General features: G+C 70.0%; 50 protein-coding genes and 2 rRNA genes (2 of these 52 only partly in view). 43 read left to right on the forward strand and 9 right to left on the reverse strand.

Annotation, left to right across the window (positions count from 1 at the left end; all coding sequences use genetic code 11):
• Window positions 1-670, forward strand: the final stretch of a protein-coding gene (locus EAH86_RS04190; RefSeq protein WP_140737308.1) for a hypothetical protein. It extends 902 nt beyond the left edge of the window; only the last 670 of its 1,572 coding nucleotides appear in the window; the start codon falls outside the window, past its left edge; the stop codon is at window positions 668-670.
• A gap of 28 nt (window positions 671-698) precedes the next feature.
• On the opposite strand, the gene ppgK is transcribed toward EAH86_RS04190, so the two are convergent.
• Together ppgK and map are read right to left on the reverse strand one after the other, a co-directional pair.
• Window positions 699-1,472: a polyphosphate--glucose phosphotransferase gene (gene ppgK, locus EAH86_RS04195; RefSeq protein ID WP_140737309.1), complete on the reverse strand. Its 774-nt coding sequence runs from the start codon at window positions 1,470-1,472 to the stop codon at window positions 699-701.
• Between the two features lie 43 nt (window positions 1,473-1,515).
• Window positions 1,516-2,379, reverse strand: a complete 864-nt coding sequence (map, locus tag EAH86_RS04200; protein ID WP_140737310.1) for a type I methionyl aminopeptidase — start codon at window positions 2,377-2,379, stop codon at window positions 1,516-1,518.
• A 51-nt stretch (window positions 2,380-2,430) separates the two neighbouring features.
• On the opposite strand from map, the gene EAH86_RS04205 reads away from it, so the two are divergent.
• Window positions 2,431-2,619 carry a methionine aminopeptidase gene (locus EAH86_RS04205; protein ID WP_140737311.1) on the forward strand — a complete coding sequence of 63 codons (189 nt, stop codon included), beginning with the start codon at window positions 2,431-2,433 and terminating at the stop codon, window positions 2,617-2,619.
• A gap of 55 nt (window positions 2,620-2,674) precedes the next feature.
• Here EAH86_RS04205 and EAH86_RS04210 read toward each other — a convergent pair whose 3' ends face one another.
• Both EAH86_RS04210 and fgd read right to left on the reverse strand, forming a co-directional pair.
• Window positions 2,675-3,301 carry a class I SAM-dependent methyltransferase gene (locus EAH86_RS04210; protein WP_140737312.1) on the reverse strand — a complete coding sequence of 209 codons (627 nt, stop codon included), beginning with the start codon at window positions 3,299-3,301 and terminating at the stop codon, window positions 2,675-2,677.
• Window positions 3,302-3,410: 109 nt separating this feature from the next.
• Entirely contained in the window at window positions 3,411-4,418 is a 1,008-nt protein-coding gene (gene fgd, locus EAH86_RS04215; protein ID WP_140737313.1) for a glucose-6-phosphate dehydrogenase (coenzyme-F420), read from the reverse strand.
• 34 nt (window positions 4,419-4,452) lie between these two features.
• Here fgd and EAH86_RS04220 point away from each other — a divergent pair, with 34 nt between their 5' ends.
• Window positions 4,453-5,793, forward strand: a complete 1,341-nt coding sequence (locus EAH86_RS04220; protein WP_206665712.1) for an ArgE/DapE family deacylase — start codon at window positions 4,453-4,455, stop codon at window positions 5,791-5,793.
• Here the strand turns inward: EAH86_RS04220 and EAH86_RS04225 are convergent.
• Together EAH86_RS04225 and panB are read right to left on the reverse strand one after the other, a co-directional pair.
• A complete protein-coding gene (locus EAH86_RS04225; protein ID WP_140737314.1) occupies window positions 5,790-6,854 on the reverse strand; it encodes a M36 family metallopeptidase in 1,065 nt (354 codons plus the stop codon). The two genes, EAH86_RS04220 and EAH86_RS04225, sit on opposite strands and share 4 nt — an antisense overlap.
• Window positions 6,855-7,005: 151 nt before the next feature.
• Window positions 7,006-7,881, reverse strand: coding sequence for a 3-methyl-2-oxobutanoate hydroxymethyltransferase (gene panB / locus EAH86_RS04230; RefSeq protein ID WP_140737315.1), 876 nt, complete (start codon window positions 7,879-7,881; stop codon window positions 7,006-7,008).
• Window positions 7,882-8,113: 232 nt separating this feature from the next.
• Between panB and EAH86_RS04235 the strand changes: the two genes are divergently transcribed.
• On the forward strand, window positions 8,114-10,432 hold the full coding sequence (locus EAH86_RS04235) for an immune inhibitor A domain-containing protein (protein WP_241668172.1): 2,319 nt from the start codon (window positions 8,114-8,116) through the stop codon (window positions 10,430-10,432).
• Between the two features lie 210 nt (window positions 10,433-10,642).
• Window positions 10,643-11,002, forward strand: coding sequence for a hypothetical protein (locus tag EAH86_RS04240; RefSeq protein ID WP_140737316.1), 360 nt, complete (start codon window positions 10,643-10,645; stop codon window positions 11,000-11,002).
• Between the two features lie 81 nt (window positions 11,003-11,083).
• On the opposite strand, the gene EAH86_RS04245 is transcribed toward EAH86_RS04240, so the two are convergent.
• A complete protein-coding gene (locus tag EAH86_RS04245; protein ID WP_140737317.1) occupies window positions 11,084-13,489 on the reverse strand; it encodes an immune inhibitor A domain-containing protein in 2,406 nt (801 codons plus the stop codon).
• Between the two features lie 273 nt (window positions 13,490-13,762).
• Between EAH86_RS04245 and EAH86_RS04250 the strand changes: the two genes are divergently transcribed.
• The 12 genes from EAH86_RS04250 to EAH86_RS04305 all read left to right on the forward strand — a co-directional run bounded on the left by EAH86_RS04250 (window position 13,763) and on the right by EAH86_RS04305 (window position 27,702).
• Window positions 13,763-15,313 carry a phytoene desaturase family protein gene (locus tag EAH86_RS04250; protein WP_140737318.1) on the forward strand — a complete coding sequence of 517 codons (1,551 nt, stop codon included), beginning with the start codon at window positions 13,763-13,765 and terminating at the stop codon, window positions 15,311-15,313.
• A gap of 107 nt (window positions 15,314-15,420) precedes the next feature.
• On the forward strand, window positions 15,421-16,758 hold the full coding sequence (locus tag EAH86_RS04255; protein WP_140737319.1) for a glutamine synthetase family protein: 1,338 nt from the start codon (window positions 15,421-15,423) through the stop codon (window positions 16,756-16,758).
• 80 nt (window positions 16,759-16,838) lie between these two features.
• A complete protein-coding gene (locus tag EAH86_RS04260; protein WP_140737320.1) occupies window positions 16,839-19,868 on the forward strand; it encodes a bifunctional [glutamine synthetase] adenylyltransferase/[glutamine synthetase]-adenylyl-L-tyrosine phosphorylase in 3,030 nt (1,009 codons plus the stop codon).
• A gap of 17 nt (window positions 19,869-19,885) precedes the next feature.
• Window positions 19,886-21,313 (forward strand): MFS transporter, encoded by a 1,428-nt coding sequence (locus EAH86_RS04265; protein ID WP_140737321.1) that lies wholly within the window; start codon window positions 19,886-19,888, stop codon window positions 21,311-21,313.
• A 43-nt stretch (window positions 21,314-21,356) separates the two neighbouring features.
• The gene (gene hisD / locus EAH86_RS04270; protein ID WP_140737322.1) at window positions 21,357-22,706 is read left to right on the forward strand and encodes a histidinol dehydrogenase; all 1,350 of its coding nucleotides are present in this window, start codon (window positions 21,357-21,359) and stop codon (window positions 22,704-22,706) included.
• A 7-nt stretch (window positions 22,707-22,713) separates the two neighbouring features.
• A complete protein-coding gene (locus EAH86_RS04275; protein ID WP_140737323.1) occupies window positions 22,714-23,847 on the forward strand; it encodes a histidinol-phosphate transaminase in 1,134 nt (377 codons plus the stop codon).
• Entirely contained in the window at window positions 23,844-24,500 is a 657-nt protein-coding gene (gene hisB / locus EAH86_RS04280) for an imidazoleglycerol-phosphate dehydratase HisB (RefSeq protein ID WP_241668173.1), read from the forward strand. The genes EAH86_RS04275 and hisB overlap by 4 nt, the downstream gene beginning before the upstream one ends.
• Complete coding sequence (locus EAH86_RS04285) at window positions 24,497-25,123, forward strand: hypothetical protein (protein ID WP_140737324.1); 627 nt, start codon at window positions 24,497-24,499, stop codon at window positions 25,121-25,123. The genes hisB and EAH86_RS04285 overlap by 4 nt, the downstream gene beginning before the upstream one ends.
• The gene (gene hisH / locus EAH86_RS04290; RefSeq protein WP_140737325.1) at window positions 25,120-25,758 is read left to right on the forward strand and encodes an imidazole glycerol phosphate synthase subunit HisH; all 639 of its coding nucleotides are present in this window, start codon (window positions 25,120-25,122) and stop codon (window positions 25,756-25,758) included. The genes EAH86_RS04285 and hisH overlap by 4 nt, the downstream gene beginning before the upstream one ends.
• On the forward strand, window positions 25,755-26,252 hold the full coding sequence (locus tag EAH86_RS04295; RefSeq protein WP_140737326.1) for a hypothetical protein: 498 nt from the start codon (window positions 25,755-25,757) through the stop codon (window positions 26,250-26,252). Before hisH ends, EAH86_RS04295 begins: the two co-directional genes overlap by 4 nt.
• On the forward strand, window positions 26,249-26,986 hold the full coding sequence (gene priA, locus EAH86_RS04300; protein ID WP_140737327.1) for a bifunctional 1-(5-phosphoribosyl)-5-((5-phosphoribosylamino)methylideneamino)imidazole-4-carboxamide isomerase/phosphoribosylanthranilate isomerase PriA: 738 nt from the start codon (window positions 26,249-26,251) through the stop codon (window positions 26,984-26,986). Before EAH86_RS04295 ends, priA begins: the two co-directional genes overlap by 4 nt.
• Window positions 26,983-27,702 carry an SseB family protein gene (locus tag EAH86_RS04305; protein ID WP_140737328.1) on the forward strand — a complete coding sequence of 240 codons (720 nt, stop codon included), beginning with the start codon at window positions 26,983-26,985 and terminating at the stop codon, window positions 27,700-27,702. The genes priA and EAH86_RS04305 overlap by 4 nt, the downstream gene beginning before the upstream one ends.
• A 12-nt stretch (window positions 27,703-27,714) precedes the next feature.
• Here EAH86_RS04305 and EAH86_RS04310 read toward each other — a convergent pair whose 3' ends face one another.
• On the reverse strand, window positions 27,715-28,044 hold the full coding sequence (locus EAH86_RS04310) for a DUF952 domain-containing protein (protein WP_140737329.1): 330 nt from the start codon (window positions 28,042-28,044) through the stop codon (window positions 27,715-27,717).
• A 119-nt stretch (window positions 28,045-28,163) separates the two neighbouring features.
• Here EAH86_RS04310 and EAH86_RS04315 point away from each other — a divergent pair, with 119 nt between their 5' ends.
• Window positions 28,164-29,429 (forward strand): MFS transporter, encoded by a 1,266-nt coding sequence (locus tag EAH86_RS04315; RefSeq protein ID WP_140737330.1) that lies wholly within the window; start codon window positions 28,164-28,166, stop codon window positions 29,427-29,429.
• A 230-nt stretch (window positions 29,430-29,659) separates the two neighbouring features.
• A complete protein-coding gene (locus EAH86_RS04320) occupies window positions 29,660-32,296 on the forward strand; it encodes an Ig-like domain-containing protein (protein WP_161988560.1) in 2,637 nt (878 codons plus the stop codon).
• Here the strand turns inward: EAH86_RS04320 and EAH86_RS04325 are convergent.
• Window positions 32,277-32,675, reverse strand: coding sequence for a DUF1844 domain-containing protein (locus EAH86_RS04325; RefSeq protein WP_170212763.1), 399 nt, complete (start codon window positions 32,673-32,675; stop codon window positions 32,277-32,279). The genes EAH86_RS04320 and EAH86_RS04325 overlap by 20 nt on opposite strands.
• 355 nt (window positions 32,676-33,030) lie before the next feature.
• On the opposite strand from EAH86_RS04325, the gene infC reads away from it, so the two are divergent.
• From infC to EAH86_RS04445, 24 genes are all read left to right on the forward strand, one after another.
• The gene (gene infC / locus EAH86_RS04330; RefSeq protein ID WP_241668174.1) at window positions 33,031-33,969 is read left to right on the forward strand and encodes a translation initiation factor IF-3; all 939 of its coding nucleotides are present in this window, start codon (window positions 33,031-33,033) and stop codon (window positions 33,967-33,969) included.
• A gap of 66 nt (window positions 33,970-34,035) precedes the next feature.
• Window positions 34,036-34,230 (forward strand): 50S ribosomal protein L35, encoded by a 195-nt coding sequence (rpmI, locus tag EAH86_RS04335; protein ID WP_140737332.1) that lies wholly within the window; start codon window positions 34,036-34,038, stop codon window positions 34,228-34,230.
• Between the two features lie 78 nt (window positions 34,231-34,308).
• Window positions 34,309-34,695 carry a 50S ribosomal protein L20 gene (gene rplT, locus EAH86_RS04340; protein WP_140737333.1) on the forward strand — a complete coding sequence of 129 codons (387 nt, stop codon included), beginning with the start codon at window positions 34,309-34,311 and terminating at the stop codon, window positions 34,693-34,695.
• 62 nt (window positions 34,696-34,757) lie between these two features.
• A complete protein-coding gene (locus tag EAH86_RS04345; protein ID WP_425325204.1) occupies window positions 34,758-35,546 on the forward strand; it encodes a TrmH family RNA methyltransferase in 789 nt (262 codons plus the stop codon).
• Window positions 35,547-35,556: 10 nt separating this feature from the next.
• On the forward strand, window positions 35,557-36,675 hold the full coding sequence (locus EAH86_RS04350; RefSeq protein ID WP_241668175.1) for an ATP-binding protein: 1,119 nt from the start codon (window positions 35,557-35,559) through the stop codon (window positions 36,673-36,675).
• A 326-nt stretch (window positions 36,676-37,001) separates the two neighbouring features.
• Window positions 37,002-38,108 (forward strand): phenylalanine--tRNA ligase subunit alpha, encoded by a 1,107-nt coding sequence (gene pheS, locus EAH86_RS04355; protein ID WP_140737335.1) that lies wholly within the window; start codon window positions 37,002-37,004, stop codon window positions 38,106-38,108.
• Window positions 38,108-40,660, forward strand: coding sequence for a phenylalanine--tRNA ligase subunit beta (gene pheT / locus EAH86_RS04360; protein ID WP_140737336.1), 2,553 nt, complete (start codon window positions 38,108-38,110; stop codon window positions 40,658-40,660). The genes pheS and pheT overlap by 1 nt, the downstream gene beginning before the upstream one ends.
• On the forward strand, window positions 40,657-41,394 hold the full coding sequence (locus EAH86_RS04365) for an SDR family NAD(P)-dependent oxidoreductase (RefSeq protein WP_170212764.1): 738 nt from the start codon (window positions 40,657-40,659) through the stop codon (window positions 41,392-41,394). Before pheT ends, EAH86_RS04365 begins: the two co-directional genes overlap by 4 nt.
• Window positions 41,395-41,438: 44 nt before the next feature.
• Window positions 41,439-42,497 carry an N-acetyl-gamma-glutamyl-phosphate reductase gene (gene argC, locus EAH86_RS04370; RefSeq protein WP_425325212.1) on the forward strand — a complete coding sequence of 353 codons (1,059 nt, stop codon included), beginning with the start codon at window positions 41,439-41,441 and terminating at the stop codon, window positions 42,495-42,497.
• Window positions 42,494-42,904 (forward strand): ACT domain-containing protein, encoded by a 411-nt coding sequence (locus EAH86_RS04375; protein ID WP_206665713.1) that lies wholly within the window; start codon window positions 42,494-42,496, stop codon window positions 42,902-42,904. Before argC ends, EAH86_RS04375 begins: the two co-directional genes overlap by 4 nt.
• On the forward strand, window positions 42,901-44,052 hold the full coding sequence (argJ, locus tag EAH86_RS04380; protein WP_140737338.1) for a bifunctional glutamate N-acetyltransferase/amino-acid acetyltransferase ArgJ: 1,152 nt from the start codon (window positions 42,901-42,903) through the stop codon (window positions 44,050-44,052). The genes EAH86_RS04375 and argJ overlap by 4 nt, the downstream gene beginning before the upstream one ends.
• A complete protein-coding gene (argB, locus tag EAH86_RS04385; protein ID WP_140737339.1) occupies window positions 44,049-44,993 on the forward strand; it encodes an acetylglutamate kinase in 945 nt (314 codons plus the stop codon). Before argJ ends, argB begins: the two co-directional genes overlap by 4 nt.
• On the forward strand, window positions 44,993-46,198 hold the full coding sequence (locus tag EAH86_RS04390; RefSeq protein ID WP_140737340.1) for an acetylornithine transaminase: 1,206 nt from the start codon (window positions 44,993-44,995) through the stop codon (window positions 46,196-46,198). Before argB ends, EAH86_RS04390 begins: the two co-directional genes overlap by 1 nt.
• On the forward strand, window positions 46,195-47,139 hold the full coding sequence (gene argF, locus EAH86_RS04395; protein ID WP_140737341.1) for an ornithine carbamoyltransferase: 945 nt from the start codon (window positions 46,195-46,197) through the stop codon (window positions 47,137-47,139). The genes EAH86_RS04390 and argF overlap by 4 nt, the downstream gene beginning before the upstream one ends.
• A 3-nt stretch (window positions 47,140-47,142) precedes the next feature.
• Window positions 47,143-47,658 carry an arginine repressor gene (locus EAH86_RS04400; protein ID WP_140737342.1) on the forward strand — a complete coding sequence of 172 codons (516 nt, stop codon included), beginning with the start codon at window positions 47,143-47,145 and terminating at the stop codon, window positions 47,656-47,658.
• Entirely contained in the window at window positions 47,655-49,082 is a 1,428-nt protein-coding gene (gene argH / locus EAH86_RS04405; protein WP_140737343.1) for an argininosuccinate lyase, read from the forward strand. Before EAH86_RS04400 ends, argH begins: the two co-directional genes overlap by 4 nt.
• A 104-nt stretch (window positions 49,083-49,186) precedes the next feature.
• Entirely contained in the window at window positions 49,187-49,477 is a 291-nt protein-coding gene (locus tag EAH86_RS04410; RefSeq protein ID WP_140737344.1) for a hypothetical protein, read from the forward strand.
• A gap of 1 nt (window position 49,478) precedes the next feature.
• Window positions 49,479-50,294: a hypothetical protein gene (locus tag EAH86_RS04415; protein ID WP_140737345.1), complete on the forward strand. Its 816-nt coding sequence runs from the start codon at window positions 49,479-49,481 to the stop codon at window positions 50,292-50,294.
• Window positions 50,295-50,302: 8 nt separating this feature from the next.
• On the forward strand, window positions 50,303-52,225 hold the full coding sequence (locus EAH86_RS04420) for a fumarate reductase/succinate dehydrogenase flavoprotein subunit (protein WP_140737346.1): 1,923 nt from the start codon (window positions 50,303-50,305) through the stop codon (window positions 52,223-52,225).
• Window positions 52,222-52,974, forward strand: a complete 753-nt coding sequence (locus EAH86_RS04425) for a succinate dehydrogenase/fumarate reductase iron-sulfur subunit (RefSeq protein ID WP_140737347.1) — start codon at window positions 52,222-52,224, stop codon at window positions 52,972-52,974. The genes EAH86_RS04420 and EAH86_RS04425 overlap by 4 nt, the downstream gene beginning before the upstream one ends.
• Window positions 52,938-53,585: a DNA-3-methyladenine glycosylase gene (locus EAH86_RS04430; RefSeq protein WP_140737348.1), complete on the forward strand. Its 648-nt coding sequence runs from the start codon at window positions 52,938-52,940 to the stop codon at window positions 53,583-53,585. Before EAH86_RS04425 ends, EAH86_RS04430 begins: the two co-directional genes overlap by 37 nt.
• A gap of 60 nt (window positions 53,586-53,645) precedes the next feature.
• Window positions 53,646-54,911, forward strand: a complete 1,266-nt coding sequence (gene tyrS, locus EAH86_RS04435) for a tyrosine--tRNA ligase (protein ID WP_140737349.1) — start codon at window positions 53,646-53,648, stop codon at window positions 54,909-54,911.
• Between the two features lie 695 nt (window positions 54,912-55,606).
• Window positions 55,607-57,133: ribosomal RNA gene (locus tag EAH86_RS04440) — 16S ribosomal RNA — on the forward strand.
• A 352-nt stretch (window positions 57,134-57,485) separates the two neighbouring features.
• Window positions 57,486-57,671 (forward strand): 23S ribosomal RNA (locus EAH86_RS04445); it runs 2,927 nt beyond the window's last position.
• Together the 16S and 23S rRNA genes form the textbook arrangement of a ribosomal RNA operon.

Raw genomic sequence — 57,671 nt, forward strand, 5'->3', positions numbered from 1 at the left:
GCGCTTCAACGTCCCGGCCGTCATGACCATCCTGCTGCCGGCGGGCCTGCTCATCCCCGGCGTCGGGTCAGACTCCGAGCTGGCCCTGCTGGCCATGCCGCTCGCCTCGGCCTACCTGATCGGCTGGGGCCAGCACAACGACGTCGGCTACGACTCCACCGCCTTCTGGATGCACGTAGCATCCGGGGTCGACGGGGTCAGCGACCGCCTCGGTCGGCTCTTCCCCTCGGGCCTGATGGCCCTCGTGTGCGTTCCCCTGTATGCCGTCCTGGGACCTGTGTTCGGCGCTCCCTGGCGTCTGCTCCCAGCCACCTTCGGTGTCGGATGTGCTTTGGCGCTCAACGGTTTTGCGGTCGCCTGCGTGACCAGCGCCGTCAAGCAGTACGCGGTGCCGGCACCAGGGGAGAACCCGTTCACGAGCCGTCCGGGGTCGGCCGGGGTCACCCTCGGCGTCCAGGCCGTCTGCGGTGCTGCCGTGTTCACCCTGTCCATCCCGGCGCTGGTGCTGGGCGTGCTCGCGTACCTCGGCTGGGAGTGGGCGGCCTGGACCGCCCTGGTGGTCGGACCCGCCCTCGGCGTGGTGGCGCTCGTCATCGGGACCCGGATGGGCGCGGACCTGTTCCGGCGCCGTCAGGCGATCCTGCTGCAGGACCTCGTGTCGATGCGCTGAAACCCGGGAGCGCTACCCGGCTCCGCTGCTACTTGTGGGCGGCCAGGTGGGCGGCGCCGATGATGCCCGCCTTGTTCTCGAGCTTCGCGGCGACGATCGGGGTCTTGAGCTTGAGTAGGGGCAGGAACTGCTCCGCGTCCTTGGACACCCCGCCGCCGACGACGATGAGGTCCGGCCACAGCAATGCCTCGAGGTGGCTGTAGTACCGCTGCAGCCGCGTGGCCCACTCGGGGTAGCTGAGGTCTTCCTTGTCCTTGATCGACGAGGCGGCGCGGGTCTCGGCATCGAACCCGTCGATCTCGAGGTGCCCCAGCTCGGAGTTCGGGATCAGGACGCCGTCATAGATCAGGGCCGAGCCGATGCCGGTGCCGAGGGTGGTCATCACGACCAAGCCCTTCTGGCCCTTGGCGGCTCCGTAGTGGAGCTCAGCCACGCCGGCGGCATCCGCGTCGTTGACGAGCACGATGTCGTGGCCGAGCACCTTCTCGAGCATCGGCTCGGCGTCGAAGTCGAGCCAGGACTTGTCGATGTTGGCGGCGGAGCGGACCACGCCGTGGGTCACCACACCGGGGATCGTGACGCCGATGGGGGAGTCGCCGCGGACGTCGTCGAAGTGGTCGACGATCTGGTCGATGATCTGGGCCACCGCCTCGGGGGTCGAGGTCGCGGGGGTGTCGATGCGCATCCGCTTGGCCGCGAACGAACCCTTGGCCAGGTCGACGGGCGCACCCTTGATGCCGCTGCCGCCCACGTCGATCCCCAACGGGAGTCCGTGCTTGGCCTGCTTGGCTTCCTTCGCCATCGGTCCGCCTCCTTGCGGTTGCCCTGCCATGGGTTGCCCACCATCAGGCCAGCGTGAGGATCTCGTTGCCGGTCTCGGTGATGAGGATGGTGTGCTCGAACTGCGCGGACCGTCGACGGTCCGCAGTGACGACGGTCCACTTGTCGTCCCACATCTCCCACTCGGGAGTGCCCAGGTTGAGCATCGGCTCGATCGTGAACGTCATGCCCGGCTCGATCAGGGTGCTGTAGGACGGCGCCGCGTCGTAGTGCGGGATGACCAGCCCACTGTGGAACGTGCGCCCGATGCCGTGACCGGTGAAGTCGCGGACGACGCCGTAGCCGAACCGTCGGGCGTAGCTCTGGATCACCCGACCGATGACGTTGATCTCGCGACCCGGGATGGCCGCCTTGATGCCCCGCATCATGGCCTCGTGGGTGCGTTCGACGAGCAGGCGTGACTCCTCGTCGACGTCCCCGCACAGGTAGGTCGCGTCGGTGTCGCCGTGCACACCGCCGATGTAGGCGGTGATGTCGATGTTGACGATGTCGCCGTCCTCGAGGGGGCGGTCGTCGGGGATCCCGTGGCAGACCACCTCGTTGACCGAAGTGCACAGCGACTTGGGAAATCCCTTGTACCCCAACGTCGAAGGATAGGCGCCGTGGTCCATCAGGAACTCGTGCCCGACGCGGTCCACCTCGTCCGTGGTGACGCCGGGAGCGATGACGGCGGCGGCTGCGGCCATCGCCTGGGCGGCGATCCGCCCGGCGACGCGCATCCGCTCGACGGTCTCGGCGTCCTTGACCTCCGACCCGCTGTCGCGTGCCGGCGCGGGGCGGTCGACGTACTCGGGCCGCACGATCGAGGCGGGCACCGGTCGGCGTGGAGAGACCACGCCCGGCGCCACGCTTGCGTAGGTCAACGGCATACGGTGGAGTCTAGGGACGTACGCAGATCCGTCGAGTTGGAGGGCACCCACATGGCTTACTGGTACAACGTCAGCAGCGGTCAGGTCGAGAGCGATGACAACAAGAGCCAGTCGGACGACCTGATGGGGCCGTACGACTCGCAGGAGGAGGCGTCCAACGCGCTGCAGACCGCTCGTGAGCGCACCGAGAAGTGGGACGCCGACGACAAGGCGTGGGATGAAGGCAAGTCCGAGGACTGAGCGACCTCGAGCTGGGCCTGTGCCCAGGCGGCCGGGCTGTCCAGGGGTGTCCCGCTCAGCTGGTCAGAAGGTGGACCGAGACGGCGTAGCCGGACTCGGGACGCCACGTCTCGCGGCCCCACGTGCCGAAGCGATGCGCCGGGGTCAGGCCCGCCACCGTGCACGCCCGGTCATAGTCCTGCAGCGGCGTCACGGGGCAGCCCTGCGGGAGGTGCGACGCATCCAGCCCGAAGCCCGCGACGAGCAGTCCGCCGGGCTGCAGGTGGGCGGCCAGCCGCTGGACAGCGGCGAGCAGGGTGCCAGGCGCCAGGAGCGGGATGACGTTGCCCGCGAGCACGGCCAGCTCGAACGCCTGCGACCGCAGCTGCAGTCGGCTCAGGTCCTGGCGCACCCAGGTCGTGGCCGGGTCGCGCTGCTCGGCGACCTCGATCATCGCGGCGTCCGCGTCGACGCCCACGCAGTGGTAGCCCAGCGCGGTGAGCTGGGTCGCGACCCGGCCGGTGCCGCAGCCCGCATCCAGGACGCGGGCGGGAGGAGCCAGCAGCGAAGCCACGAAGGCAGCCTCACCGTGGATGTCCATCCCCTTCGCTGCGAGGTCGTCGAAACGCTGCTGGTATGCCGTCGCGGCGCCGGGGCCGCCCGAGACCTCCGACCAGCGCGTGCGGGGCTCCATCTCGGTCATCTTCACTCACCCTCGTCCGTGGTCGTGCGGTGCTGCACCCCAGCCTAGATTCGGTGGGGGTGCAGCGGAATGGGCAGCGCCGCCGACCGGGTCAGGCCGCTGACGAGGCTCAGCCGAGGGAGCGCAGCCCGGGCAGGACCCGGTCGGCGAAGGTGCTCAGGAACCGCGCCTGGTTCTGGCCGGGACCGTGGAAGACGAGGTGGTTGAAGCCCCAGTCGACGTAGGGCTGCACAGCTGCGACGACCTCCTCCGGGTCGTCGGTGACGATCCAGCGCGAGGCGACCTGCTCGTCGGGGAGGGCGTCGCCGAGTCGCTCCATCTCCAGCGGGTCGCTCGTCCCGTGCTTCTGCTCAGCTGTCAGGGACAGGGGCGCCCAGAACCGGCAGTTGGTCACCGCCTGCGCGCGGTCGGGATCCCACGACAGCTTGATCTCGATCATCCGGTCGATGTCCGCGCGGGTGCGCCCGGACTTGTCCAGGCCCTCGTCGACGGCAGGCAGCAGCTTGTCGCGGTAGAGCTCCTCGCCCTTCCCGGAGGTGCAGATGAAGCCGTCACCCGACCGACCGGCATACCGCGCCACGAGGGGCCCACCGGCGGCGACGTAGACCGGGATGGGCTGTTCGGGCTTGTCGTAGACGGTCGCGTCGACGGCGCGGTAGTAGTCGCCCTCGAAGCTGACCCGCTCCTCGCTCCACAGCTTGCGCATCAACGTGACGGCCTCCCGCAGCCGGGCGAAGCGCTCCTTGAACTCCGGCCAATCCTGCACCGATCCGACGACGACCTCGTTGAGCGCCTCGCCGGTCCCGATCCCGAGCATGACCCGCCCGGGATACAGCGACCCGAGCGTGCCGAACGCCTGCGCCACCACGGCCGGGTTGTAGCGGAAGGTGGGCGTCATGACGGACGTGCCGATCTGCACACGTTCGGTCCGCTCGCCCAGGGCCGCCAGCCAGGCGAGCGAGAACGGCGCGTGGCCACCGTGGTGGCGCCACGGCTGGAAGTGGTCGGAGATCAGGACGCTGTCCAGCCCGACCTGTTCGGCCAGCACCCCGAAGTCCAGCAGCTCCCGAGGCGCGAACTGTTCGGCGGAGGCCTTGTACCCGATGCGCAGCGTCATGGCCCCACCGTATGCCGCGTGGCAGGCTCGGTGCGTGGCCACCTCGCTCCCAGGACGCACCGACCTCCAGCTCGCCGACCTCCAGCTCACCGATGACGAGCGGCGGCTCGTCGGGTCGGTCGACGTCGACGCCCTCGTCGCAGACCTCGCCGACCTCGTCGCGTTCGCACCGGTGGGCGGCAGTGCTGGCGAGGTGGGCGTCCAGCGCTGGTGCGCAGACCGCCTGCGCGGCCTGGGCCTCGACGTGGCGGAGTGGGACATCGACCTGTCCGACGAGGCGGCGCAACCGGACTTCCCGGGCATGGAGGTCGAGCGGAATGCCCTCGTGGGGGTGGTGGCCACCTGGGACGCTGACGGCGGCGAAATCCTCGATGCGACACCGGCGCTCGTCCTCTGCGGGCACACTGATGTGGTGCCCGTCGAGGACCCCGCCCGATGGCGAACCGACCCGTTCCAGCTGGCCGTGACTGATGGCCTCCTCAGTGGTCGAGGCGTCTGCGACATGCTCGGGGGTGTGGTCGCGGTGCTGGCGGCGGTGCGTGCCCTGAAGGCGTCGGGCACGGGGTTGGTGCGTCCCTTGGCGGTCCACCTCGTCAGCGGTGAGGAGGACGGTGGCGTCGGCGCCTTCGCGACCCTTCGTGCCGGGCACCTCGGTGCGGCCTGTGTCATCGCCGAGCCGACCGGAGGCGCGGTCATCCCCGCGAACGCCGGGTCGCTCACCTTCCGGCTCGAGGTCGACGGGCGGGCGGCGCACGGGTCGACCCGCACCAAGGGGGTGAGCGCCATCGACCACCTGGCCGCCCTGCAGTCCGTCCTGCGCGAGCTCGAGGCGGGGCGCAACGCGGCGCCCCCAGAAGCGTTCGCCCACCTCGACCTCGCGGCGCCGATCTCGATCGGGATCATCCGCTCCGGCACGTGGGCGAGCACCGTCCCCGACCTGCTGGTGGCCGAGGGCAGGTACGGCGTGCTGCCGGGTGAGCCGCTCGACGCCGCCAGGTCGGTGTTCGAGGATGCAGTGTCGGGCCTGGGGGAGCGCGACCCGTGGCTGCGCGACCACCCGGTCCGCGTCCGCTGGCCGGGCGGTGCCTTCGCCTCCGGCGCGCTGCCCGACGGACACCCGCTGCTCGCCGAAACCCTCGCCGCAGGGACTGCGGTGGGGCCCACCTCGCCGCGGGTCGAGGGGGCGCCGTACGGCTCGGACCTGCGGCACTACGCCGCGCACGGCATACCCACCGTGCAGTTCGGCCCGGGCGAGCTGCGCGCAGCTCATGCCGTCGACGAGTCGGTGAGCCTCAGCGAGGTCGTCGCCTGTGCTCAGGTGTATGCCGTGCTCGCGCTGCGGCGGTGCGGTGCACCGCCGCAGCGGGCGGGCTAGAAGGTGATGCCGCGGGCCGCGAACCGGTCCTTGACGAGCGCAGCGGCGGCGGCGCCGTCACGAGCGAGGGCCTTGTCGTAGGTGGCCTTCGCAGCGGCCGAGAAGGACGTGTCCGGTGCGAAGCCGAACTGGGCGTCGATGAGGGTCGTGTCCCACGCGCGGGTGGTCTTGCCCATGGCCACGTAGCCCAGCCGGATCTCCCACAGGGCCTGGCTCCAGATCTGGCCGTCGGCGTGGACCTCACCCTGTCGAGTCTTCACCGTCAGGCCCGTGTCGAAGCGACGGATGCAGTGCGGCGCGCTCGTGTAGGACGTCGAGTCCCAGTCCATCGGGCAGGCCTGCTCCGCCTTGGTGGGCCAGCCGTACTGGGTGCCGGCGGCCAGGCCCACGGAGACCGCGAGGTAGTCGCCGAAGGACTCACCGATCGAGCCGGCGTCCAGGCTCGTGCCGTAGCCGGGGACCTGGGAGGCGTGCACGGCGTGGCCGTACTCGTGGACGATCACCTCGGCGTCCTCCGCGTCGTCGACCCCACCCTTGCCCAGCCGGATCCGGTAGGGCTTGTCGGTCTGGTAGGAGTTGTCGCCGCCGTACTGGTCGATCTTGACGTCGAACTGCTGCTTGACGATCCCGGGCAGGGTCGACCCGAAGCCGAGCGACTGGATGTACTCCTGCGCCTGGTTGACCCAGAAGTACGCCATCACCTGCTCGAACTGGTCCTGGTGGCGGGTGTACTTGAACGTGTTGGACGTGCTGAATGCCGGTGTGCCCGTTGCGGACTGGACGTTGACCCACGTGCCGCGCAGGTAACCAGAACCGTCGAGGTTGCGCAGCGGGACGGTGGCGTACGCGCTCGCGGGGACAGCGGCGTCGGAGTCCTTCTGGTCGGTGAGGCTCTGGTCGCCGGAGGACTGGACGGGGTTGACCATGAAGACCGACCCGGTGCCGGTCGCGCTGCCGCTGCCGGGCTTGGTGGCCGCGGCTGGGGTGGCGAGGGCCAGGCCGAAGGCGGCGCAGGCTGCGGTGACGGTGACGAGTGCGGTGGTGCGAAGGCGCTGGGGCACGGATGTCCTCCTCGAGTGGGGGCGGGCCCGATCGGGACCCACCGGTGGACGCTAGCGCCTGGGCAGGGCAGATCGGGTCCTACCGCTGGAGGAGTTCCTGCCTCACTCAGAGCCTCGGTCGAGACCTCACTAGGCGCCCTCGCCCGGGGCCCTACTCGAGGAAGGAGTTCTCCGAGGCCGGGAACGAGCCGGAGGCGACGTCCGCCGCATACGCGGCAGCCGCCCGACCGAGCTCACCGCGGAGGTCGGCGTACTTCTTGACGAACCGCGGGGCCTTGCCGCCACGCAGGCCGGCCATGTCCTGCCAGACGAGCACCTGGGCGTCGCAGTCCGGTCCGGCACCGATGCCGATGGTCGGGATCGACAGCACCTCGGTGACGCGGGCGGCCAGGGGAGCCGGGACCATCTCTATGACGACCGCGAAGCAGCCGGCCTTCTCCAGCGCGACGGCGTCCTCGACGAGCCGGTCGCCCGAGTCGCCGCGACCCTGGACCCGGTAGCCACCGAGGACGTGCTCGCTCTGCGGGGTGAAGCCGATGTGGCCCATGACCGGGATGCCGGCCCGGACCAGCAGCTCGACCTCGGGGACCATCAGCTTGCCGCCCTCGAGCTTGACCGCGTGGGCCAGACCTTCCTTCATGAACCGGGTGGCGGTGGCGAGCGCCTGCTGCGGGCTGGCCTGGTAGGAGCCGAACGGCAGGTCGGCGACGACCATCGCGTGCTTGGCAGCCGAGGTGACCGCGCGGACCAGGGGCACGAGGTGGTCCACGGTGACGGGCACCGTCGTCTCGAAGCCGTAGACGTTGTTCCCCGCCGAGTCGCCCACGAGCAGCACCGGGATGCCGGCCTCGTCGAAGATCTCCGCCGAGTACATGTCGTAGGCCGTGAGCATCGCCCACTTCTCGCCCTTCTCCTTCATCGCCTGCAGGTGCGGGATCCGGACCCGGCGCTGCGGCGCGGCCTGGGCGCCCGTGCCGTACGGCGCGGCGACCTCGGTGGCGGGAGGGGTCGGTGGCTGCTCGCTCATCCCGCCATCCTAGGAGGGCGTCGCGGGGGACGGGGGCCAGGACCGGGCGACCCAGATGGATGCCCACTGCAACCAAATGGCCGCAACCGCAATCAGGACACATCGGATATTGACCGTTCGGTCAGAAATTTACCAAGTCCATAACCGACGAGGCCTTCTTGTGGGAGCCCTCGCGTGTTTGGCTCGCCCTTGCGTGTGCCGAAAGGGGCCTCGCAAAGACACTGGAGGATTCGTGAAGAGACGTCACCTGAGCGTTCTCTCTGGCGTGGCCGTTGCGGCCGTCGCCATGAGCATGGCTTCCGCTCCTGCACAGGCAACACCTGTGCAGGGCGACAAGGAGCCGAAGGCCAACAACCGAGCGCACGACCTGCCGAACCCCCTGGGTGACGCACAGCGTGCACTGCGTGACGAGGCCGTGCAGAAGCTCGTCAAGGGGGAGGCCACCACCGAGACCCGCGGCGGGCAGCGCGTGATCAAGCTCAAGGGCAATGCGAAGGCGCCCAAGGGGAGCAAGGCCGCGAAGGACCGCTACGTGTCCTACCCGGTCGAGCGCGAGGAGGACATCTTCACGGTCCTCGCCGACTTCGGGACCCAGACCAAGGCCGCCACGGGTGGCACGGCCGGTCCGGTGCACAACCAGATCCCGTCGCCGGACCGCAACTGGGACGGCAGCGCCACGGACGACAACTCGACCTACTGGGAGAGCGACTTCAACACCCAGCACTACAAGGACATGATGTTCGGCCAGGGTGAGTCCTTCAAGGACTTCTACACCAAGCTGTCGAACGGCCGGTTCCTTGCCAAGGGTGACGTCTCCGACTGGGTGAAGGTGCCCTACAACGAGGCCTCGTACGGCAGCAACAAGCAGAGCGACGCAGCCGGCTACTGGCCGTTCGTCGCCGACACCGCGGCCGCCTGGTACAACTCGCAGAAGGCCGCTGGCAAGAGCGACGCCGAGATCAAGACCTACCTGGCCCAGTTCGACAAGGTGGACCGGTACGACTTCGACGGTGACGGCAACTTCAACGAGCCGGACGGCTACATCGACCACTTCCAGGCCATCCACGCCGGTGAGGGCGAGGAAGCCGGTGGCGGCGCCCAGGGCGAGGACGCCATCTGGTCGCACCGTTGGTACGCCTACTCGAACAACCAGGGCAAGACCGGCCCCGCCGGCAACCTGCTCGGTGGCGTTCCGCTCGGCAACTCCGGCATGTGGATCGGTGACTACACCACCGAGCCCGAGAACGGTGGCCTCGGTGTGTTCTCGCACGAGTTCGGTCACGACCTGGGTCTGCCGGACCTGTACGACACCGCGGGCGGCGACAACGGCACCGGCTTCTGGACGCTGATGTCCGGCGGCTCGTGGCTCAACCACGGCACCGACTCGATCGGTACCACCCCCGGCTACATGGGTGCGTGGGAGAAGCTCCAGCTCGGCTGGCTCGACTACAAGACCGTGCCGTTCGGGCAGGACATGACCGTCAAGGTCGGTCCGTCCGGTGCTGACGAGAAGACCAACAGCCAGGCCGTCGTGGTCCCGCTGCCGGACAAGACCGTCACCACCAGCTACAACACCCCACACTCAGGTACCAGCGAGTGGTGGGGCGGTGCGGCCGACGGTCTCAACACCACCCTGTCGCGTGGCCTTGACCTGACCGGCAAGTCGTCGGCCTCGGTCTCGGCCTGGCTGCAGTACAACATCGAGCAGGACTACGACGCACTCTTCGCCGAGGTGTCCACCGATGGTGGCGCGACCTGGGCGCAGGTCGGCAGCCTGATCGACGGACCGACCGGGAACGCGGCCCTCACGCCGTGGGCCCAGAAGACCTGGGACCTGTCGGCCTACGCCGGCAAGAACATCACCTTCCGGTTCCGCTACAACACCGACGGTGGCCTGCACTACGAGGGCGCGTTCCTCGATGACCTGGCCATCACGGTCGATGGGGCGAACGTCCTCACCGACACGGTGGAGAACGGCGACAACGGCTGGACGGCCTCCGGGTTCACCCGCATGAGTGGTTCCACGTCGGTCGTGGCCAGCCACTACTACATCGCGGAGAACCGCGTCTACCAGGGCTACGACAAGACCCTGCAGACCGGCCCGTACAACTTCGGGTACGCGAACACGCGGCCGGACTGGGTGGAGCGCTTCCCCTACCAGAACGGTCTGCTCGTGTCCTACGTTGACGGCGCCTACGGCGACAACAACACCTCGGCCCACCCGGGCCACGGTCAGGTGCTGCCGGTCGACGCACGTCCGGAGCCGGTGCGGTTCTACGACGGCACCAAGCTGGGCAACCGTCGCCAGCCGTTCGACGCCACGTTCGGACAGGAGGCCACCGACGCGGTGACCTTCCACAAGAACGGCATCGCCACGGTCGTCCCGTCGCAGAAGGCCATCCCGGTCTTCGACGACAGCGACCCGATGAAGTACTGGTCCGCCGCCAACCCGTGGAGCTCGGTGCAGGTCGCCGGCGAGGGTGTGCGGATGGCCGTCACCAAGACCGACGACGGTGGCAACCAGCTGCAGGTCAAGGTCACCTTCAAGTGACGCAGACGCGCTGACCCCAGCGCGTCGTGAGGGGCCCCGGGACCGTCAGGTCCCGGGGCCCCTTCGCGTGCGCAGGGGATGCGCCGCGCCGGCGCCCGGTATGCCGCCTGGTCTGGCAGCCCGCGGCCGTTCCGAGTGGTGCCTTCACCCGCAGCGGGGAAGACTCGCGGGAGGTCGCCGACCAGCGGTGGCCCCGGTGATGGAGGACTGATGGCAGAGAACTTCGAGGTAGCCCAGAGCAGCTCGGAGGGTGAACTGTCCGATGCCAAGCGCCACGAGGTCGTGGCCGCCCAGCTGCGTGGCGAGGCCAAGGCCGCTGGTGAGGGCCCGGAGGCGGTGGTGGCCGCGGTGGCGCAGGAGCTGGAGGGGATCGGCCTGGAGCCCAACCCCGAGGAGCTGCACCGCCGCTACGAGGAGATCGACCCCGACATCCCCGAGCTGCGCGACCCCGACAGCGACCCGGACACCGCCCCGGACAGCGACCCGGACAGCGACCCGGACAGCGACCCGGACACCGACCCGGACACCGACCCGGACACCGACTCGGACAGCGACCCGGCCTCGCAGTAGCGGCGCACACGGAAGGGCCCCGTCAGCCTGGTGGCTGACGGGGCCCTCACGGTGCCGGCGGACCAGCGGGACCAGCTGGACCTACTTGGGAGCCACCGTGATGTTGAGGTGACCACCGTTGGACTGGCCGTTGACCGAGATCAGCGTCCCCGTCTTGGGAACGTCCACTCCGTACCAGCCCGGCTGGTACCGGCCGGCGTGCGCGCCCGTGGCGGCGTGCTGGTCAGCGTTGTACCACCAGGTCAGCGTGTCGTCGAAGGTCGACACCGCCGGCTTGGAGGGGATCGTCGCCGCGACGCCGTTGTTGTGCAGCGTCACCGCATCGGTCCGCTCGACCCCGAAGGTGGAGTCACCCGAGAGGATCCGCGGGCGCATCAGGGTGCCGTCCGGCCAGTGGCTGAAGTCCGGGTGGGCATCCACCGGGAGGATCAGGCCACCGCCGGGGTGTTCGCCGACGTTGTTGTCGCCGAACGACTCGTCCCAGTAGCTGACGAGCAGCCCGTTCTGGTACGGCTGGTTCTCCACCCAGTCGGGCCTGGTGTTGAGGAACCCGAAGTTGTAGGCCGTCTTGAGCGACGCGTCGTAGCCGTCGTACTGGCGGTTCTCCAGCACGTAGGCGTTGAAGTGGAAGCTCTCGGCCTTCCCGGTCGTGCGGATGAAGCCGTCGAAGGCCCAGCCCTCGTCGGTCTCTGCGTTGCCCACCACCGTGCCGTTGATCGCGACGTCATCAACCGCGATGCCGTATCCGATCACTGCCGGGTCGGTGGTGTAGCGCCACCGGATGGCGTTGGTGCCGGCCGGGAGCGTTGCCGTCAGGTCGACGTAGGCGCCAGTTGCGAAGCCGGTCGACGTGCCGGTGATGCCGGTGTGGGACGGGTTGTTGCTGTTCGGGTCGACCGTGCTCGACCGGTTCGTCAGCACGGGCAGCCACGAGGTGCCGCCGTTCGTCGACGCCTCGAGGAAGGCGTAGTCGAAGTCGTCCTCCGTGCTGTAGCGCACCTTGGCCGTGAGCGACCCGGCGGTGATCCCGGTCGTCTTGGTCATGGTGTGGGTGAAGTCGTTGCCCTGACCGCTGTAGAAGAACTGGCTACCGGTCGCGGGCACGCCGACGTCGTCGATGCGCTTCTTGTCGGGCAGCAGCACGAAGACGCCCTGTGGTGACTTCGTGGCGGGGGTGTTCGGGCCGAGCTTGTGCGTCGACTTCTCACCGGCTCGGGCCACCTCGTAGAACGGTCCCTTGTCACCCTGCGGGGCGAGCCAGCCGAGCTGGAACTTCTCCCACATGCCGAGGTCGGTCGGCGCGTCGCCGATGCCGTCGGGGCTGCCGTCGCCGATGTTGGCTCCAGAGGACATCAGGGTCCAGAAGGCGGTGTTGTTCTCGGCGCCGCCGGTGTTGCCCGACGTGTCGTAGAGGTCGGGCAGGCCGAGGTCGTGGCCGAACTCGTGGGCGAAGACCCCGAGGCCGCCGTTCTCCGGCTGCATCGTGTAGTCGTAGACCCACACGCCGGTCGGGTTGTTCGGCACCAGCGCGCTGGACACGATGCCGCCGTTGGAACCGATGTTGACACCGACCCCGAGCGGTCCGCCCGCCTGGATGTTGGCGGCAGAGCGGTGGCTCCAGATGGCGTCGGAGCCCTGGTTCGGGTCACCAGCCGCCTGGTCACCACCGGCGTGCACGATCTGGAAGTGGTCGATCACGCCGTCGGGCTCGTTGAAGTTGCCGTCGCCGTCGATGTCGTAGCGGTCCTGCTGGTCGAACGTCCGCAGGTAGGCCTGGATCTGGGCCATCGTCTGGCCGCCGTCGAGCTGGGCCTTGACCCACACGGCGAGCGCGTCACGCACGAGTGCCTTGCTCGTGTTGCAGACGATGCTGCCGCAGTAGTCGCGGCCGTACAGCGCCTCGTTGAAGGGCACCCGCACCCACTCGGTGACGGTGCCGTCGACGGAGTAGCGCCCGGACGACTGAGCCTCGTAGTACTGCTTCATCCGGTTGAAGTACATGTCCTGGTAGTGGGCCTGGTTGTAGTCGGCCTGCCACAGGGTGGAGTTGTCGACGGCCCGGTTCGGCTCCGGGATCTCGTTCTTGCGGGGGCCGGTGACGTCGGTGGTGCTGCCATCCGGCGGCGGGCCCTGGAAGATGGGGTTGGGGTACTGCTGGTCCCCGAACTCGGCGATGACCACGAAGATCTTGTCGGTGCCCTCGTTCGCGAGCTGCACGTACTGACCCTTGCCGACCTTGGCGACCTTGCCCTGCATCGCCTTGTCGCCCTGGAGCTTCTTCTCCAGTGCGCGCTGCCGCAGGGCGTCCTGCTTGACCGCCAACGGTGAGCGCAGGTTGTCGCTCCCGTGCTTGGCCTTGCCAGCCTTGTCCGTGGGTGGAGCGGCTGTTGCTGAACCCGTACTGGCGAGGAACCCGCCGAGCACCAAGCTGCTTGCGGCGACCAGGCTGTATGCCCTGCGCCTCCGTGAGTGGACCGTGTGTGTCACGTGGACCCGTCCTTCTGTCGCTGGAAACTCCTCCTGGGGCCTGGTCGTGACGCTCAACAAGAACGCAGGTGACCTGGACCATCACAGTGAAGTCCTGCACGTCCGGAATGTGATCAGCCCAGAATTGATTTGTTACCTACTCGTGACATAGGAGAGGGCCGCGTCGGGGATCTCCGTGTGGCGCGGACGGCAGGTGAGCCCGACCCATGACGGTTGTCACGCCTGTGCGGGCCGCCCCTCTGACGACCGCCACTCGGCCGTAGGCTCTGCGCCGTGAACTACGACGACGTCGTCATCGGTGCAGGGCACAACGGGCTCACGGCCGCGGCATACCTCGCTCGGGCTGGTCGACGGGTGCTGGTCCTCGAGGCCGGTGACCACGTCGGGGGTGCAGCGGTCTCGGCCCAGGCGTTCCCGGGGGTCGACGCGCGCCTGTCGCGCTACTCCTACCTGGTCTCGCTGCTGCCTCGGCAGGTGATCACCGACCTCGACCTCGACGTGCGGCTCATCCGGCGGCGCTACTCCTCCTTCACGCCCGTTCCGGCGCAGCCCACCACCGGCCTGCTCGTCGACCACGGCGACGGCGACGCGACGGCGGCCGGCTTCGCCGCACTCACGGGAGGGCCGCGGGAGCATGCCGCGTGGCAGGACTTCTACGGGCGCGTGCAGCACCTCGCGCAGCAGGTCTTTCCGACCGTCCTCGAGCCGTTGCGCACCGAGGCCGATGTCGCGGGCCTGGTGGGGGACGACCGGCTCTGGGAGGCCCTCGTCCGACGTCCGCTGGGGGAGGTGCTCGAGGCCGAGTTCGGCGACGACACGGTGCGCGGCATCGTCGCCACCGACGCCCTCATCGGCACCTTCGCCTCGATGGGTGCGGCCGACCTGCGCCAGAACGTCTGCTTCCTCTACCACCTCATCGGAGGCGGAACCGGGGACTGGGATGTCCCCGTCGGCGGGATGGGTGCGGTCACCGACGGGCTGGCTCGCGCGGCCGTCCAGGCTGGGGCCGAGATCCGCACCGGCACAAGGGTTCTCGCGGTCGACCCCGACGGGCTGGTCACCTGGGAGGGTGGGTCGGCCCGCGCCGGCACCATCCACGCCGCGTGTGCGCCCACGGTCCTCAACACGCTCCTCACCGCGGCCGGTGCCGACCCCGTCGCGACCGAGCAGGCGCCAGAGGGCGCGCAGCTCAAGGTCAACATGCTGCTGTCGCGTCTCCCGCGGCTGCGTGACGAGACCGTCGACCCCGCGGCGGCGTTCGCCGGCACCTTCCACGTCAACGAGGGCTACACCCAGCTGCAGGACGCGTATGCCGCCGCTGACGCCGGCCGGGTGCCGCAGCTGCCGCCGTGCGAGATCTACTGCCACAGCCTGTCGGACCGCTCGATCCTCGGGCCGGAGCTCGCCGCCACTGACGCGCAGACGCTCACCCTGTTCGGGCTGCACCTGCCGGCCCGGCTGTTCCGCGGGACGACCGCGGAGCACGACGCGGTCAAGGACCTCGCCCTGGCGCGCACCCTCGACTCGCTGAACTCGGTGCTGGCCGAACCCATCCAGGACGTCCTGCTCCGCGACCCCGACGGGGCGCTGTGCCTCGAGGCGCGGACCCCCGTCGAGCTCGAGGCGGACCTCGGGCTGCCGGGGGGCAACATCTTCCACCGCTCGCTGCAGTGGCCGTGGGCCGAGCGCGAGGCCGAGGTCGGCACCTGGGGGGTCGAGACGCCCCACGAGAAGGTGCGCATCGCCGGTGCCGGCGCGCGACGCGGTGGCGGGGTCAGCGGCATACCGGGTCACAACGCGGCCATGTCGGTCCTGACGGGCTGAACTGCGGCGACAGCGCCGCGCCCGCGCCGCCCCACGCGGGGAGCAGCGCCGCGCCGCGCGGGTTGCACGTAACGCTGGGGAAACACAACTAGGGCAGGATTCGACACATGGATCGTCAGCAGGAGTTCGTCCTCCGCACCATCGAGGAACGCGACATCCGCTTCGTGCGGCTGTGGTTCACCGATGTGCTCGGGACCCTCAAGTCCGTGGCCGTCGCACCCGCCGAGCTGGAAGGGGCGTTCGCCGAGGGCATCGGCTTCGACGGCTCGGCCATCGAGGGCTTCGCGCGGGTCTACGAGGCCGACATGCTCGCCAAGCCGGACCCGGCGACCTTCCAGGTGCTCCCGTGGCGTGGTGACAACCCCGGCACCGCACGGATGTTCTGTGACATCACGCTGCCCGACGGCTCACCGAGCCACGCCGACCCGCGGCACGTCCTGCAGCGGGCGCTGGCCCGGGCCGCCGACCTCGGCTTCACCTTCTACACGCACCCCGAGATCGAGTTCTACCTCCTCAAGGCCGGCTTCAAGCCGGGCGAGAGCCCGGAGCCGATCGACCAAGCGGGCTACTTCGACCACGTCCCGCACGGCACCGGCCACGACTTCCGGCGGGCCGCGATCACGATGCTCGAGTCGATGGGCATCTCGGTCGAGTTCAGCCACCACGAGGGCGGACCCGGCCAGAACGAGATCGACCTGCGCTACGCCGACGCGTTGTCCACGGCCGACAACATCATGACCTTCCGGACCGTGATCAAGGAGGTCGCGCTCGAGCAGGGCATCTTCGCCTCCTTCATGCCCAAGCCGTTCGCCGAGCACCCCGGGTCCGGCATGCACACCCACATGTCGCTCTTCGACGGCGACAGCAACGCCTTCTACGAGGCCGGTGCGCCCTACCAGCTGAGCAAGGTCGGCCGGCAGTTCATCGCCGGGCTGCTGCGGCACGGCGCCGAGATCGCGGCGGTCACCAACCAGTGGGTCAACTCCTACAAGCGGCTCTGGGGCGGCGGCGAGGCCCCGGCGCACCTGACCTGGGGCCACAACAACCGCTCCGCGATGGTCCGCGTGCCGATGTACAAGCCGACCAAGGGCCAGAGCAGCCGGGTCGAGGTGCGCACCCTCGACGCCGCCTGCAACCCCTACCTCGCCTTCGCGCTGATGCTGTCCGCCGGGCTCAAGGGCATCGAGGAGGACTACGAGCTCCCCGCCGAGACCGAAGACGACGTGTGGGGCCTGACCTCCGCGGAGCGGCAGGCGATGGGGATCGAGCCGCTGCCCACCTCGCTCTACGAGGCGATCCGCGTGATGGAGAAGAGCGAGCTGGTCGCCGACACCCTCGGCGAGCACGTCTTCGACTTCTTCCTGCGCAACAAGCGCGCCGAGTGGGACGACTACCGCGGCGAGATCACCCGCTTCGAGCTCGAGCGCTACCTGCCAGGTCTGTGACGGCACCGCCTGCGTGCTCCGGTATGCCGCCCGCGCACCTTCGCGGGCGGCTGCTCCTCCTCAGCGCGTAGGCTGGCGCGGTGACCTCCGGCCGCCTTGTCTCGCAGACGGCGACCCTGGCCCGACTCGGGTTCGCCGACCCGCCCCGGGCCGTCCAGCTACTGGGCGACCCGGCGCTGACCGGCCTCATCGACCCGCTCGACGACCTGTTCAGCGACGGCCTGCCCGATGCCCTCGGTGCGGTGGCCGACCCGGACCTGGCCCTGCTCAGCCTGGTGCGCCTCATGGAGTCGCTGCGAGCCTCTGCGCCACAGCGGCGCGACGTGGAGTCCGGGGCCGGCACCGAGGTGTCCGGTCTGGTGGCCGCGCTACGGCACCCCGGCCGAGCGCGTGACCGGCTGATGGCCGTCCTGGGTGCCTCCACCGCCCTCGGTGACCACCTCGTCGCCCACCCCGAGCACTGGCGCAGCGTCGCGGACGCGCGACCGCGCACGCCCGACGAACGCATCCACGAGCTCGTCGAGGCGGTGCGTGCCCCGGGCGCGCACACGGCATACGACGCACTGCGGATCGGGTATCGACGCCAGCTGCTGGGTATCGCAGCCCTCGACCTCACCTCAGGTGACCCCGAGCTGGCCCTTCCCGAGGCCGCGGCGGCACTCGCGGACCTGGCCGAGGCGGCCCTCGAAGCGGCGCTCGTCATCGCGCGGGCGGAGATGGGGGAGCAGGCCGAGCTCTGCGACTTCGCGGTGATCGGCATGGGCAAGACCGGTGGTCGCGAGCTCAACTACGTCAGCGACGTCGACGTCATCTTCGTGGCCGAGCCGAAGGAGGGTGTCGAGGAGGCCAGCGCCATCGCGGCGGCCACGGGGCTGGCCACCCACCTGATGCGGGCCTGCTCCACCTCGACCGGGCAGGGGACCCTGTGGCCGGTGGACGCCGCGCTGCGACCCGAGGGCAAGAACGGCCCGCTGGTGCGGACCATCGAGAGCCACCGCGCCTACTACGAGCGCTGGGCCAAGACGTGGGAGTTCCAGGCGCTGCTCAAGGCCCGGCCCGTTGCCGGGGACCGAGCGCTCGGTGCCGCGTACATCGCCGCCGTCAACCCGATGGTCTGGGGCGCGGCTTCTCGCGACAACTTCGTCGAGGACGTGCAGGCCATGCGCAGGCGGGTCGAGCAGCACGTGCCCGCGGGTGAGGCCGAACGACAGCTCAAGCTCGGACCCGGGGGGCTGCGCGACGTGGAGTTCAGCGTCCAGCTGCTCCAGCTCGTCCACGGTCGGTCGGACGACGCCCTGCGCTCGGGCACGACGCTGGAGGCGCTGGACGCGCTGGCGCGCGGTGGGTACGTGGGCCGCGAGGACGCCGCGACCCTCGACGCGTCCTACCGGCTGCTGCGCACGCTCGAGCACCGGATCCAGCTGTTCCGGCTGCGTCGCACCCACCTCATGCCAACCGCGGACGCCGATTTGCGTCGTCTCGGCCGCGCCCTCGGGCACCGCTCCGACGCCGCGAAAGCCGTTGTCGCGCAATGGCAGCAGCAGGCCCGCGAGGTCCGGCGGATCCACGAACGCCTCTTCTACCGGCCGCTGCTCGCTGCGGTCGCCCGGTTGAGCTCGACCGATGCCCGACTGGCGCCCGAAGCCGCCAAGGAGCGGCTTGCTGCGCTGGGCTTCCGAGACCCGGGTGGGGCGATGCGCCACCTCGAGGCGCTGACCGCTGGGGTGAGCCGGCGAGCGGCCATCCAGCGCACCCTGCTGCCCGTGATGCTCGGCTGGTTCGCCGACGAGGCCGATCCCGACGGCGGGCTGCTCGCGTTCCGCAAGGTGAGCGAGGAGCTGGGGTCCACCCACTGGTACCTCAGGCTGCTGCGCGACGAGGGCTCGGCGGCCGAACGCCTCGCCCACACCCTGGCCCGAAGCCGTTATGCCGCAGACCTGCTCGTCGGTGCGCCGGAGTCGGTCGCGATGCTCGGCGAGTCTGGTGGGCTCACCCCCACGTCACGCGACGACCTCGTCCGCAGGATGACCGCGGCTGCGGGACGGCAGGACGATGCGGACAAGGCGGTCCGGGCGGCGCGGAGCATCCGCAGGCAGGAGCTCTTCCGGATCGCGGTGGCCGACCTTGCCGGAAGCCTCGACCTCGCGGGGGTGGGGCGGGCGCTGACCGACCTGACCGCCGCCCTCGTCGAGGCGGCGCTCCAGGTGGCCATCCGCGTCGTCGAGGAGAAGCACGGCCCGCTGTCGACCAGGCTGCTGGTCATGGGGATGGGTCGGCTCGGTGGCGGCGAGATGGCCTACGGGTCGGACGCCGACGTGCTGTTCGTGCACGAACCCCACGAGGGGGCCGACGAGGCGGCGGCCCAGGAGCAGGCCCTCGAGACCCTGCAGGAGCTGCGTCGCCTGCTGGCCTCGGCGGGACCCGACCCGCAGCTGGGCCTGGACGCCGACCTACGACCCGAGGGGAAGAGCGGTCCGCTGGTGCGCAGCCTGGCCAGCTACCGCGAGTACTACCGGCGGTGGTCGCTGACCTGGGAGTCGCAGGCCCTGCTGCGGGCTGCGCCCCTGGCCGGTGACTTCGAGCTCGGGGCGCGCTTCGTCGAGCTGATCGACCCGCTGCGGTGGCCCCAGGAAGGCCTCACCGACCAGCAGGTCCGGGAGATCCGCACCCTCAAGGCCCGGATGGAGGCCGAACGGCTGCCCCGAGGTGCCGACCCCAAGGCCCACTTCAAGCTGGGCAGGGGTGGGCTGTCGGACGTGGAGTGGACCGTGCAGCTGCTCCAGATGTGCCACGCCCACGCCGTGCCCGACCTGCGGACGACGAGCACCTTGCCGGCGCTGGCCGCCGCCGAGAAGGCGGGGCTGGTCTCCGCCGACCATGCCGCGGCCCTGCGGGACGCATGGTCCTTCGCTTCCCGGCTGCGCAACGCCTCGGTGCTCTACCGCGGCCGGCCGGTCGACAGCGTGCCGTCCGACCTGCGGGTCGCCGACGGGGTGAGCCGCATCCTCGGTGGGGAGCCGGGCAGCGGTGCAGATCTTGCCGAGGCCTACCGCCGAGTGGCCCGTCATGCGCGTACCGTGACGGAGTTCAACTTTTACGGTTCAACCTAGGAAGGTACGGTCGGCGCATGGCCACGGGACGGGACGACTCCATCACAGTCCCCTCGTTCGCCGAGGTGCTTCGCGCCCCGGTGTTCCTGCCGGTCTTCATCGTCGCGACCCTCTCCACCTGGGGCGACTACATCGCCCGCATCACGGTGGCGGCAGTGGTCTTCTCCTGGACCGGTTCGGCGCTCGCCACGGCCGCCACGTTCGCCGTCTCGCTCGTGCCGAGCATCCTCGGCCGCGCGTTGCTCTCGCCCCTGTGCGACCGGGTGGCACCCCGGGTCTGCCTCGTGGCAACCCACCTCGTCCGTGCGGTGCTGGTCGGGGTGCTGATCCTCGTCGTGGCCACGACGCACTCACTCTGGTTGGTGCTGACCCTCGTCGCGGTGCTCGAGTTCGCGGGCGGCCCTGCCGTGACTGCGGGCCAGATGCTGCTGACCGACATCTTCCCGGACCGCCGGCTGTATGCGCGGGCGTTCGGCCTCACCACCCTTGCGGCGCAGGTCAACCAGGCGGTCGGCCTCGCGATCGGTGGCGTGGTGGTGGGCCTGATCGGGGACACCAAGACACTGTTCCTTGACCTGGCCACGTTCGTGGTCGGCGCGGTCATCCTCATCGTGGTCAAACCGCCGAAGTCCCTGGTGAAGCCGGACGACTCACCGACGGCCAACCTGCTCGGCGAACTGGCCCAGGGCTGGCGCCAGATCCGGTCCAACCGGGTCCTCACCTACATGCTGTGGCTGTCACTGGCCAGTGCACTGGCCATCGCCGCACCAGAGGCGGTGGCGCTGCCGTACGCCGCCCAGCACAGCCCGTCGCAGTCCTGGGGCGGCCTGCTCATGGCTGCCCCGATCCTCGGATCCGTCGTCGGGCTGCTGTTCATCGGCAGGCTCCCCGCCGAACGGCAGTCGGCCCTCGTCATGCGCCTGGCGCTGCTCACACCGCTCCCCCTGCTCGTGACGATCTTCGAACCGCCCCTGGCAGTCGTCTGGACCGCGTGGTTCCTCAGCGGCGCACTGCAGAGCTACATGCTTCCGCTGCAGGCCGCATTCACGCTGCTCGTCCCCACCGCCATGCGCGGCCGCGTCTTCGGTCTCGCCGGTGCCCTGTCGGTGGGCGTCACGGGTGCCTGCTTCCTGGCGGCCGGCTGGGTCTCCGAACACACCACCCCGGCCGCCTCGGTCGGCATCTGCGCGGTCGTGACCCTCGGGGTGCTCGTGCTCCTCGCGGCGCGCTGGCCCAAGGAGGAGCTGGCCGGCCGTGTCGAGGCCACCTTCACCGGCGAGCAGGCGGGCACTGACCGCGACCACGGGGTCGGCCGGCCGACCGAGCACGACGGGCTGGGCGACCTGGCCGGCCTGGACGCAGTCGAGGAGCACACCCCGTTGGGTGTCCCTGACACCGGTCGGTCCGGTGGCATCGGGGACTCGGGCCGGCTTTCCGGAGGCTGAGACCGCGCCGGGGCGCTGCGCAGGTGGCACCTAGACTTCGACCATGCTCTCCACGATCGACCTGCGCGGGCGGGCGCTGGGTGTCCGCGAGCTGCGGCACCTGCTGCCGCGGGCCGAGTTCGACGTCGCTGCCGCGGTCGAGACGGTGCGCCCGATCTGCGAGGACGTCCGCCGCCGGGGGGCCGCCGCGCTGTACGAGCTGGGGGAGCGGTTCGACGGGGTCCGTCCGACGAGGTTGCGAGTGCCCGGAACCGTGCTCGCGTCCGCCCTGGCGACCCTGGACCCCCAGGTGCGGGCCGCCCTCGACGAGGCCATCCGCCGGGTCCGCATCGTCCACGAGGACCAGCGCCGCAGCACCACCACGACCACCGTCGTCCCCGGGGGCGAGGTCAGCGAGCGGTGGATCCCGGTCGACCGGGTCGGCCTCTACGTTCCGGGCGGCCGCGCCGTCTATCCGTCCAGCGTCGTCATGAACGTCGTACCCGCCCAGATCGCGGGTGTCGGGTCGCTCGCCGTGGCCAGCCCACCCCAGCGCGACAACGTCGGTGAGTTCACCGGCTACCCGCACCCGACCGTCCTCGCCGCCTGCGCGCTGCTGGGTGTCGACGAGGTGTATGCCGTGGGCGGCGCCCAGGCCGTGGCTGCCTTCGCCTTCGGCTTCGAGGACGTCTCCGACGCAGACGGTGGGACCGCCGTCACCTGTGAGCCGGTCAGCCTCGTCACCGGCCCGGGGAACATCTACGTCGCCGCGGCCAAGCGCTACCTCAAGGGCGTCATCGGCATCGACTCCGAGGCCGGGCCGACCGAGATCGCGATCCTCGCCGACGACACGGCCGTTGCCGCCCACGTCAGCGCCGACCTCATCTCGCAGGCCGAGCACGACCCGCAGGCTGCCTCGGTCCTGGTCACCGCCTCGGTCGCCCTGGCCGATGCGGTCCGCGCCGACCTCGAGGACCGGGTCGCCGGCACGAAGCACTCCGAGCGGGTCCGCGAGGCACTCAGCGGACCCCAGTCGGGAGTGGTCCTCGTCGACGACCTCGAGGCAGGTCTGGCCGTCGTCAACGCCTACGCCGCCGAGCACCTCGAGATCCAGGTGGCTGATGCCGCAGCCGTCAGCGAACGCGTCCGCAACGCTGGGGCGATCTTCGTGGGCCCGCACTCACCGGTGAGCCTGGGCGACTACGTCGCCGGCTCCAACCACGTCCTCCCGACTGGCGGCTGCGCCTGTCACAGCAGCGGGCTGGCCGTGCAGTCGTTCCTGCGGGGGGTGCATGTCGTGAGCTACACCGAGGCCGCCCTCAAGGAGGTCGCCCACCACGTCGTCACGCTCGCGCAGGCCGAGGACCTGCCTGCCCACGGCGAGGCGGTCCAGGTCCGCTTCGACGGGTCGTGACGGGCCGATGACCGAGCTCGACCACGGCTCCATCGAGGGCCTGCTCCGGGAAGACCTGCGAGGTGGCACCCCCTACGGCGCACCGCAGCTGGATGTGCCCGTGCGGCTCAACACCAACGAGAGCTCCTACCCGGTCCCGCCGTCGGTGGTGGCCGAGATCACCGAGTCGGTGGCCGAGGTGGCCGCCGGCCTGAACCGGTACCCCGACCGGGAGTTCACCGACCTGCGGACTGCGCTCGCGGCATACCTCTCGTCGTCGGGGACATCCGTGGACCTGGCCCAGGTGTGGGCCGGCAACGGCTCCAACGAGGTGCTCCAGCACGTCGTGCTGGCGTTCGGCGGGCCGGGGCGCACCGCGCTCGGGTTCACCCCCGCCTACTCGATGCACCCGATCATCAGCGCGTCGGTCGGCACGGCCTGGGTCGACGGGCTGCGCGGCCAGGGTGGGTCGCCCTTCGACCTGACGGTGGAGTCCGCGGTGGCGCAGGTGCGCGAGCACGACCCCCACGTCGTGTTCCTCTGCTCGCCCAACAACCCGACCGGCACCGCCCTGGGTCTCGATGTCGTCGAAGCCGTGTATGCCGCGGCGGAGCGGGCCGTCGTCGTCGTCGACGAGGCCTATGCGGAGTTCGCCCGCCCCGGCACCGCCAGCGCCCTGACCCTGCTGGAGGGGCGCCCCAGGCTCGTCGTCACCCGAACGATGAGCAAGGCGTTCGCCTTCGCGGGTGGGCGGCTGGGCTACCTCGCCGCCGACCCGGCCTTCGTCGACGCGCTGCGCCTGGTCCGGCTGCCCTACCACCTGTCTGCTCCCACCCAGGCGATCGCGCTGGCCGCGCTCAGGCACGCGCCGGAGATGCTCGGCACCGTCGAGGCGATCAAGGAGCAGCGGGACCGGATGGTGACCGGTCTGGCCGAGCTCGGCCTCGAGCCGGTGGCCAGCGACGCCAACTTCGTCCTCTTCGGTGGCCTCGCGGATGCCGCCCAGACGTGGCGCGAGCTGCTGGACCGGGGAGTACTCGTCCGCGACGTCGGCATACCCCACTATCTTCGTGTCACGGCCGGGACCCCGGACGAGACTGGTGCGTTCCTCGCCGCGATGGCGCAGATCGCCCGACCTGAGCAGGACAGGAGCGCGCCGTGACGCAGGAGACCGGGACGCAGGAGACCGTGGCGCAGGAGACGCAGCTCGGTGACCGCACGGCGTCGCTGAGCCGCTCGACGTCGGAGTCCAGTGTCGAGCTCGAGCTCAACCTCGACGGCACCGGCCAGTCAGACATCTCCACGGGGGTGCGGTTCTACGACCACATGCTCGCCTCGCTGGCCAAGCACTCGCTCATCGACCTGCGCATCAAGGCGACCGGCGACGTGGACGTCGACGCGCACCACACCGTCGAGGACGTCGCGATCGTGCTCGGTGACGCCCTGCGCGAGGCGCTCGGCGACAAGCGCAGCATCTCCCGGTTCGGCGACGCCACCGTCCCACTCGACGAGGCGCTGGTTCAGGCGGTCGTCGACGTGGCCGGGCGTCCCTATGTCGTCCACACGGGCGAGCCCGAGGGCCAGGCCTACGTCGTGATCGGCGGCAACTACGTCGGCTCGCTGACCCGGCACGTCTGGGAGTCGTTCGCTGGCCGGGCCGGGATCGCGCTGCACGTGCGCGTGCTGTCCGGCCGCGACCCGCACCACATCGTCGAGGCCCAGTTCAAGGCGGTGGCCCGGGCCCTGCGCGCTGCGGTCGCGCGCGACCCCCGGGTCAGCGGCATACCCAGCGCGAAGGGCAGCCTCTCCACGTGAGCGTCCCGTGGCAGCCCGCGCGGGAGGCGCGCGGACTGCTCCTGGTGAGCGGCGGCACCGGTCCAGTGTCGGCTTGGCTGCGTCGAGGGCTGGTGGCCTGCCAGGTCGTCCCGCTGGGGGACTGGACCGCGGTGCTGCCCACCGAGCGCCACTCCCGGGCCGAACCCCCTTACGACGAGGCGGTCGCCGTGCTCGCGGCGCGGCCGGTGCCCCGCCGGATGCGGGGCGCCCTTGGGTTCTTCACCGTGGACGGTCGGGCCGTGGTGACTGCCCAGGCACCTGGCTGGCGCGGTGTGGTCCGGTGGCTGGTGTGGGAGCCGGGCGTCGGTGTGGTGCGCGCGCCGAACCTCGAGCTGGCCCGGCCGTCCGACCTGGTGTCCGCGGCCGGTAGGACCGGAGACGAGCGGGCCGTGACGCAGATCGTGGTCGAACGCAACGGCACCGCCGACCGGGTCATCACCGACCTCCTGTCCGTGCTGCGACTGCCCGGCTCGGAGCTGGTCGGTCCAGAGGTCGGACTGCGCGGCCAAGTGGTTGCCCCCACCGCCCAGGCGGTCGCCCGTTTCGACGCGCGGATGGCCGAACAGGCCCGGCACCGCTCCGAACTCGAGGAGAACTCATGAGCTTGGTGGTCGTATTCGACTACGGCAGCGGCAACGTCCGGTCGGCGGTGCGTGCCCTCGAGCACGTGGGCGCCGACGTGGAGCTGACCGGTGACCGAGCGGCTGCGCTGGCTGCGGACGGGCTGTTCGTCCCCGGGGTCGGCAACTTCCACGCCTGCATGGCCGGACTGCGTGCCGCGGACGGTCCCGCTGTCATCGACCTGCGCCTGTCCGGAGGGCGCCCGGTGCTCGGTGTCTGCGTGGGCATGCAGGTCCTCTTCGACGGGTCGGACGAACCCAGCGGCGCCCCACAGGACGGCCTGGGCGAGTGGCCCGGGTCGGTGTCGCGACTGCAGGCCGACGTGGTGCCGCACATGGGCTGGTCCGACGTGGCCGTCGCGGCTGGGAGCCGGCTCTTCGCCGGCGTCGAGTCCGAGCGCTTCTATTTCGTCCACTCGTATGCCGTGCAGTCCTGGACGCTGGAGCACCCCACTGGCGCCTTCGCCGCAGTGGCCCCCAGGGTCACCTGGGCGGACCACGGTGGACCGTTCGTCGCGGCCGTCGAGAACGGTCCGCTCGCCGCGACCCAGTTCCACCCGGAGAAGTCCGGGGATGCCGGTCTGTCCCTCCTCGAGAACTGGGTGAAGTCACTGTGAGCGCAACGAAGAAGACCGCCAAGACCCAGAGGACGACACGCAAGGCGACGACACGCAAGGCGAGCACCGCACGTCGCAGCACGACGGGTCGCCGCACCACGCGCCGGACGACGACCCGCCGGACCATCACGCGACGGGCCCAGCCCAAGGTCGCCACGACGATCGGTGCCGGCCTGGCGACCCTGGCGGTCGCGGCCTTCGCCGGGGCCTCGTGGCCGGTGCGGATCGCGCTGGTCCTGGCTGCTCTCGTGCTGGTCGGCGGCTACCTGCTCGTGCAGGGTCGCCGACACGACGCCGCCGAGGCAGCCACCGCGCCCACCGCGCCCCCCGCGCCCACCGCGGTTGCGGACCTGTCGGCCGACGGCGTCGCGCCGCCCGACACCAGCGGTCAGTCCTCCGCTGCGCCGCAACGCCCAGCCGCACCGCCTACCGACACCGCACCGCATACCGACGGCGCGCCGCCGGCCGAACCCCGACCCGAGGACCCCGCATGAACGACGCACCGCGTCTCGAGCTCCTGCCCGCCGTCGACGTCCAGGGCGGTCGCGCCGTCCAGCTCGTCCAGGGGGTGGCCGGCAGCGGGGGCGAGTTCGGCGACCCGTGGGAGGCGGCCCTGGCCTGGCAGGAGCAGGGCGCCGAGTGGCTGCACCTGGTCGACCTCGATGCCGCCTTCGGGCGCGGCTCCAACCGCGAGCTGCTGGCGGGCATCGTCGGACGGCTGGACATCAAGGTCGAGATGAGCGGCGGGATCCGTGACGCCGAGTCGCTCGAGGCCGCCCTGGCCACCGGGTGCCGAAGGGTCAACCTCGGCACGGCTGCCCTGGAGGACCCGCAGTGGACGGCGCAGGCGATCGCAGAGCACGGCGACCGGGTGGCCGTGGGCCTCGACGTCCGTGGCACGACGCTGGCGGCCCGTGGCTGGACCAAGGACGGCGGCGACCTCTGGGAGACGTTGGCGCGCCTCGATGACGAGGGGTGCGCCCGCTACGTCGTCACGGACGTCAACAAGGACGGGATGCTCAAGGGCCCGAACCTCGACCTGCTCCGCGACGTGTGCGCGCGCACCGACCGTCCCGTCGTCGCGTCCGGCGGGGTGTCGACGCTCGAGGACATCGACGCCATCCGAGGGCTGGTCCCGGCCGGCGTCGAAGGTGCCATCGTCGGGTCGGCGCTCTACCGCGGGGCGTTCACCCTGCCCGACGCACTCGACGTCGCGGGCCGCCCGTGACCTCCCACGACTCCGCGGGGGTCCCGTTCGGCGGGCGTGAGCTGAGCAGCACCGGCTTCGACGGCGACACCGGTGCTGCCGACCCGGCCCTGGTGGCCGCGCTCGCGGACCCGCTCGACGAGGTCGCCCTGATGGCCGCCGCCTCGGCCGCCCGATTGCTCGTGCCGATCGTCGCCGAGCCCGTCTCGCTCGACGAGTCGGGCGAGCACGCCGTCGAGAAGCAGACCGACATGGCAGCCATCACCCTGGTCGCACCCGACGGCACCCGCGCCCTGCCCGTGTTCTCCTCGATGGCAGCCATCAGCGCCTGGGACCCCCAGGCCAGGCCGGTGCCCGTGACCGCCGCGCGGGCCGCACAGGCTGCGGTCAGCGAGCGGTGCGACGTGATGGTGCTCGACCTGGCCGGACCGCTCACGGTGGCGCTCCGGCCCAGCATGGTCTGGGCGCTGGCCCAACAGCGCGACTGGCTGCCGGCCCACGACGACGAGACGGTCCGTCGAGCGGTGGCGACAGCGGTACGCGAGCAGGAGGCCGTGCTCTCCCACGAGATCGGCCCCGGCGCCGCGGGGGAGGGTGTGCTGCGGGTGACCCTGCGACTGGTTCCCGGGCTGGACACGGCCACCGTGCAGGCAGTGGCCACGGCGGTCGGCGAACGGCTCGCCACCGACGGCGAGATCCGCGCCCGGATCGACGGGCTCGCGTTCTCGATCTCGTGACCCCGCCGCCGGTCAGGCGTGTGGCGGCGCGAGCTCCGTGACGCCCACGACGGCATCCACCGGGAGGGCGGCATACAGGTGCGGGAAGGTCTCGCCCGTCTCGGGGTTGCCGACCTCGTCCACCGGCGGCTCAGCGAGCCGGGCCGGGTCGATCTCGAGCAACAGCAACGGCCCCGGGTGGTCGGCATAGAACGAGCGCCGCACCACGGGCCACTGCTCGGCGGACGAGCAGTGGATGAAGCCTTCCTGCGCCATCGTCCGGCCCCGCGTCGACTCCGCGTAGTGGCCGGTCAGGCTGGCCCGTTCCCAGTGCTCCGGCTCGGCAAGGTGGTAGATCGTCACCTCCGCAACCTAGCGCCCGCCACCAGCTGCGCGGGTATGCCGGGTGCCTCCTGCCACCCGCGGGTGACAGGAGCAAAAACGGTTTGGCCACTGTCGGTGCGGGCTGTCACAGTGGGTGGGTGCAGCTCGCCAACGCCCGTTACCGCCGCGTCCTCGCCAGTGCCGCCCTGCGGCGGGCGCTGGTGCTGGGCTTCCTGGTGCGCATCCCGATCTTCGGTGGCGGTGTGGTGCTGACCCTGCACGTGGTCTCCCACCTCGGGCGGACCTACGGCGCGGCCGGCCTGGTCTCGGCGGCGGCGACGATCGCGATCGCCATCAGCGGGCCCTGGCGTGGCCGGCTGCTCGACCGTCGCGGTCTGCGGCGGGTGGTGCTGCCCTCGATCGTCGTGGCGGCCGTCTGCTGGTCGATCGCCCCCTTCATGTCCTACTGGTGGCTGCTCGCGCTCGCGGCCCTGGCGGGGCTGTTCGTCATCCCGTCGTTCTCGATCATCCGCCAGGCGGTCATCGCCGCGGTGCACGAGGACGACCGGCGCACCGCGATCTCGCTGGACTCGGTGGCCGTCGAGCTGTCCTTCATGGTCGGCCCGGCTGCCGGCGTCTGGGCGGCCACCGTCTGGCCGACCCAGTGGGTGCTGTTCGTCATCGAGATGCTCGGGGTGCTGGCCGGTGTGCTGCTGTGGTTCGCCGACCCGGTCATGCGCGACGAGGCGGCCGAGCGGGCCGGGGACGCGTTGGTGGACGACGAGGGAGTGGGTGCGGCCGCCCCCCGCGTGGCGAGGTCGGTCTGGTTCCGAGCTCGCTTCATCGTGATCTGCCTCGCCGCCGCCGCGACCACCCTGGTGCTCGGCGGCACCGACATCGCCATCGTGGCCGGGCTGCGTGAGTTCGACGCGCAGTCCTCGATCGGGTGGGTGCTGGCCGTGTGGGGCTTCGGGTCGCTCGTGGGTGGCCTGGTCTATGGCGGGGTGCAGAAGTCGATCTCGGCCTTCTGGCTGCTCGGTGGACTGGCCGTCGTCAGTGCTCCCATGGCGCTGGCCACGGGTGTGCCGACGCTCGCGCTGCTGTCGTTCGTGGCGGGGCTCTTCTGCGCACCCACCATCACGGCGACGGTCGACCAGGTCAGCCGGGTGGTCCCGGCCGTCGCGCGCGGAGAGGCGATGGGCTGGCACGGGTCGTTCATGACCGGCGGCATGGCGCTCGGCGCACCGTTGGCCGGTGTCGCCATCGACCGCCAGGGCTGGCAGGCGGGGTTCCTCGTCGTAGCAGCTGTCGGGCTGGTGGTGGCTCTCGTGGGTGCGGCCGCGACCTCCACGCGGGCCCGAAACCGTCGGGCCCGCGGCGGTGTGGATGACCTCACGAAGGCAGTGACCCGACTGTCGACCTGACGCCGCTTCGACGTCTGACCTAGGACAGATGCATGAGGTCCTGGCGATGCATTCGGACGATGGGGTGAGGCCCGGTGCTGAGTACCGTCGGGACCGGGCCGGCCGAGCTGCGCGCAGGCACGGGTGTCGTTGGGACTGTCCTCGAGGCTGGCCCGAGAGGGGGGCTCGTCATGCGGAGAACTCGCGCTATCGGCGTACTTGCTGCGGGGGTCACCGCCACAGCGAGCCTCTTGATCGCCGCACCGGCCGCAGTGCAGGCGGCTCCTGCGGGCGCACCGCACCTTCCGGACCTGCAGACCGTCGTCCCACTCGACGCCTTCTCGGTGGTGCAGGGATCCGCAGGTCGGGAGTTCCGCTACACGCACCTGGTGTACAACGCCGGACCCGGCCCACTCGAGGTCCAACCGGTGTACGACGACGTCACCGGCGGCTACCGCGGAACCCAGGAGGTGTTCACCCACAACGCGTCGGGACAGTGGAGCCAGGTGTCCCAGAGTCGGGTGCCGGACGTCTTCGAGTTCCATGCCGAGCACGGCCACTTCCACTTCCCGCTGGCCTCCTTCGGTCTCTACTCCGTTGCGGCCGACGGCGGGCTGGGGACTCCGGTGGCGCTGTCGCCGAAGGTGGGCTTCTGCATCGACGACTCCTACATCTACAACTCCCAGGTCGAGCACGCCGGCACCTTCGTCGGAACGCGAAGCAGCTGCACCGACCCCTCCGGCCTGAGAGGCATCTCCGTCGGCGGCGCAGACGAGTACGACTACCGCGACCCGGGTCAGGCCATCCCCTTCGACGGCGTCCCGGATGGGACGTACTGGTTCAAGGCGGTGACCGACCCCAACAACGACTTCGCCGAGGCGAACGAGTCCAACAACGAGACCGACGTCAAGGTCACAGTGAGCGGATCGACGGTCACGGCGGGGGAGGTGCGCCGGCCCGACTCGTCGCCCCCCGCCAGCACACTCACGTCTCCCAGCGAGGGCGCGGTGGTCAAGGGCGTCGTCATCCTGAGCGCGACAACACCGGTCGCGAATGCTGCCAAGGTCGAGTTCGTCCTCGACGGACACGTTCTCGGTGCAGCCACCAGCACGGGCAGCCCCTACACGCGGTCGTGGGACACGACAGCACAGCTCGACGGCACCCACTGGCTGGCCGTGCGCGTCACGGACAACCAAGGACGCATCGGGACGTCGCCCGTCAGTGCCGTGACGGTGGGCAACATCGCACCGCCCCCCTCGAGCCTGCCTCTGGCCGTGGCCGCCAGCACCTTCAGCGATGGTGCCGGATCTCGATCGGCGAGCCTCTCCGGGCTCAAGGGCGGGAACCTCATCCTCGCCCTCGTTGCGGCCGACGGTCCCCCTGGTGCGCCGCAGTCGGTCACCGTCACGGGGTCCGGTCTGACGTGGTCGGTGGCGCGTCGGGCCAACACCAGCACGGGGACGTCCGAGATCTGGAAGGCGGTGCTGCCCGCCTTGTCGACAGCGGTCACCGCCACCGCTGTCCCCGGGGGCGGCTCCTTCCACACATCGATGACCCTGCTGGCCTTCGACGGGTCCGCAGGGGTGGGCACCGGTGCCATCGCCAGCGCCCCGACGGGTGCCGCGGGTACCAGTGTCGCCACCACGAAGCCCGGCTCATGGATCTTCGGTGTCGGGAACGACTGGGATGGTGCGACAGCCAGGACCCTGGCTGCAGGTCAGCTGATCCGCCACCAGTGGGTGGACACCTCGATCGGCGACACCTTCTGGTCCCAGTCGACCACCGCACCAACCGCGGCCCAGGGCACTGTCGTCCCGCTCGGCACCACGGCCCCGAGCAACCACCAGTGGAACCTGGCGGCGGTCGAGGTGCTCGCGTCGAGCACGAGCCCGCCGCCGGTCGACGACGTCCCGCCCACGGTGCAGATCACGGACCCCGGAGCGAACGCCGTCGTCAGCGGGACGACCGTCGTGGGTGCCACCGCTGCGGACACCTCCGGTGTGGCCTCCGTGTCGTTCTTCCTGGACGGGGCGGCCCTGGGCGCTCCTGACACCACCCCCCCGTTCACGGTCGGCTGGGACACGACCGCCGCACCCGCAGGGAGTCATTCCCTGACGGCGAAGGCGCGGGATGCGACCGGAAACATCGGCACCTCGGCTGCGGTTCCGGTCACGGTGGACAACTCGGCGCGGGCTCCCGCCGTCATCCGTATCGACGCACGGGCCACCAAGCAGGCCACCGGCACCCTGCAGGCGACCGGCGTCACGACTCCGACTTCGGCTGACACCCTCGTGGCCTTCGTGGCGTTCGACGGGCCTGCGGGAGCCGGGCGCCAGACCGCGGTCGTCTCCGGCGCCGGGGTGACCTGGACCCTGGTCAAGCGCGCGAACACCCAGTCCGGTGACAGCGAGATCTGGACGGCTCGACCGGTCAGAACCCTGAGCAACGCGACCATCACGGCGAGCCCGGCGGTGGCGGGTTACCACGGGCTCCTCACGGTACTGGCCTTCGCGGGAGCCGACGGAGTCTCGGTCGCAGGCGCGGCCGGCGCGCCCAGCGGGGCCCCCTCCATCTACCTCCCGGGCGTGGAACGGGGTTCCTGGGTGTTCGCCGTGGGCAACGACTGGGACCGCGCCGCGTCGCGCTCAGTGGTCGGCGGGCAGGTGCTGCAGCAACAGAACCTCGTCACCAGCTCCGGCAACACCTTCTGGGTGCAGTCGACGGCGGCGCCGAACCCGGGCCTCAGCCTCGTCACGATCGCCGACACCGCCCCTGTGACCGACCAGTGGAACTACGCCGCCGTCGCGGTCCGTGCCGCGTCGGGGACGTCCAGCCGCGCCTTCTCGAAGCTGCTGGGACACACGTGGGTCAGACGACCGAGCCGGTGAGCTTCTCGCCCGGACCCTGGCCCGGCGGGTCCTGGATCACCGACGCCTCACGGAAGGCGAGCTGCAGCGACTTCAGCCCGTCCCGCAGGGGAGCGGCGTGCTGGCTGCCCAGGTCTGGAGCCGCTGCGGTGATCAGGCCGGCGAGGGCGCTGATCAGCCGGCGCGCCTCGTCCAGGTCGAGGTGTTCGCGGGCATCGGGGCCTTCGGCCAGTCCACACTTGACCGCGGCCGCACTCATCAGGTGGATGGCGGCGGTGGTGATCACCTCGACGGCGGGCACCTCGGCGATGTCGCGGGTGGCCTGCTCGTGACCTGCGGCGACACCCTGTTGGGTGCCGGGGCCGGGCCCCTCGGGGGAATTGGGAGATTCGGTGCTCACGCTGGTAGCCTTGCAGATCGACCGGCCGTGTCCATCGTCGGGTGACCTGAGAGGGTGACCCAGCACCGGGCCCGGTGTGCAAGCGAAGCAGCACCTGCTTCCACCCGCGTCAGCCTCACGGTTGCCGGGTCAACGAGGTCACTTGAGGCGTATGCCGTGGGCGCGAGCCACGCGGCATACCGCACCTTTGGTGACACTCGTGAACGGATCAGGTGAGGCTTTCCGCGCAACGGCGACGGGGAGCCTTTCTTCGTTGCTGCGGCCGGACGGTGAGCACCAACACACACTGAACTTTCAGCAGAGGAGCACCAACATCAGCGAACCTCGCATCAACGACCGCATTCGGGTTCCCGAAGTGCGGTTGGTTGGCCCCAACGGAGAACAGGTCGGCATCGTGCGCGTCGAAGACGCGCTGCGTCTGGCTGCCGAGGCTGACCTCGACCTCGTCGAGGTTGCCCCGATGGCCAAGCCTCCCGTCGCCAAGCTCATGGACTTCGGCAAGTTCAAGTACGAGGCGGCACTCAAGGCTCGCGAAGCGCGCAAGAACCAGGTCAACACGGTCATCAAGGAGATCAAGCTCCGCCCGAAGATCGACCCGCACGACTATGGCACGAAGAAGGGCCACGTCGAGCGGTTCCTCAAGGGTGGCGACAAGGTCAAGGTGACGATCATGTTCCGCGGACGCGAGCAGTCGCGCCCCGAGCTGGGTTTCCGCCTGCTCCAGCGCCTCGCCGAGGACGTCATCGAGCTGGGCACGGTCGAGTCGGCTCCCAAGCAGGACGGCCGCAACATGATCATGGTGCTCGGCCCGACCAAGAAGAAGTCCGAGGCGATGGCCGAACAGCGCCGGGCCCGCACGGCTGGCCCCGCGCACTCCGACGACGCCGCGCACGCGGACGACGCCGGCCACGCGCAGGACGCCCCGGCCGTCGACCACGTGCAGGAAGCCCCGGTCGAGACCGCTGTTGAGCCCACCGCTGTTGAGCCCACCGCCGTTGAGCCCACGGCCGTTGAGCCCGCGGCCGTTGAGCCCGCGGCCGTTGAGCCCGCTGCCGTTGAGCCCACGGCCGTTGAGCCCACGGCCGTTGAGCCCACCGCCCCCGAGGCGGCGACGCCCGAGCCGGCCAAGCCTGCAGCAGCCAAGCCCACAGCAGCCAAGCCCACGGCGGCCAAGCCCGTCGCGGCAAAGCCCGTCGCAGCGAAGCCCACGGCAGCCAAGCCCACGGCGGCGAAGCCGGCACCAGCCAAGCCCACGGCAGCCAAGCCCGCGGCGAAGGCGGAGCCGGCCAGCTGAGCCGGTTCCACCCCGAACCACACGCACGAACGACACACGGCAACACCAACACAAGGAGATCGGCCCATGCCGAAGATGAAGACGCACTCTGGCGCGAAGAAGCGCTTCCGCCTCACCGGCACCGGCAAGGTCATGCGTGAGCAGGCGGGCGGCCGCCACCTGCTCGAGCACAAGTCCTCGCGGTTCACCCGCTCGATCGCCAACGATGTCCAGGTGTCAAAGCCTGACGCCAAGAAGGTCAAGAAGCTTCTCGGCAAGTAAGGCCGACCCACCCACCCCCATTGTTCGGCCGGGCCCAGAACAGCCCGTGCTAGCAGTTAGACAGCAAGGAGAACTCACGTGGCACGCGTGAAGCGGGCAGTAAACGCCCAGAAGAAGCGCCGGGTCGTCCTCGAGCGCGCCAGCGGTTACCGCGGTCAGCGCTCGCGGCTCTACCGCAAGGCCAAGGAGCAGGTCACCCACTCCCTCGGGTACGCCTACCGCGACCGTCGCGCCCGCAAGGGTGACTTCCGTCGCCTGTGGATCCAGCGGATCAACGCCGGCGCCCGCGCGAACGGCATGACCTACAACCGGTTCATCCAGGGCCTCAAGGCCGCGGAGATCGAGGTCGACCGTCGCATGCTGGCCGAGCTCGCCGTCAACGACGAGGCTGCCTTCACGGCCCTCGTCGAGATCGCCCGCGCCAACGTGCCGGCGACCACGGAGACCGCGGCCGCGTCGGCCTGATCGACCAAGCACACTCCGAGCGCCGGGACATGCCCCCGCCGACCCACCGCGAACCTCCTGTGATGACCAATCCAGGGGCTGACCGGGTGAAGTCGGTGCGGGCACTGTCCCGGCGCTCAGTGCGTGACAAGACCGGCCGGTTCCTCGTCGAAGGGCCTCAGTCGGTCCGTGAGGTGGTCGCTCACCGGCCAGAGCTGGTCGTCGACCTCTACCTCACCGCGGAGTCCCGCGCGCGGCACGCCGACATCGTCGCTGCCGCCGAGGCGGCCGACCTCTATCTGCACGAGGTGACCGACGAGGTCCTCGCCGCGATGTGCGACACCCTTGCGCCCCAGGGGCTGGCTGCCGTATGCCGCGTGGTCACCGCCACCCTCGACGACGTGCTCGCGGGGCAGCCACGGCTGCTGGTGCTGCTGACCAACGTGCGGGATCCCGGCAACGCGGGCACCGTCATCCGTGGCGCGGACGCGGCCGGTGCCGCTGCGGTCCTCGTCAGCGACGCGTCGGTCGACGTGCATGCGCCCAAGGTGGTGCGCTCGACCGCGGGTTCGCTGTTCCACCTGCCGCTGGTGACCGGGCTGCCGGTCGAGGAGACGCTGGTTCGGCTGCGGGAGGCCGGAATCCGCGTGCTGGCGGCCGACGGCGCCGGCACGACCCTGCTGCCGGACGTGGACCTGTCCGGACCGCACGTCTGGGTGATGGGCAACGAGGCGTGGGGACTCGAGGAGTCGGTGCGCGACCAGTGCGACGAGGTGGTCCGCGTCCCCATCTACGGCAAGGCCGAGTCGCTCAACCTCGCGATGGCCGCCACGGTGTGCCTCTACGCCTCTGCGGCGGCACACAACCGTTAAGGTCGGCGCCATGGACTTCACGCCCGGGCAGCTGATGGACAACGAGTCCGCCGGCCTCGCTGCGGAGCTGATCCCCGACGGCCTGGTCGCCGCTGACGGTGACGGCAAGATCCTGTTCCTCAACCGTCGCGCCACGCGCATCCTCGGACGATCCCGCGAGGAGCTCATCGGCGCTGACATCCGCGAGGCGGTCGACCTGCAGGACAGTGACGGCACGTCCTGGTGGGTTGTCACCAACCCGTGGGGCGGGCTGCGGATCCGCACCGGCCACCGCGAGAAGCTGCTCATGCTGCGCAACAACGGCCGTGAGGTGCTGGTGACCGCGAAGTACCTCCGGCCGGGACGCAACCAGCCAGTGAACCGTGTCAACATCCTGATGCGTGACGCGGCGTACCGCCGCCGCGCCGAGGCCGAGAACGCCGCCGTCATCTCGACCGTTGCCCACGAGCTGCGGTCCCCGCTGACCTCGGTGAAGGGCTTCTCCTCGACCCTGCTCCGTCGGTGGGACCGGTTCACCGACGACCAGAAGCGGCTGATGATCGAGACCATCGAGGCGGATGCCGACCGCGTCACCCGGCTGATCACCGAGCTCCTCGACGTGTCGCGCATCGACTCCGGACGGCTGCAGATCCGACCGCTGCCTATCGACGTCTCCGCGGTGTTCCACCGGCACATCGAGCGCGCAGTGGCCAGCGGCCATGAGCGTGACCGGTTCTCCGTCGAGGTGGCCGACGAGCTGCCCGAGGTGTGGGCCGACCCGGACCGGCTCGACCAGATCCTGTCCAACCTCATCGAGAACGCGTTCCGGCACGGCGAAGGAGTCGTCACGCTGTCGGCCCAGCACTCGGACGACGGTGCCCAGCGGGTGCTGGAGTCCAAGGGGCACAACGCGATCGGCGTCGACCTGCTCATCGCCGACCAGGGCAAGGGGATCGCGGCCGACCACCGCAACCTCGTCTTCAGCCGGTTCTGGCACGGGTCCGGCCGGGGGAGCACCGGCCTGGGCCTGTACGTCGTCAAGGGGCTCGTCGAGGCTCACGGCGGGCGGGTGCAGGTCGAGGACGCGACCGGTGGGGGTGCCCAGTTCCGGATCAGCCTGCCCTCCGAAGCACCCGACTACCTCGCCTGACCTTCTCCACCATCTGGGTCAGGGTCACCGGCCCGGCTGCCGATACCGGGTTGCGCCGATCCCACGCTGCGGGTCAGGCTGGACCCGTGAGTAACCTCGTGCAGCGATTTACCGGGCCTTCGGGCGCGGTCACGCCGCTGCACTGAGGGCCACCGACGGCGCCGTCCGGGCGCGTCGCCACGCCGGCCGACCGGCATACCTCCTCGGGTGCAGCCCGCCGCCCCGAAGGCCGAACCCAGCCCCGGGGACGCACCTCTGCGCCCCTAGACTTGCGCGCGCCGCCTCCGGTGCGCCGTGCCGACGAGCCGACGAGCAGAGTGGAAGACATGTCAGGACCCAACAAGCAGTACGACCCGGTCGAGGTCGCCGCCCTCGACCCCGCCGTGGTGGAGCAGGCCGTCAACGACGCCCGCGAGGCGATCGCCGCCGCGGCTGACCTTGACGAGCTGAAGGCCGCGCGGCTGGCCCACCAGGGCGAGAAGAGTGCGCTGGCCCTGGCCAACCGTGAGATCGGCGCGCTGCCGCCCAGCGCCAAGGCCGAGGCCGGCAAGCGGGTCGGTCACGCCCGCGGGCAGGTGTCGCAGGCCCTCGCCGCACGGCAGGCCGAGCTCGAGGCCGAGCGTGACGAACGCATCCTCGTCGACGAGACGGTGGACGTCACGGTGCGTGTCCCGCGGCGACCCATGGGCGCCCGGCACCCGATCAGCCTCGTGTCCGAGCGGGTCGAGGACATCTTCGTCTCGATGGGCTGGGAGATCGCCGAGGGGCCCGAGGTCGAGTCCGAGTGGCTCACCTTCGACGCGCTCAACATCCCGGCCGATCACCCCGCCCGTCAGGAGCAGGACACCTTCTTCGTCGAGCCGGCCGGCTCCGGGCTGGTTCTGCGCACCCACACCTCGCCGGTCCAGGTCCGCACCATGCTCGACCGCCAGCCGCCCATCTACATCCTGTGCCCCGGCAAGGTGTTCCGCACCGACGACCTCGACGCGACCCACTCCCCGGTGTTCCACCAGTTCGAGGGACTGGTCGTCGACGAGGGCATCACGATGGCCCACCTCAAGGGCACCCTCGACGCGTTCGTCCAGCGGATGTTCGGTGAGGGCATCGTGACCCGGCTGCGGCCCAACTACTTCCCGTTCACCGAGCCGAGTGCCGAGATCGACTGCCGTTGCTGGATCTGCGGCGGCTCCGGCTCGCTGGACGGCGAGAAGTGCCGCACCTGCGGCGGCACCGGCTGGATCGAGCTCGGCGGGTCGGGGATGGTCAACCAGCGGGTGCTGCGTGCGGCCGGGGTCGACACCGACCGCTACACCGGGTTCGCGTTCGGGCTCGGCATCGAGCGCTCGCTCATGCTGCGCCACAACGTCGCTGACATGCGCGACATCGTCGAGGGAGACGTTCGCTTCTCCCAGCAGTTCGGAATGGAGATCTGATGCAGGCGCCCGTGTCCTGGCTGCGCGAGCTCGCCGACGTCCCCGCGGACGCCACCGGCGAGGACATCGCTGCTGCGCTGGTGCGCGTCGGCCTCGAGGAGGAAGGGCTGCACGGCGGCGACATCTCGGGTCCGCTCGTCGTCGGCCGCGTCCTCTCGGTCGAGCCCGAGCCGCAGAAGAACGGCAAGACGATCAACTGGTGCACCGTCGACGTGGGCGAGCACGGCCAGCGAGTCACCGAGGGCAAGGCCCAGGAGATCGTCTGCGGAGCCCACAACTTCAAGGCCGGGGACCTCGTCGTCTGCGTCCTGCCCGGTGGTGTGCTGCCCGGCGGGTTCGAGATCTCGGCACGCAAGACCTACGGCCACGTCTCCAACGGGATGATCTGCAGCCAGGCCGAGCTCGGCCTCGGCGACGACCACTCCGGCATCATCGTGCTGGCCGAGCTGCTCGGTGAGGAGGCTGCGGCTGCCCTCACCCCCGGGGACGACGCCATCGCCCTGCTCGGCCTAGCCGACGAGGTGATCGAGGTCAACGTCACCCCCGACCGTGGCTACTGCTTCTCGATGCGCGGCATCGCGCGTGAGTACGCGCTGTCCACCGGGGTCGGCTTCCGTGACCCGGCCGACCTCGCGACCCCGGAGCCCAACGACACCGGCTATGCCGTGCAGCTCACCGACACCTCGCCGCTCGAGGGGGTGGCCGGTTGCGACCGCTATGTCGCCCGTGTCGTGCGCGGCGTCGACGTGACGGCGTCCAGCCCCGGCTGGATGCAGAAACGGCTCACCCAGGTCGGGATGCGGCCGATCTCGCTGGCCGTCGACGTCACCAACTACGTGATGATGCTGCTCGGCCAGCCGCTGCACGCCTTCGACCTGGACACCCTGTCGGGTTCCGTCGGCACCCGACGTGCTCGCCCGGGGGAGAAGCTCACCACCCTCGACGATGTCGTGCGCCCGCTCGACCCCGAGGACCTGCTCATCGTCGACGGCGCCGACACCCCGCTCGCGATCGCCGGCGTGATGGGTGGGGCCACGTCGGAGGTCTCCGGCACGACGACCAACGTCCTCATCGAGGCCGCCCACTTCGACCCGATCACGGTGGCCCGGTCCTCGCGCCGCCACCGGCTGACCACCGAGGCGTCCAAGCGGTTCGAGCGCGGCGTCGACCACGCCGTGGCCGCTGCGGCCGCCCAGCTGGCCGTCGACCTGCTGGTCGAGCACGGCGGCGGGACGGCGGACCCCGGCGTCAGCGACGTCGACCACCGCGTGCCGGCAGAGGCGTTCGACTTCGACACCAGGTTGCCGACCCGCTACGTCGGGCTCGAGTACCCCCGCGACGAGGTGCTGGGCACGCTGCGCGCCATCGGTTGCGACGTGGCCGAGGCCGGCGCCGCGGAGGGCCGTGCCGACCACGTCAGCGTCCTGCCGCCGTCCTGGCGACCCGACCTCACCAACGGACCCGAGCTGGTCGAGGAGGTCGCGCGGGTGCGCGGCTACGACCAGATCCCCTCGGTCCTGCCGCAGCCCAAGGCAGCCGGGCGCGGGCTCACCCACGGCCAGCGAGTCCGCCGCGTCATCGCCACGACGTTGGCCCACCAGGGCCTGGTCGAGGTGCTGAGCTACCCGTTCGTCGCCCCGTCGGTGTTCGACCGGCTCGGCCTCGGGGCCGACGACGAGCGCAGGCACGTCGTCACCCTGGTCAACCCGCTGTCCGACGAGGCGCCGGTCATGCGGACGTCGGTCCTCGACACCTTGCTTGACACCTTGCGTCGCAACGTCGCTCGCGGTTCACGCGACGTGGCCGTCTACGAGATCGGTCTCGTCACGCGCGCCGCGCAGGACCCCACCAGCGCCCCAGTTCCCGGCATCGAGCAGCGCCCCGACGACGCCACCCTGGCCGCGATCCTCGGTGCGGTTCCACGGCAGCCCCGCCACGCGGCCTACGCCGCTGCTGGTGAGGTGGAACACGGTGGCCCGTGGGGACCCGGTCGCAAGGCCGACACCTCCGACGCCGTGGCCTGGGCACTGGCCGTCGGTCGTTCGGTCGGGCTGGGCCTCGTCGTGACCTCGGTCGTCCGTGCCCCGTGGCACCCGGGCCGCTGCGCCCAGCTGGCGCTGACCGACGGCACGGTGGTGGGCCACGCGGGCGAGCTGCACCCCAAGGTGACTACGGCGCTCGACCTCCCGGCGCGCACCGTCGCCGGCGAGCTCGACGTCGACGTGCTCGTGGCGGCCACCGGCGCGCCGTTGGCGGCCAGCACCCTGTCGACCTACCCGCTGGCGCACACCGACGTGGCCCTGGTGGTCGAGGAGTCCGTGCCCGCCGCCGCCGTCGAGGCGGCCCTGCGGGAGGGTGCGGGGGAGAGCCTCGAGTCCCTGACGCTGTTCGACGTCTACCGCGGCGAGCAGGTCGGGGCGGGCCAGAAGTCGCTGGCCTACCGGCTGACCTTCCGCGCCACCGACCGCACCCTGACCACCGACGAGGTCAGTGCCCTGCGCGACCAGGCCGTGGCCGCAGCAGCGGCACGGACCGGGGCGACCCAGCGATGATCGCAGCCCCGGTCGCCGTCGTCACCGGCGCCTCGCGCGGCATCGGCGACCACCTCGCCACCGCCCTCGAACAGGCCGGGTATGCCGTCGAGCGCGGCTCCCGCTCGGTCGCGCCGGTCACCGACCGGGATGCGGTCGAGCAGTGGGTGGGCGACGTCGTCGCGCGGCACGGGCGGATCGACCTGCTGGTCAACAACGCCGGGGTGATCGACACCGAGGTGCCCCTGCTCGAGAGCGACCCCGACGAGTGGTGGCAGACCGTCGAGGTGAACCTGCGTGGCCCCTACCTCCTGACCCGGACCGTCCTCCCGCACATGGTGGCGGCAGGAGCGGGACGGATCGTCAACATCAACTCCGGCGCGGCCTACCGCAACTACGACATCGCAACGGCCTACAACATCAGCAAGGGCGCGCTCGCACGGCTCACGGCAGCGACGGGGCTGAACGCCGTCCACGGTGTGCGCGCGTTCGACCTGGCACCGGGCGTGGTCCGCACCGACATGACTAAGGCGATGGAGGCCCATCGCGACCGGACCGAGTGGACCGAGCCCACCGTGGTGGCCGAGCTCCTGCTCGCCATCGCCCGTGGTGAGCTGGACGACTGGAACGGCCGCCTGGTCCGCGCCGGCCTCGACACCCCGGAGTCACTGAAGGCCCGCGCTGCGCAGGGGCTCAGCGAGTCGGACCGCACGCTCGGACTCCTCCCGTGGGGCGACGACGACCCCCTGGTCTGAGCCATCTGCATAAACTCCCATCGGCATGTATAGTCATGCAGGTGATGAGAGCAGCAGTGGCGGGTGCGAGCGGCTACGCCGGAGGAGAGATCCTCCGGCTCCTGCTCGGCCACCCCGAGGTCGAGATCGGTGCGTTGACGGCCGGTTCCAGCGCCGGGACGCCCCTGGGCGCCCTCCACCCGCACCTGACTCCGTTGGCCGACCGCGTCATCGAGGAGACCGCGGTCGAGGTGCTGGCCGGCCACGACGTGGTCTTCCTCGCCCTGCCGCACGGTCACTCCGCGGCGCTCGCGGCCCAGCTGCCCGAGTCGGTCGCGGTGATCGACTGCGGTGCGGACTTCCGGCTGCGCGACGAGCAGGGCTGGACGACGTTCTACGACACGCCCTACGCCGGCTCGTGGGCCTACGGCCTGCCCGAGCTCCCGGTGGGTGGTGGTGGTCGGCAGCGCGAGGCGCTCGCGGGGACCAGCCACATCGCCGTGCCCGGGTGCTACCCGACCGCCGTCTCCCTCGCCCTCGCGCCCGGGTATGCCGCCGGCCTGCTGTCGGGGGAGGACGTCGTCGTCGTGGCCGCCTCCGGCACCTCGGGCGCGGGCAAGTCGCTCAAGGCGCACCTGCTCGGAGCAGAGGTGATGGGGGCGATGTCCCCGTATGGAGTCGGCGGCGGGCACCGGCACACCCCTGAGATCGAGCAGAACCTCAGCACCGCGTCGGGGCCCGGAGCCGCCGGTGTCCGGGTCTCCTTCACACCCACCCTCGCGCCGATGCCGCGGGGGATCCTCGCCACCTGCACCGCGCGGCTGCTCGACGCGGCGAGCGGCACGGATGCAGCCGGCATACGGGACGCCTGGGCGATGGCCTATGCCGACGAGCCGTTCGTCCACCTGCTGCCCGAAGGGCAGTGGCCGTCCACCGCGAGCGTCCTCGGGAGCAACTGTGTGCACGTCCAGGTCACGCTCGACGAGCGGGTCGGGCGGGTGGTCGCCGTCGCGGCCATCGACAACCTCACCAAGGGAACGGCAGGTGCCGCTGTGCAGTGCATGAACCTCGCGCTCGGACTCCCCGAGACGACCGGTCTGCCGATGGCGGGGGTGGCGCCGTGAGCCTTCCGCTGCACCTCATGAGGCACGCGGAGCCGGTGGCGTTCGTCCGGCTCCCGGGCGGCGAGGACCCGACCTGGGACTGGCGCACCGGGCCGCTGTCCTCGATCACCTACACCGACAGCGAGACCTCGGTGGTCTGCGCGATGGCGTCGGTGCCCAAGGGCGCCCGGGTCCAGGGACCGCTGATCGCCTTCGAGATCGCCGGACCCCTCGACTTCTCGACGGTCGGCGTCCTCTCCGGCCTGCTCGAGCCGCTGGCCAAGCAGGGCATCAGCATCCTGGCGCTGTCCACCTACGACACCGACTGGATCCTCATCGGGGCCGAGCACGCCGACGAGGCGATGGCCACCTGGAAGCGCGACGGCAACACCGCCGCACCGGCCAGGCTCTCGGGCGGCCCGTCATGAGCGTGACTGCCGCCCAGGGGTTCCGGGCAGCGGGTGTGGCCGCAGGCCTCAAGACCAGCGGCGCCACCGACCTCGCCCTCGTCGTCAACGACGGCCCCGACCACCACGGCGCGGCGGTGTTCACCAGCAACCGCGTCGAGGCCGCGCCCGTCACCTGGTCGCGTCAGGTCGCGAGCGACGGCAGGGTCGACGCGGTGGTCCTCAACTCCGGTGGCGCCAACGCGTGCACCGGCGCCCAGGGATTCGCCGACACCCACGCCACGGCGGAGAAGGTCGCCGACGTCCTCGGCGTCTCCGCCGGTGACGTCGTCGTCTGCTCCACCGGGCTGATCGGGGAGCTGCTGCCCATGCCGTTCCTGCTCGAGGGGGTCGAGCGCGCCGCGGGCGCGTTGACGCCGGAGGGTGGTGTGGATGCGGCGACCGCGATCAAGACCACCGACACCGTGCACAAGGTCGCCGTCGCGCAGCGCGACGGCTGGACCGTCGGCGGCATGGCCAAGGGAGCGGGCATGCTGGCTCCCGCCCTCGCCACCATGCTCGTCGTCGTCACCACCGACGCGGTCGTCGCGGCCGGTGAGCTCGACGGAGTGCTGCGCGCCGCGACGGCCCTGACCTTCGACCGGATCGACTCCGACGGCTGCCAGTCCACCAACGACACGGTGCTCCTGCTCGCCTCGGGCGCTTCCGGCGTCGCGGTCGACGCCGACGAGCTCACCACCGCCGTCACCGAGGTCTGCGCGAGCCTGGCCCGCCAGCTCATCGCCGACGCCGAGGGCGCCCACCACGACATCGCCATCGAGGTGCGCACCGCGGCCTCCGAGGCCGACGCGCTCGAGGTCGCCCGGTCGGTCGCCCGCAACAACCTGTTCAAGTGCGCGGTCTTCGGCAACGACCCCAACTGGGGCCGGGTCCTCGCCGCCGTCGGGACGACCAAGGCTGCCTTCGCCCCGCACCAGCTCGACGTGTCGATCAACGAGGTGCAGGTGTGCCGCGCTGGCGGCGTGGGTGAGGACCGCGGCCTCGTGGACCTCACCGCGCGCGAGGTGCACGTCCTCGTCGACCTGCACGCCGGGGACCAGGCCGTCACGGTCTGGACCAACGACCTCACCCACGACTACGTCCACGAGAACTCGGCCTACTCCTCATGACCCAATCCACCAGCCGCTCGACGAACACCGTTCGCGGTCACATCGGCGCCGCCGCGCTGCGCGTCGCCCAGGGCAAGGCCCAGACCCTCGTCGAGGCCCTGCCGTGGCTGGAGCAGTTCCGCGGCGCCCTCGTCGTCGTCAAGTACGGCGGCAACGCGATGGTGGACGACAGCCTCAAGGCCGCCTTCGCCCAGGACGTCGCATTCCTGCGGTATGCCGGCCTGCGCCCCGTCGTCGTCCACGGCGGCGGGCCGCAGATCGCGACCATGCTCGACCGGCTCGGCCTCCAGAGCGAGTTCCGCGGCGGTCTCCGCGTCACCACCCCCGAGGTGATGGACGTGGTGCGGATGGTGCTCACCGGCCAGGTCGGCCGCGAGCTGGTCGGGCTCCTCAATCAGCACGGCCCGGTGGCCGTGGGGCTGTCCGGTGAGGACGCCGCGCTGTTCGGCGCCCGTCGACGTGGCACGCACGTCGACGGCGAGGCCGTGGATCTCGGCCTGGTCGGGGACGTGGAGACGGTCAACCCAGGCGCCGTGCAGGACATCCTGGACGCCGGTCGGATCCCGGTCGTGTCAACCGTGGCACCCGACCTCGACGTCGACGGCCAGGTCCTCAACATCAATGCCGACACCGCGGCCGCCGCGCTGGCCGTCGCGCTCAAGGCCCACAAGCTGGTCATGCTCACCGACGTCGAGGGTGTCTACGCCGACTGGCCGGACCGCGACTCGCTGCTCTCGTCGCTGACCGTCGGGGGAGCCCAGGAGATGCTGGCCCGGGTCGACGCGGGCATGATCCCCAAGCTCGAGGCGTGCATCAGGGCAGTCCGGGGCGGCGTCCCGCAGGCGCACGTCATCGACGGACGCCAGCCCCATTCCCTGCTCCTGGAGGTCTTCACCTCCGAGGGCATCGGCACGATGATCGTCCCGGACGAGGAGTCCTGATGGGTGCGCGCAACGACGAGCTGCTGGCCCGCTACCAGCGCTCGGTCATGGGTGTCTTCGGGCTCCCTCCGCTGGTGCTGTCGCACGGCAGTGGGTGCCACGTGTGGGACGTCGACGGGAACCGCTACCTCGACCTGGTCGGGGGTATTGCCGTCAACGCGCTCGGTCACGGCCACCCCGCCCTCGTCGCGGCGATCAGCAAGCAGGCCGGTGAGGCGATCCACGTCTCCAACCTGTTCACCTCCGAGGGCCAGATCACCCTGGCCGAGCGGCTGGTCGAGCTGGCCGGAGCCCCTGAAGGGTCAGCCGTCTTCTTCGCCAACTCCGGTGCCGAGGCGATCGAGGCCGCCATCAAGCTGAGCCGGCGCACCGGCCGGTCCGGCATCGTCGCGGCAGAGGGCGCCTTCCACGGGCGCACCACCGGCGCGCTCGCGCTGACCCACAAGCCGGCCTACCGCGAGCCCTTCGAACCCCTCATCGCCGGTGTCAGCCACGTCCCCTACGGCGACGAAGCCGCTCTGCGTGCCGCCGTGACGTCCGAGACCGCCGCAGTGGTCCTCGAACCCGTCCAGGGTGAGGCGGGCGTGCTGAGCCCCGGCCCGGCATACCTCCAGCTGGCGCGAGAGCTGACGCGACAGCACGGAACCCTGCTCATCCTGGACGAGATCCAGACCGGCATCGGCCGCACAGGCACCTGGTTCGCTTTCCAGCAGGCCGGGATCGTTCCCGATGCCATCACCGTGGCCAAGGGTCTCGGGGGAGGGGTGCCGATCGGCGCGCTGGTCGCCTTCGGGCCCGACGTCGCCGGGATGCTCACGGCCGGGCAGCACGGCTCGACCTTCGGCGGCAACCCGCTGGCGGCGGCTGCAGCGCTGGCGGTGCTCGAGACCATCGAGGACCAAGGACTCCTGGCGCACGCCGGCACTGCAGGGCAGCACCTCGTGGATTCCGTTCTGGCGCTTGACCACCCACTCATCACCGAGGTACGCGGCGCCGGGCTGCTGCGCGCGATCGTGCTGTCCCAGCCGGTGGCCGCACAGGTCGCGGCCCTGGCGCGCGACGCTGGCTTCATCGTCAATCCTGTTGCGCCGCATGCCATCCGACTCGCGCCACCCCTCGTCATCAGCACCGACGAGCTGGACTCCTTCATCCAAGCCCTGCCCGCCCTGCTCGACGCAGCCAGCGACCCCGAGGACCTCCCATGATCTTTCGCCACTTCCTGCGCGACGACGACCTGACCGCCGAGGAGCAGGCGCTCGTCCTCCAGCGAGCCCGCGAGCTCAAGGCGGCGCCCTTCTCGCGGCGCCCGCTGGACGGACCGCAGACCGTGGCTGTCGTCTTCGACAAGCCGACCCTGCGCACCCAGGTGTCCTTCGCAGGCGCGATCACGGGGCTCGGCGGCTACCCGCTGGTCGTCGACGGCAACCTCGCCCAGATCGGGACCCGGGAGTCGGTCGCCGACACGGCCCGCGTCCTCGGGCCGCAGTCCGCCGCGATCGTCTGGCGGACCTACGGACAGGACCGCATCGAGGAGATGGCCGCCCATGCCGGCGTCCCCGTCGTCAACGCGCTCACCGACGACTTCCACCCGTGCCAGATCCTCGCCGACCTGCTCACGATCACCGAGCACAAGGGTGCACCCGCTGGGCTCACCGTCAGCTATGTCGGGGACGGCGCCAACAACATGGCGCACTCCTACCTCCTGGGCTGCGCCCTCGCCGGCATGCACATCCGCATCGGCACGCCGGCGAGCCACCAGCCGCGTGCCGACATCCTGGCGCGTGCCATTGAGATCGCCGACGACCAGGGCGGCTCGGTGCTCATGACGGAGGACCCCGCCGCAGCAGTCGAAGGCGCCGACGTCGTCATCACCGACACCTGGGTGTCGATGGGGATGGAAGCCGAGAAGGGCGAGCGGCAGGGAGCGGCGAGCCCGTTCGCGCCGTTCGCGGTGACCCAGGACCTCATGGCCCGGGCGGACGACGGTGCGATCTTCCTGCACTGCCTCCCGGCCTACCGCGGCCTCGAGGTCGAGGCGGCCGTCATCGACGGACCGCAGTCGGTCGTCTGGGACGAGGCCGAGAACCGGCTGCACGCGCAGAAGGCGCTGCTGTCCTTCCTCCTCGAAGGCGCCGAGGGGGACTGACCGATGAGCATCGCCGCCACCAGGACCGGTCGTCAGCAGCGCATCGTCGCGATCCTCGGCCGCACCGACGTGCGCTCCCAGCACGAGCTGCTCGACCTGCTCGCCGACGACGGCATCGAGGTCACCCAGGCGACCCTGTCGCGGGACCTGCTCGACATCGGCGCCGTCAAGGTCCGCTCCGGACGCACCCTCGTGTATGCCGTGCCCGGAGAAGGCGGGGACCGCACCGCCCGTCCGGCGCCGGACGGTTCGCAGCTGACCGCCCGCCTGCGCCGGGTGTGCGAGGAGCTGCTCGTGACGGCCGAGCCGTCGCACAACCTGGTCGTGCTGCGCACCCCTCCCGGAGCCGCGAACTACCTCGCCTCGGCCATCGACCACACCACCCTCCCGGGGGTGCTGGGCACCATCGCCGGCGACGACACCATCATGGTCATCACCACCGGGACGGCCACCAGCCGCAGGGTCGCCACCGACCTGCTCGGCCAGGCCACACCGCAGACGGAGGAGGAGAACGCGTGAGCGACGAGAAGGTCAGCCTCTGGGGCGGACGCTTCGCGGGAGGGCCAGCCGACGCGCTGGCCGCCCTGAGCAAGTCGACCCACTTCGACTGGCGCCTCGCGCAGTACGACATCGCCGGGTCGCGTGCGCACTCCAGGGTGCTGCACGGCGCCGGCCTGCTCGACGACGCCGGGCTGCAGGCGATGCTCGCGGGACTGGCCCAGCTGGCCGACGACGTGCGGTCCGGGGCGTTCCTGCCCGCCGAGGACGACGAGGACGTGCACACGGCGCTCGAGCGCGGGCTGATCGCGCGGGCGGGTGCCGACGTGGGTGGGCGGCTGCGGGCCGGCCGGTCGCGCAACGACCAGGTCGCGACGTTGTTCCGGATGTACCTGCGCGACCACGCACGGTCGGTGGCCGCCCTGGTCCTCGACGTCGTCGACGCCCTGGTGGACCAGGCCACCCGAAACGCGGACGTGCCGATGCCGGGGCGAACCCACCTCCAGCACGCCCAGCCAGTGCTCCTGGCCCACCACCTGCTGGCCCATGCCTGGGCGCTGCTGCGCGACGTCCAGCGGCTCCAGGACTGGGACGTGCGCGCCGCAGTGTCTCCCTATGGCTCCGGCGCCCTCGCCGGGTCCTCGCTCGGACTCGACCCCGAAGCGGTCGCCGCGGACCTCGGGTTCACGACGTCGGTCGAGAACTCGATCGACGGCACCGCGTCACGGGACTTCGTGGCGGAGTTCGCCTTCGTCGCGGCGATGACCGCGGTCGACATCTCCCGGCTCGCGGAGGAAGTGGTCATCTGGGCGACCAAGGAGTTCTCCTTCGTCCGGCTCGACGACGCCTACTCGACCGGGTCGAGCATCATGCCGCAGAAGAAGAACCCCGATGTCGCCGAGCTGGCGCGAGGCAAGGCGGGCCGGCTCATCGGCGACCTCACCGGCCTGATGACCACCCTCAAGGCGCTGCCGCTGGCCTACAACCGCGACCTCCAGGAGGACAAGGAGCCGGTGTTCGACGCGGTCGACACGCTCGAGGTCCTCCTGCCGGCGTTCAGCGGCATGGTGGCGACGATGGTCTTCGACACCGACCGACTCGCCTCGCTGGCGCCGCAGGGTTTCTCGCTGGCGACCGACATCGCCGAGTGGCTGGTTCGCCAGGGTGTGCCGTTCCGTGTCGCCCACGAGGTGGCCGGCGCGTGCGTCCGGGTCTGCGAGGACCGGGGGATCGAGCTGTGGGACCTCAGCGACGCCGACCTGGCGGCCATCTCCGAGCACCTGACGCCCGGGGTCCGCACGGTCCTCAGCGTCGAGGGGTCGATGGCCTCCCGCGACGCCAAGGGCGGCACCGCGCCGGCCCGGGTCGCGGAGCAGCGCGACCGCGTCGTCGAGGCCGTCGCGGTGGCTCGCGTCTGGGCGAGCGAGCCCATCGTGGTGCGCTGATGGCATACCCGTGGGCCCGCTTCCGAGAAATCTCGGGAAGCACGCGATAGGTTCGTGAGGCGGGTCACAGTCGTCCCGCATCACCCTTGCGAAGGGACGGTGTCATGGGCGTCAGCGACGACCTCACGATGGCTGCAGGACACGTGGCCGGACTGCGACGGGCGGTGACCGCGCTCTCCAAGGACCTCGGCAACACCATCGACGTCCAGCGGCTGCGCGACGACGTGGTGCGACTGGCGGACGACGTCGACCTCGTGGCCCGTGCGGCCGGAGTGGGGTCACAGGACCGCGCTGGTGGTCCCGGCGAGATCGTCTTCATCACCGACGACGAGTACGACCCCTCCCTGTGGTCCGATGCCGAGGACGAGGGCGTCGGACCCTCCAGGAACCACTGACGTGGCCCACGTCCCCTTCAGCGGAGGCGTCCATGCACCAGGCCGGGCCCGCATCGCAGCCCGCACGCTGCGCGAGGACCGCTGGTGGCTGCAGCCCCTCGTCACGTTCGTCTGCTTCAGTGCGTGGCTGCTCTACGGCCTGGTCCGGGCGAGCCTCCAGAAGGACTACTTCGTCGCCGACTACGGCTACCTCACGCCGTTCGCTTCGCCCTGCCTGTCCACGTCCTGCGTGCCCGGGTCGACGCACTTCGGCACGCCGTTCGGCGAGTGGCCCGCACTCATTCCGTTCGCCGCGCTGACCCTGCCGTTCCTGCTGCTCTTCCGGCTGACCTGCTACTACTACCGCAAGGCCTACTACCGCTCGTTCTGGATGAGCCCGCCAGCCTGTGCGGTTCCCGAGGCGCACGTCAGCTACTCCGGCGAGACCCGTTTCCCGCTCATCGCCCAGAACCTGCACCGCTACTTCTTCTACGCCGCGGTGGTCATCTCGCTGATCAACACCTATGACGTGCTGCACGCGTTCCGGGGCAAGGACGGCGGCTTCGGCCTGGGCCTGGGCACCTTGATCCTGCTGGCCAACGTCGTGCTGCTGTGGTGCTACACCCTCGGCTGCCACTCGTGCCGCAACATCATCGGCGGGCGGCTCAACCACTTCAGCAAGCACCCGCTGCGCTACAAGGCGTGGGGCTGGGTCGGCAAGCTCAACGCCCGCCACATGACCTTCGCCTGGATCACCCTCGGCAGCCTCGTCGTCACCGACGCCTACATCGCGCTGGTCTCATCCGGCACCATCGGCGACTTCCGCTTCATCAACTAAGGAGTGCAGTGACCGACCTCGAACGCCACGAGTACGACGTCATCGTCATCGGAGCCGGCGGTGCCGGGCTGCGGGCGGCGATCGAGGCTCGCGAGCAGGGGCTGCGGACCGCCGTGATCTGCAAGAGCCTGTTCGGCAAGGCGCACACGGTCATGGCCGAGGGTGGCATCGCCGCGTCGATGGGCAACGCCAACGCCAAGGACAACTGGCAGACCCACTTCCGCGACACCATGCGCGGCGGCAAGTTCCTCAACAACCCGCGGATGGCAGAGCTGCACGCCAAGGAAGCCCCCATGCGCGTGTGGGAGCTCGAGACCTACGGTGCGCTGTTCGACCGCACGCCCGACGGCAAGATCAGCCAGCGCAACTTCGGCGGGCACGAGTACCCCCGGCTCGCCCACGTCGGTGACCGCACCGGCCTGGAGCTGATCCGGACCCTCCAGCAGAAGATCGTCAGCCTGCAGCAGGACGACCACCGCGAGACCGGTGACTACGAGAGCCGGCTGAGGGTGTTCGCCGAGCTCACGGTCACCGACATCCTCAAGGGCGACGACGGCGCGGTGTCCGGGGCGTTCGGCTACTGGCGCGAGACCGGCGGCTTCGTGCTGTTCTCCGCACCGGCCGTCATCCTCGCCACCGGGGGCATCGGCAAGTCGTTCAAGGTGACCAGCAACTCGTGGGAGTACACCGGCGACGGCCACGCGCTGGCGCTCCGGGCGGGCGCCAGCCTGATCAACATGGAGTTCATCCAGTTCCACCCCACGGGCATGGTCTGGCCACCGTCTGTGAAAGGCATCCTCGTCACCGAGTCGGTGCGTGGAGACGGGGGAGTGCTGCGCAACTCCGAGGACAAGCGCTTCATGTTCGACTACGTCCCCGACGTCTTCCGCGGCCAGTACGCCGACACCGAGGAGGAGGCGGACCGCTGGTACAAGGACCCCGAGAACAACAAGCGGCCGCCTGAGCTCCTGCCGCGCGACGAGGTCGCCCGCGCCATCAACAGCGAGGTCAAGGAGGGGCGCGGTTCGCCCCATGGCGGTGTCTTCCTCGATGTGTCCACCCGACTGCCTGCCGAGGAGATCACCAGGCGGCTGCCGTCGATGCACCACCAGTTCAAGGAGCTCGCCGACGTCGACATCACGGCCGAGCCGATGGAGGTCGGCCCCACCTGCCACTACGTCATGGGTGGCGTGGAGGTCGACGCCGACACCGCGGCGACCAGCGTGCCCGGGCTCTACGCAGCGGGCGAGGTGGCCGGCGGCATGCACGGTTCGAACCGGCTCGGCGGCAACAGCCTCTCCGACTTGCTCGTCTTCGGGCGTCGGGCAGGAGTGGGTGCGGCCGAATACATTGCTGCGCTTGGGGATTCACGTCCCGCGATCCGCGACGTCGACATCGACCGCTCCACCGAGACGGCCCTGGCGCCGTTCCGCGACGCGTCCGAGAACCCCTACACGCTCCACAGCGAGCTCCAGCAGAAGATGAACGACCTCGTCGGGATCATCCGTCGCGAGGAGGAGGTGCGCGAGGCCCTCGAGATGCTCGATGGGCTCGACGAACGCGCCGAATCCGTTGGGGTGGAAGGCAATCGACCGTTCAACCCCGGTTGGCACCTTGCGCTCGACCTGCGCAACATGCTCGCCGTGTGCCGGTGCGTGGCCCTCGCGGCGCTGGAGCGTACCGAGTCCCGTGGCGGCCACACCCGCGAGGACTTCCCGGGCATGGACCCGCAGTGGCGCGGGGTCAACCTGATCTGCACCCTCGACGACACCGGCACCGTCCAGCTGAAGCGCCAGCCGGTCCCGGAGATCCGCCAGGACCTGCTCGAGCTCTTCGAGCGCACCGAGCTGTCCAAGTACCTCACCGAACCCGAGCTGTCCCGCCTCGACGCGGGCAGTGCAGAGAGCGCGCAGGGGAGCGAACAGTCATGAGCTACGACGCCAAGTTCAAGGTGTGGCGGGGCGATGCCGACGGCGGCACCCTCGAGGACTACACGGTCGAGGTGAACGAGGGCGAGGTCGTCCTCGACATCATCCACCGGCTCCAGGCCACCCAGACGCCCGACCTCGCGGTCCGGTGGAACTGCAAGGCCGGCAAGTGCGGGTCGTGCAGCGCCGAGATCAACGGCAAGCCGCGGCTGCTCTGCATGACCCGGATGAGCACCTTCACCGAGGAGCAGACCATCACGGTCACGCCGCTGCGCACCTTCCCCGTCATGCGCGACCTGGTCACCGACGTGTCCTTCAACTACCAGAAGGCGCGCGAGGTGCAGGCGTTCTCCCCGCCGGCAGACCTGCAGCCCGGCGAGTACCGCATGCAGCAGGTCGACGTGGAGCGCAGCCAGGAGTTCCGCAAGTGCATCGAGTGCTTCCTGTGCCAGGACGTCTGCCACGTCGTGCGCGACCACGAGGACAACAAGCCTGCCTTCGCGGGACCGCGCTTCCTCATGCGGGTCGCCGAGCTCGACATGCACCCGCTCGACACCGCGGACCGACGTCCCGCGGCACGCGAGGAGCACGGCCTGGGGATGTGCAACATCACCAAGTGCTGCACCGAGGTCTGCCCCGAGCACATCAAGATCACCGACAACGCGCTCATCCCGCTGAAGGAACGTGTCGTCGACCGTCACTACGATCCCGTCGTGTGGCTGGGCAACAAGATCCGTCGACGCGGCGCCTGACCAGGGCGCTCTTCAGCGGCGACGTCCTCGACGTGGCCCCGGCGCTGCTGGGGGCGACGATCACCCATGCAGGGGTGACGGTGCGGCTCACCGAGGTCGAGGCGTATGCCGGCACGAGCGACCCCGGGTCGCACGCCTTCCGTGGCCCCACCCCGCGCACCGAGGTGATGTTCGGTCCGGCCGGGCACCTCTACGTCTACTTCACCTACGGCATGCACTGGTGCGCCAACATCGTCTGCGGCCCGACCGGTGCCGCCAGCGCGATCCTGCTGCGGGCCGGGGAGGTGGTGGGCGGCGATGACATCGCTGCGGCCCGTCGCCCGGGGATTGCCCGCCGCGACTGGGCGCGCGGCCCGGCCCGCCTGGCGACGACGCTCGCCCTGCGCGGTGAGCAGTCCGGTCTCGACGCCTGTATGCCGGGTGGCGAGGTCACCTTCGCCCGTCCAGCCCGCCGGGTGGCCGAGCCCGTCATCCGGTCCGGCCCCCGTGTCGGGGTGTCGGGAGCAGGTGGTGACGCCGCCGCATACCCGTGGCGGTTCTGGCTCGAGGACGAGCCCACGGTGTCGGTGTACCGACCGGCAAAACCCCGTGCACGCAGGAACACCGCATAGGGCAGGCTGTGCTCGTGCCGCGCGCGCGGCACGTCGTGCGACGTGAAGGAGCAACCGACCGTGAGCAGCAACATCCTCGACGAGCTGCAGTGGCGAGGACTGGTGGCCCAGACCACCGACGAGTCCGCGCTGCGCCAGGCACTCGCCGACGGGCCGATCACGGCGTACTGCGGGTTCGACCCGACTGCCCCGTCATTGCACTTCGGCAACCTCGTGCAGCTGGTCGTCATGCGTCACCTGCAGCGAGCGGGTCACCGCGTCATCTGTCTCGTCGGCGGCTCGACCGGGCTGATCGGTGACCCACGACCGTCGTCGGAGCGGGTCCTCAAGACCAAGGAGCAGACGGCCGAGTGGGTGGCCAACATCCGCCGCCAGGTGGAGCCTTTCCTCGACTCCGGTGGGGACAACCCAGCGGTGTTCGTCAACAACCTCGACTGGACCGCGCCGCTGTCCGCCCTGGACTTCCTGCGCGACATCGGCAAGCACTTCCGGGTGAACCAGATGGTCAAGAAGGACGCGGTCGCCGCGCGTCTGAACAGTGACGAGGGGATCTCGTACACCGAGTTCAGCTACCAGATCCTCCAGGGGCTGGACTACCTCCAGCTCTACCGCGACTACGGCTGCACGCTGCAGACCGGTGGGCAGGACCAGTGGGGCAACCTCACCGCTGGGTCGGACCTGATCCACCGGGTGGAGGGGAAGTCGGTCCACCTGCTCACGACCCCGCTGCTGACGGACGCGGCCGGCACCAAGTTCGGCAAGAGCGAGGGCAACGCGATCTGGCTCTCGCCCGACATGACCAGTCCGTACGCCTTCTACCAGTACTGGATCAACACCGAGGACGCCTCGGTGGTCAAGCTGCTCAAGGTCTTCACCGACCGCACCCCTGAGCAGATCGGGGAGCTCGAGCAGTCCCTGGCCGAGAAGCCGTTCCTCCGGGAGGCGCAGAAGGCGCTGGCCGCCGATGTCACCACACTGGTCCACGGCGCTGAGGCGACCGCGGCCGTGCAGGCGGCGTCCGAGGCGCTGTTCGGCAAGGGCGATGTCTCGGCGCTGGACGAGCGGACGCTCGCCGACGCCACCGGTGAGCTGCCCGGGGGAGAGGTGGCGGTGGGGATGTCGGTGACCGACGCGCTCGTGGCCGTCGGCCTGGTCGACTCACGCAATGCCGCCCGTCGGGCGATCGGGGACGGCGGGGCGTCCCTCAACAACGTCAAGCTGACCGACCCCGAGCACCAGCTGGAGGCCGCCGACTTCCTGCATGGTCGGGTCGCCTTGCTGCGCCGCGGGCGCAAGTCACTGGCCGCGGGGCGCCTCGCGCAGTGACGTCTCGGCGCCTCGGGCGCTGTGGTCCGCAGGCCGCTGACCAGCGGATTTGTGTTTTGCAGCAGGCCCCGTCTAATGTTCTCGACGTCAGCCCGACAGGGAGGAACGGACACCACCGCGGAGAACGAAAGTTCGCGCGAAGTAGGCCGGTCCCGGGGCAGACCCCACCGAACAGCAACTGGGAAACCAGGACGTTTCGGAGCGCCCGCAAGGGTGGTCAGGAGCGGGCCGAGAGGCTGCTACAGTGGGCGCCCCACCGAAAAGCAACCGGTACGCCGGTGTGCCTCTGATAGCCCAACAGGGCGGTTCGGAAGCAGGTCGAGAGACTGCTACAGTGGGACACCTCGCGGAGAGCCAAGCGCGCTCGATCCACCGCTTCCTGATGGAAGCGCAAGGATTTGACGCCCAAGAGCGAAGCGAGTAACTTTGAAGGGTTGCCCCGAACACAGACCGAAAGGTCCGTCGATGGTGCGCGTCCGAACCTTGAGAACTCAACAGCGTGTCAAAAATCGATGCCAATTACCTCGTCTCGAGGTGGCAGCGAACCAGGCCAAAGGTCTGGGGATGCAGTCACGTCGAACGAAAATCCTTTGGTTGACAATGAATTTCTAGCAATAGCTAGTTGTTCTTGCTCAGTCAGTGAAACAACCCTTCTTGGGTAGAAGTTTCGTGGTCTTCGGACCACGAGCTAAACATCAATGGAGAGTTTGATCCTGGCTCAGGACGAACGCTGGCGGCGTGCTTAACACATGCAAGTCGAACGGTGACGGTGGGAGCTTGCTCCTACCTGATCAGTGGCGAACGGGTGAGTAACACGTGAGTAACCTGCCCCAGACTCTGGAATAACCCCGGGAAACCGGAGCTAATACCGGATACGAGACGAAGCTGCATGGCTATCGTCTGGAAAGTTTTTCGGTCTGGGATGGACTCGCGGCCTATCAGCTTGTTGGTGAGGTAATGGCTCACCAAGGCGACGACGGGTAGCCGGCCTGAGAGGGCGACCGGCCACACTGGGACTGAGACACGGCCCAGACTCCTACGGGAGGCAGCAGTGGGGAATATTGCACAATGGGCGAAAGCCTGATGCAGCGACGCCGCGTGAGGGATGACGGCCTTCGGGTTGTAAACCTCTTTCAGCAGGGAAGAAGCGAAAGTGACGGTACCTGCAGAAGAAGCACCGGCTAACTACGTGCCAGCAGCCGCGGTAATACGTAGGGTGCGAGCGTTGTCCGGAATTATTGGGCGTAAAGAGCTTGTAGGCGGTCTGTCGCGTCTGCCGTGAAATTTCGGGGCTCAACCCCGAACTTGCGGTGGGTACGGGCAGACTAGAGTGTGGTAGGGGAGACTGGAATTCCTGGTGTAGCGGTGAAATGCGCAGATATCAGGAGGAACACCGATGGCGAAGGCAGGTCTCTGGGCCACTACTGACGCTGAGAAGCGAAAGCATGGGGAGCGAACAGGATTAGATACCCTGGTAGTCCATGCCGTAAACGTTGGGAACTAGGTGTGGGTCTCATTCCACGAGATCCGTGCCGCAGCTAACGCATTAAGTTCCCCGCCTGGGGAGTACGGCCGCAAGGCTAAAACTCAAAGGAATTGACGGGGGCCCGCACAAGCGGCGGAGCATGCGGATTAATTCGATGCAACGCGAAGAACCTTACCAAGGCTTGACATATGCGAGAACGCTGCAGAGATGCAGAACTCTTTGGACACTCGCATACAGGTGGTGCATGGTTGTCGTCAGCTCGTGTCGTGAGATGTTGGGTTAAGTCCCGCAACGAGCGCAACCCTCGTTCTATGTTGCCAGCACGTAATGGTGGGGACTCATAGGAGACTGCCGGGGTCAACTCGGAGGAAGGTGGGGATGACGTCAAATCATCATGCCCCTTATGTCTTGGGCTTCACGCATGCTACAATGGCCGGTACAAAGGGCTGCGATACCGCGAGGTGGAGCGAATCCCAAAAAACCGGTCTCAGTTCGGATTGGGGTCTGCAACTCGACCCCATGAAGTCGGAGTCGCTAGTAATCGCAGATCAGCAACGCTGCGGTGAATACGTTCCCGGGCCTTGTACACACCGCCCGTCAAGTCACGAAAGTCGGTAACACCCGAAGCCGGTGGCCCAACTCGCAAGAGGGGGAGCCGTCGAAGGTGGGACTGGCGATTGGGACTAAGTCGTAACAAGGTAGCCGTACCGGAAGGTGCGGCTGGATCACCTCCTTTCTAAGGAGCACTGGTCGCGAAAGCGATCCAGAGCCTGGTCTGTAGGCGTATGTCCTACACCAGGAGCTCAAGGGTGGAACATCGATTATTTGGCGCTGACATCAACTCGTAAGCAAGTACAGGTCTTCGGACTGGGAACGCGACCGAGAGGGTGCCGGCGCCTGACACGTTGTTGGGTCCTGAGGGCTTCGGGCGAAAGCTTGAACCTCAGGCCGGTAGATCGGCCAGGACCCTTCCCACGGATGAACCACCGCACGGTGCTGTTGAACAGCTACCACGCGGCAGGCACCGACACGGGGAAGGGGCCGCCCGTACCTTGAGAACTACACAGTGGACGCGAGCATCTTTGTAAACTCAAGTTTATAAGGGCAAACGGTGGATGCCTTGGCACCAGGAACCGAAGAAGGACGTAGGAATCTGCGATAAGCCTCGGGGAGTCGATAACCAGACTGTGATCCGAGGATTTCCGAATGGGGAAACCCGGCTGGAGGCAAGTCCAGTCACTCCCGCCTGAACACATAGGGCGGGTAGAGGGAAC

This window comes from Pedococcus bigeumensis (assembly GCF_006438965.1).
Classification (GTDB): Bacteria; Actinomycetota; Actinomycetes; order Actinomycetales; family Dermatophilaceae; genus Pedococcus; species Pedococcus bigeumensis_A.

What these genes read in the sequence shown, in the direction of transcription:
- EAH86_RS04400 (WP_140737342.1), top strand. Translation starts at nt 47,143, where the DNA reads ATGAGCATCGCCGCCACCAGGACCGGTCGTCAGCAGCGCATCGTCGCG.
- EAH86_RS04265 (WP_140737321.1), top strand. Translation starts at nt 19,886, where the DNA reads ATGGCCACGGGACGGGACGACTCCATCACAGTCCCCTCGTTCGCCGAG.
- EAH86_RS04240 (WP_140737316.1), top strand. Translation starts at nt 10,643, where the DNA reads ATGGCAGAGAACTTCGAGGTAGCCCAGAGCAGCTCGGAGGGTGAACTG.
- pheT (WP_140737336.1), top strand. Translation starts at nt 38,108, where the DNA reads ATGCAGGCGCCCGTGTCCTGGCTGCGCGAGCTCGCCGACGTCCCCGCG.
- map (WP_140737310.1), bottom strand. Translation starts at nt 2,379, where the DNA reads ATGCCGTTGACCTACGCAAGCGTGGCGCCGGGCGTGGTCTCTCCACGC.
- EAH86_RS04275 (WP_140737323.1), top strand. Translation starts at nt 22,714, where the DNA reads ATGACCGAGCTCGACCACGGCTCCATCGAGGGCCTGCTCCGGGAAGAC.
- EAH86_RS04350 (WP_241668175.1), top strand. Translation starts at nt 35,557, where the DNA reads ATGGACTTCACGCCCGGGCAGCTGATGGACAACGAGTCCGCCGGCCTC.
- argB (WP_140737339.1), top strand. Translation starts at nt 44,049, where the DNA reads ATGACCCAATCCACCAGCCGCTCGACGAACACCGTTCGCGGTCACATC.
- fgd (WP_140737313.1), bottom strand. Translation starts at nt 4,418, where the DNA reads ATGACGCTGCGCATCGGGTACAAGGCCTCCGCCGAACAGTTCGCGCCT.
- EAH86_RS04425 (WP_140737347.1), top strand. Translation starts at nt 52,222, where the DNA reads ATGAGCTACGACGCCAAGTTCAAGGTGTGGCGGGGCGATGCCGACGGC.
- argF (WP_140737341.1), top strand. Translation starts at nt 46,195, where the DNA reads ATGATCTTTCGCCACTTCCTGCGCGACGACGACCTGACCGCCGAGGAG.
- EAH86_RS04365 (WP_170212764.1), top strand. Translation starts at nt 40,657, where the DNA reads ATGATCGCAGCCCCGGTCGCCGTCGTCACCGGCGCCTCGCGCGGCATC.
- EAH86_RS04255 (WP_140737319.1), top strand. Translation starts at nt 15,421, where the DNA reads ATGGATCGTCAGCAGGAGTTCGTCCTCCGCACCATCGAGGAACGCGAC.
- rpmI (WP_140737332.1), top strand. Translation starts at nt 34,036, where the DNA reads ATGCCGAAGATGAAGACGCACTCTGGCGCGAAGAAGCGCTTCCGCCTC.
- EAH86_RS04345 (WP_425325204.1), top strand. Translation starts at nt 34,758, where the DNA reads ATGACCAATCCAGGGGCTGACCGGGTGAAGTCGGTGCGGGCACTGTCC.
- argJ (WP_140737338.1), top strand. Translation starts at nt 42,901, where the DNA reads ATGAGCGTGACTGCCGCCCAGGGGTTCCGGGCAGCGGGTGTGGCCGCA.
- EAH86_RS04410 (WP_140737344.1), top strand. Translation starts at nt 49,187, where the DNA reads ATGGGCGTCAGCGACGACCTCACGATGGCTGCAGGACACGTGGCCGGA.
- priA (WP_140737327.1), top strand. Translation starts at nt 26,249, where the DNA reads ATGAACGACGCACCGCGTCTCGAGCTCCTGCCCGCCGTCGACGTCCAG.
- panB (WP_140737315.1), bottom strand. Translation starts at nt 7,881, where the DNA reads ATGAGCGAGCAGCCACCGACCCCTCCCGCCACCGAGGTCGCCGCGCCG.
- argC (WP_425325212.1), top strand. Translation starts at nt 41,439, where the DNA reads ATGAGAGCAGCAGTGGCGGGTGCGAGCGGCTACGCCGGAGGAGAGATC.
- EAH86_RS04205 (WP_140737311.1), top strand. Translation starts at nt 2,431, where the DNA reads ATGGCTTACTGGTACAACGTCAGCAGCGGTCAGGTCGAGAGCGATGAC.
- EAH86_RS04390 (WP_140737340.1), top strand. Translation starts at nt 44,993, where the DNA reads ATGGGTGCGCGCAACGACGAGCTGCTGGCCCGCTACCAGCGCTCGGTC.
- EAH86_RS04210 (WP_140737312.1), bottom strand. Translation starts at nt 3,301, where the DNA reads ATGACCGAGATGGAGCCCCGCACGCGCTGGTCGGAGGTCTCGGGCGGC.
- hisD (WP_140737322.1), top strand. Translation starts at nt 21,357, where the DNA reads ATGCTCTCCACGATCGACCTGCGCGGGCGGGCGCTGGGTGTCCGCGAG.
- pheS (WP_140737335.1), top strand. Translation starts at nt 37,002, where the DNA reads ATGTCAGGACCCAACAAGCAGTACGACCCGGTCGAGGTCGCCGCCCTC.
- hisH (WP_140737325.1), top strand. Translation starts at nt 25,120, where the DNA reads ATGAGCTTGGTGGTCGTATTCGACTACGGCAGCGGCAACGTCCGGTCG.
- ppgK (WP_140737309.1), bottom strand. Translation starts at nt 1,472, where the DNA reads ATGGCGAAGGAAGCCAAGCAGGCCAAGCACGGACTCCCGTTGGGGATC.